At 62.2% G+C, this 56,884-nt stretch carries 56 protein-coding genes (2 of these 56 only partly in view); 35 read left to right on the top strand and 21 right to left on the bottom strand.

From position 1 onward, the window contains the following. The 14 genes from CRO06_RS10800 to lipA form a co-directional block, all read left to right on the top strand. Positions 1-216, top strand: partial view of a class I SAM-dependent methyltransferase gene (locus CRO06_RS10800; RefSeq protein ID WP_097058418.1) — the 3' end only. It extends 642 nt beyond the left edge of the window; only the last 216 of its 858 coding nucleotides appear in the window; the start codon falls outside the window, past its left edge; its stop codon occupies positions 214-216. A gap of 73 nt (positions 217-289) precedes the next feature. Then, the gene (locus CRO06_RS10795) at positions 290-1,546 is read left to right on the top strand and encodes a glutamate-5-semialdehyde dehydrogenase (protein ID WP_022996038.1); all 1,257 of its coding nucleotides are present in this window, start codon (positions 290-292) and stop codon (positions 1,544-1,546) included. A gap of 89 nt (positions 1,547-1,635) precedes the next feature. Continuing rightward, positions 1,636-2,430 carry a nicotinate-nucleotide adenylyltransferase gene (gene nadD / locus CRO06_RS10790; protein ID WP_080530566.1) on the top strand — a complete coding sequence of 265 codons (795 nt, stop codon included), beginning with the start codon at positions 1,636-1,638 and terminating at the stop codon, positions 2,428-2,430. Next, entirely contained in the window at positions 2,420-2,794 is a 375-nt protein-coding gene (rsfS, locus tag CRO06_RS10785) for a ribosome silencing factor (protein WP_022996036.1), read from the top strand. Before nadD ends, rsfS begins: the two co-directional genes overlap by 11 nt. An 81-nt stretch (positions 2,795-2,875) precedes the next feature. Continuing rightward, positions 2,876-3,346, top strand: coding sequence for a 23S rRNA (pseudouridine(1915)-N(3))-methyltransferase RlmH (rlmH, locus tag CRO06_RS10780; protein WP_026949566.1), 471 nt, complete (start codon positions 2,876-2,878; stop codon positions 3,344-3,346). Positions 3,347-3,450: 104 nt separating this feature from the next. Then, the gene (gene mrdA / locus CRO06_RS10775; protein WP_055098753.1) at positions 3,451-5,382 is read left to right on the top strand and encodes a penicillin-binding protein 2; all 1,932 of its coding nucleotides are present in this window, start codon (positions 3,451-3,453) and stop codon (positions 5,380-5,382) included. Then, entirely contained in the window at positions 5,379-6,524 is a 1,146-nt protein-coding gene (rodA, locus tag CRO06_RS10770) for a rod shape-determining protein RodA (protein ID WP_022996033.1), read from the top strand. Before mrdA ends, rodA begins: the two co-directional genes overlap by 4 nt. A gap of 127 nt (positions 6,525-6,651) precedes the next feature. Then, positions 6,652-7,698, top strand: a complete 1,047-nt coding sequence (gene mltB / locus CRO06_RS10765; RefSeq protein WP_022996032.1) for a lytic murein transglycosylase B — start codon at positions 6,652-6,654, stop codon at positions 7,696-7,698. Next, complete coding sequence (locus tag CRO06_RS10760) at positions 7,698-8,648, top strand: septal ring lytic transglycosylase RlpA family protein (RefSeq protein WP_022996031.1); 951 nt, start codon at positions 7,698-7,700, stop codon at positions 8,646-8,648. The genes mltB and CRO06_RS10760 overlap by 1 nt, the downstream gene beginning before the upstream one ends. Positions 8,649-8,779: 131 nt before the next feature. Then, positions 8,780-9,946, top strand: a complete 1,167-nt coding sequence (locus CRO06_RS10755) for a D-alanyl-D-alanine carboxypeptidase family protein (RefSeq protein ID WP_022996030.1) — start codon at positions 8,780-8,782, stop codon at positions 9,944-9,946. Beyond that, positions 9,946-10,809 carry a D-amino acid aminotransferase gene (locus CRO06_RS10750; RefSeq protein WP_097058417.1) on the top strand — a complete coding sequence of 288 codons (864 nt, stop codon included), beginning with the start codon at positions 9,946-9,948 and terminating at the stop codon, positions 10,807-10,809. Before CRO06_RS10755 ends, CRO06_RS10750 begins: the two co-directional genes overlap by 1 nt. 27 nt (positions 10,810-10,836) lie before the next feature. Next, positions 10,837-11,109, top strand: a complete 273-nt coding sequence (locus tag CRO06_RS10745) for a DUF493 domain-containing protein (protein ID WP_014993439.1) — start codon at positions 10,837-10,839, stop codon at positions 11,107-11,109. Between the two features lie 19 nt (positions 11,110-11,128). Beyond that, positions 11,129-11,797 carry a lipoyl(octanoyl) transferase LipB gene (gene lipB / locus CRO06_RS10740; protein WP_026949560.1) on the top strand — a complete coding sequence of 223 codons (669 nt, stop codon included), beginning with the start codon at positions 11,129-11,131 and terminating at the stop codon, positions 11,795-11,797. Positions 11,798-11,885: 88 nt separating this feature from the next. Next, positions 11,886-12,890 carry a lipoyl synthase gene (gene lipA, locus CRO06_RS10735; protein ID WP_022996027.1) on the top strand — a complete coding sequence of 335 codons (1,005 nt, stop codon included), beginning with the start codon at positions 11,886-11,888 and terminating at the stop codon, positions 12,888-12,890. A 6-nt stretch (positions 12,891-12,896) separates the two neighbouring features. On the opposite strand, the gene CRO06_RS10730 is transcribed toward lipA, so the two are convergent. Then, a complete protein-coding gene (locus CRO06_RS10730; protein ID WP_097058416.1) occupies positions 12,897-13,397 on the bottom strand; it encodes a MarR family winged helix-turn-helix transcriptional regulator in 501 nt (166 codons plus the stop codon). Positions 13,398-13,496: 99 nt separating this feature from the next. Between CRO06_RS10730 and CRO06_RS10725 the strand changes: the two genes are divergently transcribed. Continuing rightward, a complete protein-coding gene (locus CRO06_RS10725) occupies positions 13,497-14,675 on the top strand; it encodes an MFS transporter (RefSeq protein ID WP_097058415.1) in 1,179 nt (392 codons plus the stop codon). 2 nt (positions 14,676-14,677) lie between these two features. Here CRO06_RS10725 and CRO06_RS10720 read toward each other — a convergent pair whose 3' ends face one another. Beyond that, the gene (locus CRO06_RS10720) at positions 14,678-15,037 is read right to left on the bottom strand and encodes a DUF6164 family protein (RefSeq protein ID WP_097058414.1); all 360 of its coding nucleotides are present in this window, start codon (positions 15,035-15,037) and stop codon (positions 14,678-14,680) included. Between the two features lie 412 nt (positions 15,038-15,449). Between CRO06_RS10720 and dacB the strand changes: the two genes are divergently transcribed. From dacB to CRO06_RS10685, 7 genes are all read left to right on the top strand, one after another. After that, on the top strand, positions 15,450-16,937 hold the full coding sequence (gene dacB / locus CRO06_RS10715; protein WP_080530559.1) for a D-alanyl-D-alanine carboxypeptidase/D-alanyl-D-alanine endopeptidase: 1,488 nt from the start codon (positions 15,450-15,452) through the stop codon (positions 16,935-16,937). Positions 16,938-17,005: 68 nt separating this feature from the next. Continuing rightward, on the top strand, positions 17,006-17,671 hold the full coding sequence (locus tag CRO06_RS10710) for a glutathione S-transferase (RefSeq protein WP_022996022.1): 666 nt from the start codon (positions 17,006-17,008) through the stop codon (positions 17,669-17,671). Positions 17,672-18,055: 384 nt separating this feature from the next. Then, on the top strand, positions 18,056-18,487 hold the full coding sequence (locus tag CRO06_RS10705) for a copper resistance protein NlpE (RefSeq protein ID WP_022996020.1): 432 nt from the start codon (positions 18,056-18,058) through the stop codon (positions 18,485-18,487). A 238-nt stretch (positions 18,488-18,725) separates the two neighbouring features. After that, on the top strand, positions 18,726-19,415 hold the full coding sequence (locus CRO06_RS10700) for a MotA/TolQ/ExbB proton channel family protein (protein ID WP_022996019.1): 690 nt from the start codon (positions 18,726-18,728) through the stop codon (positions 19,413-19,415). Continuing rightward, positions 19,405-19,788, top strand: coding sequence for an ExbD/TolR family protein (locus CRO06_RS10695; RefSeq protein WP_022996018.1), 384 nt, complete (start codon positions 19,405-19,407; stop codon positions 19,786-19,788). Before CRO06_RS10700 ends, CRO06_RS10695 begins: the two co-directional genes overlap by 11 nt. Further along, positions 19,785-20,282 carry an ExbD/TolR family protein gene (locus CRO06_RS10690; RefSeq protein WP_055098755.1) on the top strand — a complete coding sequence of 166 codons (498 nt, stop codon included), beginning with the start codon at positions 19,785-19,787 and terminating at the stop codon, positions 20,280-20,282. The genes CRO06_RS10695 and CRO06_RS10690 overlap by 4 nt, the downstream gene beginning before the upstream one ends. Next, on the top strand, positions 20,279-21,091 hold the full coding sequence (locus CRO06_RS10685) for an energy transducer TonB (protein ID WP_022996016.1): 813 nt from the start codon (positions 20,279-20,281) through the stop codon (positions 21,089-21,091). Before CRO06_RS10690 ends, CRO06_RS10685 begins: the two co-directional genes overlap by 4 nt. A gap of 202 nt (positions 21,092-21,293) precedes the next feature. Here CRO06_RS10685 and CRO06_RS10680 read toward each other — a convergent pair whose 3' ends face one another. From CRO06_RS10680 to CRO06_RS10670, 3 genes are all read right to left on the bottom strand, one after another. Then, complete coding sequence (locus CRO06_RS10680) at positions 21,294-21,905, bottom strand: flavin prenyltransferase UbiX (protein ID WP_022997503.1); 612 nt, start codon at positions 21,903-21,905, stop codon at positions 21,294-21,296. Positions 21,906-21,920: 15 nt separating this feature from the next. Further along, positions 21,921-23,282 (bottom strand): UDP-N-acetylmuramate:L-alanyl-gamma-D-glutamyl-meso-diaminopimelate ligase, encoded by a 1,362-nt coding sequence (mpl, locus tag CRO06_RS10675; RefSeq protein ID WP_022997504.1) that lies wholly within the window; start codon positions 23,280-23,282, stop codon positions 21,921-21,923. A gap of 145 nt (positions 23,283-23,427) precedes the next feature. Further along, positions 23,428-25,674: a TonB-dependent siderophore receptor gene (locus tag CRO06_RS10670; RefSeq protein WP_097058413.1), complete on the bottom strand. Its 2,247-nt coding sequence runs from the start codon at positions 25,672-25,674 to the stop codon at positions 23,428-23,430. A gap of 224 nt (positions 25,675-25,898) precedes the next feature. Between CRO06_RS10670 and CRO06_RS10665 the strand changes: the two genes are divergently transcribed. Next, a complete protein-coding gene (locus CRO06_RS10665) occupies positions 25,899-26,357 on the top strand; it encodes a MaoC family dehydratase (RefSeq protein ID WP_022997506.1) in 459 nt (152 codons plus the stop codon). A gap of 167 nt (positions 26,358-26,524) precedes the next feature. Here the strand turns inward: CRO06_RS10665 and CRO06_RS10660 are convergent, their stop codons facing one another. The 9 genes from CRO06_RS10660 to urtA all read right to left on the bottom strand — a co-directional run bounded on the left by CRO06_RS10660 (position 26,525) and on the right by urtA (position 35,213). Next, positions 26,525-26,857, bottom strand: a complete 333-nt coding sequence (locus tag CRO06_RS10660) for an FmdB family zinc ribbon protein (protein ID WP_022997507.1) — start codon at positions 26,855-26,857, stop codon at positions 26,525-26,527. A 23-nt stretch (positions 26,858-26,880) separates the two neighbouring features. Then, positions 26,881-28,110 carry a formamidase gene (gene fmdA, locus CRO06_RS10655; protein WP_026949840.1) on the bottom strand — a complete coding sequence of 410 codons (1,230 nt, stop codon included), beginning with the start codon at positions 28,108-28,110 and terminating at the stop codon, positions 26,881-26,883. Between the two features lie 131 nt (positions 28,111-28,241). Further along, positions 28,242-29,312 carry an AAA family ATPase gene (locus tag CRO06_RS10650; RefSeq protein WP_026949841.1) on the bottom strand — a complete coding sequence of 357 codons (1,071 nt, stop codon included), beginning with the start codon at positions 29,310-29,312 and terminating at the stop codon, positions 28,242-28,244. 6 nt (positions 29,313-29,318) lie between these two features. After that, positions 29,319-30,365, bottom strand: a complete 1,047-nt coding sequence (locus CRO06_RS10645) for an aliphatic amidase (RefSeq protein WP_097058412.1) — start codon at positions 30,363-30,365, stop codon at positions 29,319-29,321. Positions 30,366-30,382: 17 nt separating this feature from the next. Next, on the bottom strand, positions 30,383-31,072 hold the full coding sequence (gene urtE, locus CRO06_RS10640) for an urea ABC transporter ATP-binding subunit UrtE (protein ID WP_014993417.1): 690 nt from the start codon (positions 31,070-31,072) through the stop codon (positions 30,383-30,385). Positions 31,073-31,074: 2 nt separating this feature from the next. Next, a complete protein-coding gene (gene urtD / locus CRO06_RS10635; protein ID WP_022997512.1) occupies positions 31,075-31,821 on the bottom strand; it encodes an urea ABC transporter ATP-binding protein UrtD in 747 nt (248 codons plus the stop codon). Continuing rightward, entirely contained in the window at positions 31,818-32,969 is a 1,152-nt protein-coding gene (gene urtC, locus CRO06_RS10630; protein WP_097058411.1) for an urea ABC transporter permease subunit UrtC, read from the bottom strand. The genes urtD and urtC overlap by 4 nt, the downstream gene beginning before the upstream one ends. 9 nt (positions 32,970-32,978) lie before the next feature. Further along, positions 32,979-33,905, bottom strand: a complete 927-nt coding sequence (gene urtB, locus CRO06_RS10625) for an urea ABC transporter permease subunit UrtB (protein ID WP_097058410.1) — start codon at positions 33,903-33,905, stop codon at positions 32,979-32,981. A gap of 66 nt (positions 33,906-33,971) precedes the next feature. Next, positions 33,972-35,213 (bottom strand): urea ABC transporter substrate-binding protein, encoded by a 1,242-nt coding sequence (gene urtA, locus CRO06_RS10620; protein WP_026949844.1) that lies wholly within the window; start codon positions 35,211-35,213, stop codon positions 33,972-33,974. A gap of 311 nt (positions 35,214-35,524) precedes the next feature. Here urtA and CRO06_RS10615 point away from each other — a divergent pair, with 311 nt between their 5' ends. Continuing rightward, entirely contained in the window at positions 35,525-38,866 is a 3,342-nt protein-coding gene (locus tag CRO06_RS10615; RefSeq protein ID WP_097058409.1) for a hybrid sensor histidine kinase/response regulator, read from the top strand. Beyond that, a complete protein-coding gene (locus CRO06_RS10610) occupies positions 38,863-39,768 on the top strand; it encodes a response regulator transcription factor (protein ID WP_097058408.1) in 906 nt (301 codons plus the stop codon). The genes CRO06_RS10615 and CRO06_RS10610 overlap by 4 nt, the downstream gene beginning before the upstream one ends. 71 nt (positions 39,769-39,839) lie before the next feature. Here CRO06_RS10610 and CRO06_RS10605 read toward each other — a convergent pair whose 3' ends face one another. After that, complete coding sequence (locus tag CRO06_RS10605; RefSeq protein ID WP_055098764.1) at positions 39,840-40,358, bottom strand: hypothetical protein; 519 nt, start codon at positions 40,356-40,358, stop codon at positions 39,840-39,842. Positions 40,359-40,498: 140 nt separating this feature from the next. Between CRO06_RS10605 and CRO06_RS10600 the strand changes: the two genes are divergently transcribed. From CRO06_RS10600 to CRO06_RS10585, 4 genes are all read left to right on the top strand, one after another. Beyond that, on the top strand, positions 40,499-41,761 hold the full coding sequence (locus tag CRO06_RS10600) for a 6-phosphofructokinase (RefSeq protein WP_022997519.1): 1,263 nt from the start codon (positions 40,499-40,501) through the stop codon (positions 41,759-41,761). A gap of 432 nt (positions 41,762-42,193) precedes the next feature. Continuing rightward, positions 42,194-44,380, top strand: a complete 2,187-nt coding sequence (locus CRO06_RS10595) for a TonB-dependent receptor (protein ID WP_097058407.1) — start codon at positions 42,194-42,196, stop codon at positions 44,378-44,380. A gap of 49 nt (positions 44,381-44,429) precedes the next feature. Continuing rightward, the gene (locus tag CRO06_RS10590) at positions 44,430-45,572 is read left to right on the top strand and encodes a PepSY-associated TM helix domain-containing protein (RefSeq protein WP_097058406.1); all 1,143 of its coding nucleotides are present in this window, start codon (positions 44,430-44,432) and stop codon (positions 45,570-45,572) included. Further along, positions 45,569-45,763 (top strand): hypothetical protein, encoded by a 195-nt coding sequence (locus CRO06_RS10585; protein ID WP_022994082.1) that lies wholly within the window; start codon positions 45,569-45,571, stop codon positions 45,761-45,763. Before CRO06_RS10590 ends, CRO06_RS10585 begins: the two co-directional genes overlap by 4 nt. 196 nt (positions 45,764-45,959) lie before the next feature. Here CRO06_RS10585 and nhaD read toward each other — a convergent pair whose 3' ends face one another. Then, on the bottom strand, positions 45,960-47,441 hold the full coding sequence (gene nhaD / locus CRO06_RS10580) for a sodium:proton antiporter NhaD (protein WP_022994083.1): 1,482 nt from the start codon (positions 47,439-47,441) through the stop codon (positions 45,960-45,962). A gap of 144 nt (positions 47,442-47,585) precedes the next feature. Between nhaD and CRO06_RS10575 the strand changes: the two genes are divergently transcribed. The 3 genes from CRO06_RS10575 to CRO06_RS10565 are packed head-to-tail and all read left to right on the top strand — an operon-like array spanning position 47,586 to position 49,160. Then, positions 47,586-48,221 carry a DUF2459 domain-containing protein gene (locus tag CRO06_RS10575; RefSeq protein ID WP_179746568.1) on the top strand — a complete coding sequence of 212 codons (636 nt, stop codon included), beginning with the start codon at positions 47,586-47,588 and terminating at the stop codon, positions 48,219-48,221. 44 nt (positions 48,222-48,265) lie between these two features. After that, positions 48,266-48,595, top strand: coding sequence for an ArsR/SmtB family transcription factor (locus tag CRO06_RS10570; protein WP_022994085.1), 330 nt, complete (start codon positions 48,266-48,268; stop codon positions 48,593-48,595). A 40-nt stretch (positions 48,596-48,635) separates the two neighbouring features. Next, the gene (locus CRO06_RS10565; protein ID WP_097058404.1) at positions 48,636-49,160 is read left to right on the top strand and encodes an SRPBCC family protein; all 525 of its coding nucleotides are present in this window, start codon (positions 48,636-48,638) and stop codon (positions 49,158-49,160) included. 50 nt (positions 49,161-49,210) lie between these two features. Here CRO06_RS10565 and CRO06_RS10560 read toward each other — a convergent pair whose 3' ends face one another. Genes CRO06_RS10560 through upp form a run of 3 tightly spaced genes read right to left on the bottom strand, consistent with a single transcriptional unit; the run spans position 49,211 to position 51,864 of the window. Next, complete coding sequence (locus tag CRO06_RS10560) at positions 49,211-49,909, bottom strand: helix-turn-helix transcriptional regulator (protein ID WP_097058403.1); 699 nt, start codon at positions 49,907-49,909, stop codon at positions 49,211-49,213. Positions 49,910-49,913: 4 nt separating this feature from the next. Then, the gene (locus CRO06_RS10555) at positions 49,914-51,215 is read right to left on the bottom strand and encodes a uracil-xanthine permease family protein (protein ID WP_097058402.1); all 1,302 of its coding nucleotides are present in this window, start codon (positions 51,213-51,215) and stop codon (positions 49,914-49,916) included. Positions 51,216-51,237: 22 nt separating this feature from the next. After that, on the bottom strand, positions 51,238-51,864 hold the full coding sequence (gene upp, locus CRO06_RS10550; RefSeq protein WP_055098768.1) for a uracil phosphoribosyltransferase: 627 nt from the start codon (positions 51,862-51,864) through the stop codon (positions 51,238-51,240). A gap of 236 nt (positions 51,865-52,100) precedes the next feature. On the opposite strand from upp, the gene ppa reads away from it, so the two are divergent. Further along, positions 52,101-52,631 (top strand): inorganic diphosphatase, encoded by a 531-nt coding sequence (gene ppa, locus CRO06_RS10545; RefSeq protein ID WP_022994090.1) that lies wholly within the window; start codon positions 52,101-52,103, stop codon positions 52,629-52,631. 86 nt (positions 52,632-52,717) lie between these two features. Here the strand turns inward: ppa and CRO06_RS10540 are convergent, their stop codons facing one another. Next, entirely contained in the window at positions 52,718-53,749 is a 1,032-nt protein-coding gene (locus tag CRO06_RS10540) for an AraC family transcriptional regulator (RefSeq protein WP_097058401.1), read from the bottom strand. Positions 53,750-53,836: 87 nt separating this feature from the next. On the opposite strand from CRO06_RS10540, the gene CRO06_RS10535 reads away from it, so the two are divergent. Then, complete coding sequence (locus tag CRO06_RS10535) at positions 53,837-54,697, top strand: metal-dependent hydrolase (RefSeq protein ID WP_063140389.1); 861 nt, start codon at positions 53,837-53,839, stop codon at positions 54,695-54,697. A gap of 114 nt (positions 54,698-54,811) precedes the next feature. On the opposite strand, the gene CRO06_RS10530 is transcribed toward CRO06_RS10535, so the two are convergent. After that, positions 54,812-55,960, bottom strand: a complete 1,149-nt coding sequence (locus tag CRO06_RS10530) for a methyltransferase family protein (RefSeq protein WP_097058400.1) — start codon at positions 55,958-55,960, stop codon at positions 54,812-54,814. Positions 55,961-56,165: 205 nt separating this feature from the next. Between CRO06_RS10530 and cmoA the strand changes: the two genes are divergently transcribed. Beyond that, positions 56,166-56,884, top strand: the 5' portion of a protein-coding gene (cmoA, locus tag CRO06_RS10525) for a carboxy-S-adenosyl-L-methionine synthase CmoA (protein ID WP_022994101.1). Its footprint extends 31 nt past the window's final position; only the first 719 of its 750 coding nucleotides appear in the window; the start codon lies at positions 56,166-56,168; its stop codon lies off the right edge, out of view.

Raw genomic sequence — 56,884 nt, 5'->3', positions numbered from 1 at the left:
CTGAAAACCCTGGGGGGTCTGCTCGGTGTCCTGTCCCGCAGTCAGGTCAGCTTCCATTTCGATTCCGAAGAGGAAAGCCGGGCCCATTTTCGCGCCCTCGGCTTCCAGGATCTCGATATTCACGACCCGGCGGATTACTACCAGCGGCTGCCCATTCCGCGCACCCGTCGCGCCCCGATGGTACGGGTCCTGGAAGCCCGTACCGGGCCGGCGTGACGGCGCCGGTTTCGCCGCTGTCGTCCTGCACCTATACTATGGGGCTTCCGATCGACACGGCATGACAGAACACATGGATATCCAGCAGTACATGGCCAACGTGGGCGAGCACGCCCGCGACGCCGCCCGGGCCATGGCCCGGGCCAGCGCCGGTGACAAGAACAACGCCCTGATGGCCATCGCCGGAGCGTTGCGCGAGCACCGTGACACCATTCTCGCCGCCAACCAGGGCGACCTGGCACGGGGCCGCGACAATGGCCTGGACGCGGCCTTGCTGGATCGCCTGGAACTGACCCCGGCGCGCTTCGAGGGCATGGTGGAAGGGCTCGAGCAGGTCATCGCGCTGGCCGATCCGGTGGGGGAAATCACCGATCTGAACTATCGCCCCTCCGGCATCCAGGTGGGCCGCATGCGCGTGCCCCTGGGCGTGATCGGCATCATTTATGAATCCCGTCCCAACGTCACTATCGACGCGGCGGCGCTGTGTCTGAAATCCGGCAACGCGGCGATTCTGCGTGGCGGCTCCGAAGCCATTGATTCCAATCAGGCCATCGCCGCCTGCCTGCGCCAGGGTCTGGCCGCCGCCGGCCTGCCGGAAACCGCGGTACAGGTGCTGGAAACCACCGACCGCGCCGCGGTGGGCGAGTTGATCACCCATCCCGAGTATGTGGACGTGATCGTCCCCCGTGGCGGCAAGGGCCTGATCGAGCGCATCAGCCGGGAAGCCCGGGTGCCGGTGATCAAGCATCTGGACGGCAACTGCCACACCTACATCGATGTGGACGCCGATGCCGACAAGGCGATCAAGGTCGCCTACAACGCCAAGACCCAGCGCTATGGCACCTGCAACACCATGGAAACGCTGCTGGTGCATCGGGATATCGCCGCCACCGTGCTGCCGGAGCTGGCCCGGATGTACCGGGAAGAGGGTGTGGAGTTGCGTGGCTGCGAACGCACCCGGGCGCTGCTGAAGGACATCAACGCCGCCACTGAAAGTGACTGGGAAGAAGAGTATCTGGCACCGATTCTGGCCATTCGCATCGTCGATGATCTGGATCAGGCCATGGATCATATCCATCGCTACAGTTCCCAACACAGCGAGGCGATCATCACCGAGAACTACACCCGGGCACGGCGCTTTCTCGCCGAAGTGGATTCCAGCTCGGTGATGGTCAACGCTTCCACCCGCTTCGCCGACGGCTTCGAATACGGTCTTGGCGCGGAGATCGGCATTTCCACCGATAAGCTCCATGCCCGGGGCCCGGTGGGTCTGGAAGGGCTGACCAGTCAAAAATGGGTGGTGCTGGGCGACGGGCATGTGCGTCAGTAAGGTCGCCTTCGCGATGCCGGGTTTGCCGCCAAAAATGAATCGAATTTCCGCCAACGGACATTCGCTTCCCCCGCTTGCCGGAAGACTTCATGTTTAAAACGTCCGACGTGCGACGTCCGACATCCGAAATCAGCGGCGTAAAGCCGCTGATTCTTTTCGGTGGCACCTTCGATCCGGTTCACGGCGCTCATGTGCGCGCCGCCCTGGCCGTGTCCCAGGTGCTCGGTAACGCGCCGGTGCGCTTGCTCCCCAATGCAGTGCCTCCACACCGGCCCCAGCCCCTGGCGGACGCCAGCGAGCGCCTGGCCATGGTGCGCCTGGCCTGTGCCGGACATCCGGCCCTGCAGGCGGATGATTGGGAGTTACGCCAGGCCGGCCCGTCCTATACTCATCTGACGTTGCAACACTTTCGCCGTCTTATTGGCCGGCGGCGGCCATTGGTGTTCATGATCGGCGCCGACAGCTTCGCCAGCCTGCATCAATGGCATGGCTGGCGCCGCTTCGCCGCCCTGTGCCATTTGGCGGTGGTGCCCCGCCCCGGCGCGCCGGCACCACTGCCGTCGGTGGAAAAGGCCTTTCCGCGCGGCCGGCCACGCCTGCTGCAGGCCCTTCCGGCCGGGCGCCGGCTGATGCTGACGCATCCGCATATGGACATTTCCGCCACCGCCATCCGCGAGGCGCTGGAGCACCGGGGGCAATGCCGTGCCCTGACCCCGGTGGTGGAAGCGCATATCCGCCGCCATGGTTTGTATAATGTGCGGACATCGGCTGCCCCGGCGGCGCCCGGAACCATAGAACCCGACACCGACGTCACTGCCAACATCGACGCCAATACCTATACCGACGCCAATACAATGGAAACAACGAGGCCCCATGAGTTCTGACACCTCTCTGCTGGATCTGGTACTCGACGCTCTCGAAGAGCTGAAAGCACGGAACGTCACTCACCTGGATGTTCGCGAGCTCACCAGTGTGGCGGACGACATGGTCATCGCCAGCGGCACCTCCAACCGTCACGTCAAAGCACTGGCGGACAACGTGGTGGAACGGGCCAAACAGGCCGGTTATCGCCCGCTGGGCACCGAAGGCGAAAAAGGCGCCGAGTGGATCCTGGTGGATCTCGGTGACGTCATTGTCCACCTGATGTTGCCCGCCACTCGCGAGTTCTATGACCTGGAACGTCTGTGGCGCAATCCGGATCATCATCCCGAGCGGACCGGCACGCCGGCCAACAAGGATCCGGGCTGAACCCTCGAGCCGTTTCGCAGTCCCATTTGCCTGAGCCGGCATCATTCAGGGCAGGGTCAGGGGGGCGCCGCAGGAGAGTCTATGCGCATCCATCTGTTTGCCGTCGGCACTCGCATGCCGGCCTGGGTCGAGCAGGGCTTCCAGGAGTACCAGAAGCGGCTGCCCCCGGACATGCGCCTGCTGCTGGAGGAAATCCCGCTGCCCAAACGGGCCAAGGGCGACGTCGCCGCTCTGGTGCGAGCCGAGGGTGAGGCCATCCGCAAGCGGCTGGAGAAACTGCCCGGCGCCCGCGTGGTGGCCCTGGAGGTCACCGGCAAAGCGGTGGACACGCCGATGCTGTCACAACGTCTCGGCGAATTGCGGGATCTGGGGCAGGATCTGGCGCTGCTGGTGGGAGGTCCGGATGGCTTGTGTGCCAGGTTGTCCGCCGACGCCGACGAGCGCTGGTCGCTGTCGGCGTTGACGCTGCCGCACCCGCTGGTACGGGTATTGCTCGCCGAACAGCTGTATCGCGGCTGGACGCTGCTTGCCGGCCACCCCTATCATCGCTGAGCAAAACCACCCGATAATCTGGCAGCCATGCGCGATCCACACTCACATTTCGTTCCGATCCCCGTGCCACGGCGACCGGGCGCGGAGCCGGTCACAGGATCCACATGCGCCAACCGCTGACCCTCAAGGACCACCATCACGAGCACCGTCTGTTCAGCCTGCGTCTGCTGGTGGCGGTAGCGCTGGTTCTGGTGTTGTCGCTGGTACTGGTCGGGCGCATGGCCTGGCTGCAGATCGCCCAGCACAGCCGGTTCACCACCCTTAGTGACAACAACCGGGTGCTGACCCAGGCGATGTCGCCTCCGCGCGGCCTGATCACCGACCGCAACGGCGAAATCCTGGCGGTGAACCGGCCGGACTTCACCCTGGAACTGGCGGTGGAACAAAGCGCGGACCTGAACGACACCCTGAACCGCATTCGTCAGTTGATCCCGTTGACCGACGATGACCTGGAGCGGTTCGAGCGGCGCCGCACCAGCGCCCGCCGCCCGTGGGAACCGATCCCGCTGCGCGGCCGGCTCACCGAGGAGGAAATCGCCCGCATCGCGGTGCATCAACACGAGCTGCCCGGCGCCCGGGTCACCGCGTCACCGGTGCGCTACTACCCTCACAGCCACCTGTTTTCCCATGTGCTCGGGTACGTCAACCGCCTCAGTGCCGAGGATCTGGACAACATGACCCTGGCCGAGCAGCGTAACTACAGCGGCACTCATTATTACGGCCGCACCGGTGTGGAACGCTATTACGAGCATCGGCTGCACGGCCAGGTCGGCTATCGTCAGGTGGAAACCAATGCCCGCGGCCGGATCCTGCGCGTTCTGGAGGAACAACCGCCGGTACCCGGTGACGATCTGCGTCTGTCCCTGGATCTGAAAGTACAACAGGCCGCCTACGACGCCCTCGGCGAGCGGCGCGGCGCGGTGGTCGCCATCGATCCCCGGGATGGCAGCGTGCTCGCCTTTGTCAGCCGCCCCGGTTTCGACCCCAATCTGTTCGTCACCGGCATTTCCCACAAGGACTACGCCCGTTATCAGCAGGATCACGATCACCCGCTGTTCAACCGTGCCCTGCAGGGCCGTTATCCACCGGGCTCCACGGTGAAACCCATGCTCGGTCTGGCGGGCCTGGATGCCGGTGTCACCAGTTGGGAGAGGACCATCCACGATCCCGGCTATTTCAGCCTCGAGGGCAACCCCCACCGTTACCGGGACTGGAAGCGCTGGGGGCATGGCCAGGTGGATATGGAAAAAGCGGTGGTGCAATCCTGCGACACTTACTTCTACGATATGGGGTTCCGGCTCGGTATCGACCGCATGCATGATTTCATGGTCGGCTTCTCCATCGGCGAGGCCACCGGCATCGACCTGCTCAACGAATCCGAAGGGAATATGCCTTCGCGGGAATGGAAAAGGGCCGCCCGTAACGCACCCTGGTTCCACGGCGACACCATCAACACCAGTATCGGTCAGGGGTTCATGCTCACCACCCCGCTGCAACTGGCGGTGGCCACGGCGATCCTGGCCAACGATGGCCACCAGGTGGTACCCACCCTGGCCGCCGATGAAACCCATCCGCCGCTGCGCCCGGATATCACGCTCAAGGATCCCCGGGACTGGGAGCGCATGAAGCACGCCATGGAAGCGGTGGTCCACAGCAACCGTGGCACCGGCCGTGTCATGGCCAAGGACGCCCGCTATCATATGGGCGCCAAAAGCGGCACCGCTCAGGTGTTTTCGGTTGGCCAGGAAGAAACCTATAACGAGGAAGAATTGGCGGAACGCATGCTCGACCATGCTCTGATCGTATCCTTCGCACCGGTGGAGAACCCGGCCATCGCCGTGGCGGTGATGGTGGAAAACGGCCGCCACGGCGGCTCCGTGGCCGGCCCGGTGGCCCGTCAGGTGATGGACGCCTGGCTGCTGGACGAGGACGGTAACCTGAATATTCCGGAACCGCTGGCGCGGCCCCCCATACAGAATGCGTTGCCGACACAGGCCAGTACCACCGCCCAAGCGACCAGGACGGCCGCCCCATGAGCCAAGTCGATCCTGTCAGAACCACCGACAACGGTGGCCATGCCATCTTCCGCACCCCGGTGGCCACGCGCCTGCATCTGGACCCGCCGCTGCTGGCGGCCCTTCTGTTGACCATGCTGGGCGGCCTGGCGGTCCTCTACAGCGCCAGCGGCGGCAGCATGGACACGGTGATCCGCCAGGCCATCCGCTTCGGAGGCGGTTTGCTGGTGATGCTGGTGCTGGCGCAACTGCCGCCGAGGACGTTCCGTTTCTGGGCTCCCCTGGTGTACGGCGTCGGCCTGGTCCTGCTGGCACTGGTGATTCTGGTAGGCACCGAGGCCAAGGGCGCCCAGCGCTGGCTGAGCCTGCCCGGCATCGGCCGTTTCCAGCCCGCGGAGCTGATGAAACTGGCGGTGCCGGCCATGGTCGCCTGGTTCTTCAGCGACCGCACTCTGCCACCGTCAAAACGCAATGTGCTCGGATCACTGGTGCTCATCTTTCTGCCGACGGTACTGATCGCCATGCAGCCGGATCTGGGCACCGCCCTTCTTATTGCCGCCGCCGGCCTGGTGGTTCTGTTCATGGCGGGGCTGTCCTGGCGGCTGATCGGGCTGGCGGTGCTGGTGCTGGTGGTGGCCGCGCCGCTGATGTATTTCTTCGTTCTGCACGATTACCAGCGCACCCGGGTGGATACCTTTCTGAACCCGGAAGCGGACCCGCGCGGGGCCGGCTGGAACATCATCCAGTCGAAGACCGCCATCGGCTCCGGCGGCATCGGCGGCAAGGGCTGGCAGGACGGGACCCAATCGCGGCTGGATTTCCTGCCGGAGTCCCACACCGATTTCATTCTCGCCGTGCTTGGTGAAGAGTTCGGGCTGATCGGGTTCCTGCTATTACTGGCGGTCTATTTGGTGATCATCGGGCGAGGCTTTTTTATCAGCTGGCAAGCCCAGGAGACTTTCAGCCGATTGTTGGCGGCGGCGCTGACCATGACTTTCTTCATCTACGTGTTTGTCAACGTGGGCATGGTGTCCGGCCTGCTGCCGGTGGTGGGGGTACCGCTGCCGCTGGTCAGTTATGGCGGTACCTCGATCGTCACCCTGCTGGCCAGTTTCGGCATGCTGATGTCGATCCATACCCATCGACGCTTCATCAACTTCTGAACCGGTGACGGATTCCATGGTCTGCACTTATCAGTCGCCGATGCGGCGCGCCGCGATCATGGTTTAACCTCGCCGACCTCGATATTATGGCCCCAGCCCCGTCCCCCCTGTTTTTATGGAGAAACTCATGGGTGTAAGACTGTCCGCCCTGCTCCCCCCCTTTGCTTTCCTCGCCGCCGTTTTCCCCGCGGCCACGGCCTTCGCCGAAGAGCAAGGGTATGCCGATCACCCCCAGGCGGAAGCCCTGATCCAGGAAGTGGTGAAAAAAGGCGTGGACGAAAAACGGGCCCGGGAGCTGCTGTCCCAGGCCCGGCGGCAGGACAAGATTCTCGAATCCATCGCGCGCCCGGCGGAACACACCATGACCTGGGCCCGTTATCAGAAAATCTTTTTACAGCAGGAACGGGTTGACGCCGGTGTCGCCTTCGCCAGAGAAAACCGGGAAGAACTGGCCCGGGCCGAGGCCGAGTATGGCGTACCCCGTGAGATCATCCTTGCCATCATCGGCGTGGAGACCTATTACGGCCGTCATAAAGGCACCTACCGGGTGCTGGACGCCCTGACCACCCTGGGCTTCGATTACCCGCCGCGGGCGTCCTTTTTCCGCGGCCAGTTGGTGGCCCTGATGGAGATGGAAAACCAGGCCCATATCGACGCCAGCGAGATCACCGGTTCCTATGCCGGCGCCATGGGACTGGCGCAGTTCATTCCCACCAGTTACCAGGCCTACGCGGTGGACTATGACCAGGATGGCGTGACCGATCTGGTCAACAGCCCCGCCGACGCCATCGGCAGTGTTGCAAATTATTTCCATCGCCACCACTGGCAGCCCGGCTTGCCGGTGGCCGCCCGCGCCAGAATCGAAGGTCAGGGCTATCAGGCGTTGGCGAAGAAAGGCTACAAGCCTTCCTTCAGTCTCGCCACGGCCCGGAAAAACGGCGTAGTGGCAGTGAGCTGCCAGGATGATACCCTCGGCAGCGAATACTGTTTTGATCTGGCGGATGACACCCAGGTGGCACTGCTGGACCTGACCGGTGAAAAAGGACACGAATTCTGGATGGTGACGCGCAACTTTTACGTGATCACTCGATACAACCACAGCGAACTTTACGCCATGGCGGTGCTGCAACTGTCCCGGCAGCTGGCCCATGCGCTGGAAGAGGACCGGTCTTGATGCGTGCCCTTCTGATCAGTGCGTTGGCCCTGGCTCTGGGGGCCTGTAGCCTGACCCCTCCGGCGACCACACAGGACGCGCCAACCGGTCTCCCCAAAAAGAGCACCGGTGATGCCTCACCGACCCAGCCCCCTGCCCGCGACCCCGCCGGCGCGCCGGGCTCGGACCGTTATGCCCATAGCACCGACAGTCCGCCGCCCGCCGAGGATCGCAGCAGTATCGAGCGGATACCGGAGCCGGTTCCCAAATCCGAGCCGCCGAGCCGATACGGCAATCCGGCCACCTACTCCGTGTGGGGACAAACCTATCATGTGCTGCCCTCCTCCGAGGGCTATGAGGAGGAAGGGCTGGCGTCCTGGTATGGCCGCAAGTTCCATGGCTATCGGACCTCCAGCGGCGAACCCTATGACATGTACCGGTTCACCGCCGCCCACCGCACCCTGCCGCTGCCCACTTATGTGCGCGTCACCAATCTGGACAACAACAAGCAGCTGGTGGTGCGGGTCAACGACCGTGGTCCCTTCCATTCCGACCGCATCATCGATCTGTCCTGGGCCGCCGCGGTTCGTCTCGGCATCGAGCAGAACGGCACCGGCCATGTAAGGGTGGAAGCGCTGACACCGGAGGAGCGCCCCGGCGGCCGCCGTCAGGGCACCGTGCCCACCGCGGTACGGGCGGCACTGGACAGCCCGCCACCGGAGGCCGGTAAGAACCAGGCCAGATCCGGGGATCTCTATCTCCAGGCCGGTGCCTTCCGTGCTCTGGACGGCGCCCGTGATCTGGAACGCCAGTTGCGCAACCGGCTGAAGTTGCCGGTAACCGTGCGCAAATTGGAGGACAGCGCCTACTACAAGGTGTGGCTGGGCCCCTTCGCCAGTCTGGACGACCAGGAACAGGCCCGTCAGGCATGCCAGCAGGCCGGCTTCGGCAACCCGATGCCGGTTCGCTAAGGCCCTATATTTCAGGCCCTGTGATTTTTTCCAAGGTCCGTGCCTCACGGCTGCGTTGACGTTGGAGACAGGCCATCACGGTATCCGGACCCGAGCCGGATTCGACAAGAAGTACTAACAGGCAGGAAACCATGACCCAGAGAATTGCCCTTCGCGATATCTTTTTTTTGTTCGCCGCCGCCTGTCTGGCGCTGCTGCCGCTGACCGGGCAGGCCCAGAGCACCGTGCCACGCGCGCCCTCGGTGGAAGCCCGCAGCTATATTTTGATGGACGCCCGCAGCGGCCACATTATCGTCCAGCACAACGCCGACCAGACCATGCCCCCGGCCAGCCTGACCAAGATGATGACCGCCTATATCGCCGAGCGGGAGATTCAATCCGGTAATATTTCGCTTCAGGACCAGGCGCCAGTCAGCGTCAAGGCTTGGCGCATGGGGGGGTCACGCACCTTTCTCAAGGAAGGTACCCAGGTCTCCATCGACGACCTGCTGCGCGGCATCATCATCCAGTCCGGGAACGACGCCAGTGTCGCCATGGCCGAGTATATCGCCGGCTCCGAGGACGCCTTCGCCGACCTGATGAACCAACAGGCGCGGGCCCTGAACATGAACGATACCCACTTCATGAACGCCACCGGCTGGCCGGCGGAGAATCACCACAGTACCGCCCACGACATGGCACGGCTGGCCCGGGCCATTATTAACGACTATCCGGAACACTACGATATCTACGCCGAGAAGGAATTCACCTACAACGGCATCACCCAGACCAACCGCAATCTGCTGTTGTGGCGGGATTCCACCGTCGACGGCCTGAAAACCGGCCACACCGACGAAGCCGGTTATTGTCTGGTGGCCTCCGCCAAGCGCGACGAGATGCGCCTGATCAGCGTGGTCATGGGCACCGCCTCCGAACAGGCCCGCGCTCAGGAAACGCAAAAGCTGCTGACTTACGGGTTCCGTTTCTTCGAATCCTACAAGGCCTACAGCGCCAACGACGTGCTGGCCAATCCGGATGTCTGGCTGGGCGCCGCCGACACCGTGCGTCTGGGTCCGGAAAAAGACGTGCAACTGACCGTGCCGCGGGATAGCGCCGACCGTTTGCAGGCGGAGATGACGATCAACCCGCAACTGCGCGCTCCGATCGAGAAAGGCCAGCAATACGGCACGGTCACCATCCGTCTGGACGACGAAGTGATCAGCGAAACGCCGCTGGTGGCGCTGGAAAGCGTGGAAGAAGGCGGCTTTTTCTCCCGCCTTTGGGACCACATCATGCTGTTCTTCAAGGGCCTGTTCTGATGAGCACGGTCTACCTCAACGGCGCCTTCATGGCCATGGAGCAGGCCCGCATCTCGCCAATGGATCGCGGTTTCCTGTTCGCCGACGGGGTATACGAGGTGATCCCCGCCTTCAATGGGGTGCTGTTCCGCTTCGAGGAACACCTGCGCCGGCTGGAACGCTCCCTGTCGGCGCTGTACCTGATCAACCCGCACGACCGCACCGGTTGGCGCCGCCGCTGCGAGGAACTGATTCAGCGCAATGGCGGCGGCAATCTGTCACTGTATCTGCAAATCACCCGCGGTGCCGCCGACAAGCGTGATCACGCCTTTCCCGATCCGCCGGTGCCACCCACGGTGTTCATGAGCACCGCGCCGCTGACGGTGCCGACGGAGGACAGCCCGGACCGGATCACCGGCGCCGCGGCCATCACTCTGGACGATATCCGCTGGGCCCGTTGCGATATCAAGTCCATATCATTGCTGCCCAATATTTTGCTGCGGCAGCAGGCGATCGCTTCCGGTGCCCGCGAGGCGATACTGATCCACGACGGCTTCGTCACCGAAGGCGCCGCCAGCAACGTCTTTATCGTCAAGGACGGCGAAATCGCCACCCCTCCGGCCAGCCATGCCATTCTCGGCGGCATCACTCGCGATCTGGTCATCGAGCTGTGCCGGGCGCAGGACCTGCCGCTGCGCGAACGGGAAATCAGCGAGGCCGAACTGGGCGATGCCGACGAAGTGTGGATCTCCAGTTCCACCCGAGACGTGGTGCCGGTGGTCTCCCTGGACGGCCGCCCGGTGGGCTCTGGCCGCCCCGGCGAGACTTGGAAAATCCTCGCCCGCCACTATATAGCGTTCAAGCGCCGCCTTTGCGGCGTGTAAGTATCCGCCACCGCAGCGAGAATCGACATGGCCATCCGTGAAGAGCTTTGGGAATTTCCCCACACCATGCATTTGAAAGTCATGGGCGCCGTGGACGCGCCGCTGGAAGATGCCGTGGTGGACATCATCGAGCGTGTGCTGGAGCAGGAATTCGACCGTCCGCGCAACCTCAGCGCCCGCCCCAGCAGCCGTGGCAATTTCATTGCCCTCACCGCCCGCATCACGGTTCAGGACAAAGGACAGGTGGAAGCCCTGTATCGGGAACTGAACGCCTGCCCCCATGTGAAAATCACCCTGTAACACGAACCGGAGCGTGCCGATGAACCTGCTCGTCCGCTATCTGCCACAGGCGGATTACGATACCTGCTGGCGGGCCATGCGGGATTTCACCGAGCAACGGGATGACAGCACGCCGGATGAACTGTGGGTGCTGGAACACCCCCCGGTGTACACCCTGGGCCAGGCCGGCAAGCCTGAACACGTGCTCAACCCCGGTGATATCCCGGTGGTGCGCAGTGATCGCGGCGGCCAGGTCACCTACCACGGTCCCGGCCAGACCGTGGTCTATCTGATGCTCGATGTGCGGCGTCTGGGACTGGGCAGCCGTGGGCTGGTCAACGCCATCGAACAAGCGGTGGTGGACTATCTGGCGGCGCAGGGCATCAAGGCCGTCAATCGCACGGACGCCCCTGGCGTTTACGTGAACGGCGCCAAGATCGCCTCACTGGGCCTGCGCATTCGCCGCAAGGGCAGCTATCATGGCCTGGCGCTGAATCGGGACGCGGACGCCACGCCCTGGCAGCGCATCAACCCATGCGGCTACGCCGGCCAGCCCATGACCAGCCTGGCCGCCGAAGGCCTGACACTGACCCGGCAGCAGGTGGAAGAGGATCTGGTTACGATTCTCGCCCACCGCCTGGGGCTTGAGCCCCGGACAGCACCGCCACCGGACTGGTACACTTTACCCCAGCGGAAACCCGAGGCCTGACGGCTTCAGCGGTAACGGAGGCCTACCCGGCCCTGATGACATTGAGCAAGCGCCCAAAAGGCGCCTACACGCCAACGCGAGAGAACAGATGAGCGAAGCACAGGCGAAACGTCCGGCAAAACAGAAAGTCCGTATCGGCGACAAGCTGCGTGGCGCCGACAAGGTCCGCACCATTCCCATGGTTAACGAGGAAGCGCCGGTACGCGAGCGCAAGCCGGACTGGATCCGGGTGCGAGTGCCCGCCAACGGCGAGATCCAGCGTATCAAGAGCATGCTGCGCCGGCAGAAACTGCACACCGTGTGTGAAGAGGCGTCCTGCCCCAACCTGCCGGAATGTTTCGGCGGCGGCACCGCCACCTTCATGATCATGGGCGATATCTGCACCCGCCGCTGTTCGTTCTGTGACGTGGGCTTCGGCCGTCCCAACGCGCTGGACCCGGAAGAGCCCCGTCACCTGGCCGAGTCAGTGGCCGATCTGGCCCTGAAATACGTGGTCATCACCTCGGTGGACCGGGATGATCTGGCCGACGGCGGCGCCGGCCACTTCGCCGACTGTATCCGCGAGATCCGCGCCACCAGCCCGGACACCAAGATCGAGATCCTGACGCCGGACTTCCGCCCGTGCCTGGAGGATGCGCTCGATATCCTTGATGCGACGCCACCGGATGTGTTCAACCACAACATCGAAACCGTGCCGCACCTGTACAAGAAAGCCCGGCCGGGGGCCCGTTACGAGCATTCCCTGAAGCTGCTGCGGCAGTTCGGCGCCCGCCGCCCGGATGTGCCCACCAAATCCGGCATCATGGTCGGCCTGGGCGAAACCAACGATCAGGTACTGGAAACCCTGCGGGATCTGCGCGACCACGATGTGGACATGATCACCATCGGCCAGTACCTGCAGCCGAGTCGCTTCCATGCTCCGGTGGAGCGCTACGTGCACCCGGACGATTTCAAGATGTTCGCCGAGGAAGGCCGCAAGATGGGCTTCACCTCCATCGCTTCCGGCCCGATGGTGCGCAGTTCCTACCACGCCGATCTGCAGCACAAAGGCGTCAATGTCGGCGACCCCGACGATCTGGCCCACCCGGCCTGAGGCGCATCAACCGCCTTCTTTTTCCAGGCCTTCCAGCAGCCCTCCCAGCAGCGCATACAGGCGCTGCTGGTCGTCCGGTCCCAGCCCACTGAGAACACGCCGCTCATTGTCCACGTGCAACGGCATCAACCGGTCGATCAGGGATAACCCTTCCCCGGTCAGGGTCACCAAGACCCCGCGCCGATCCGAAGGGTGCTTGCGGCGCTCCACCAATCCGGCTTTCTGCAACCGGTCCACCCGGTTGGTCATGCCACCGGAGGTGATCATCAGGGCTTCGTACAGGGCCGTCGGCGTCAATGCATAGGGTGTCCCGGAACGGCGCAGCGTGGCGAGCACATCGAACTCCCCGGGCCGCAATCCGTGGTCGGCGAACAAGGGATTCAAGTGATCCCGCTCGATACGCTGGGCCAACTCCGCGAAGCGCCCCAATATCTGCATCGGGAACGGGTCCACATCCGGCCGCTCCCGCCGCCACTGTTCCCCCGCCCATTCCGCTCGATCTTTCATAGTGGCTCTCTGGTCCTGGTGATTCTTCAATCTTGATGGTTCTTCAAATAAGTATCTTTATGTTAAGATACTTATCCCGAAGACAAAATTGCAACGATCATGCCTTCCGCTATTCCCGCACGTCCCGCCAGCACCCTGATACTGCTGTTGGCCATCGTCCTAACCGGCCTCAATCTGCGGCCGATTCTCGCCGCCGTGGGCCCGGTGCTGGACGATATCCAGGCCGCCACCAGCCTTGGGGACAGCGGCGCCGGCCTGCTTACCACTCTGCCGGTCCTGGCGATGGGCGTCTGCGCCCTGCTGGCCGGTGCCCTGCAACGGCAACTGGGGGAATTCAGGGGGGTCACCCTCGGCATTATAATCATCGCCCTGGCCTGCGGGTCGCGCCTGATCCGGCACGATGGCGGCAGCCTGATTCTTGGTGCCGCCCTGGGCGGCCTGGGCATCGCTCTGATCCAGGCCCTGCTTCCCGCTTTCATCAAGCGCGTTTTCCCCACCCGTATCGGCATGGTCATGGGATTGTACAGCTGCGGCATCATGGGCGGCGCGGCCTTCGCCGCCGCCAGCACCTCTCCCCTCAGCGGCAGCCTCGGCTGGCCCGGCGCCCTGGCCATCTGGGCCCTGCCGGCCTTCCTGGCCGCCGTGCTGTGGTGGCTTGCCGCTTCCGCCCACGCGGCGCCAGTGGATGCCACCAGAGTATCCTTGCCGATCCATTCCCCCCGCGCCTGGCTACTAATGACGTTCTTCGGCATTGGCACCGGCGCCTATACCCTGGTACTGGCCTGGCTGCCGCCTTATTACGTGGAACTGGGCCTGAGCGCCAATCAGGGTGGCCTGCTGCTGGGGCTGCTGACCCTGGCGGAAGTTGCCGCCGGACTGGCTGTCTCCGCCTGGATCGGCCGCTTCCCGGACCGGCGCGGTCCGCTGCTGGTGGTGCTGTCGCTTGTTCTCGCCGGCCTGGCCGGCCTGATACTGGCGCCGATACCGTTGGCACTGCCGGTGGTCATCGTGCTCGGCCTGGGCATCGGCGCCCTGTTCCCGTCATCGCTGATCGTGACCATGGACCATGCCGCCAATCCCGCCGAGGCCGGCACCCTGATGGGCTTCGTGCAAGGTGGCGGCTACATCATTGCCAGCACCATGCCACTGGTCGCCGGAATACTGCGCGAACAGCTAAGCGCTCTCTCCTATGCCTGGGCGGTCATGGCCGTGGGCGTGCTGATCCTGATGGTCATGGCCTCCCGGCTTACACCGAGACCGGTGCCCGCCACCACCTGAAATCAAAGGGTCAAAAACGGCAGCAGCGTGATCAGCAATAGCGCGATCACCGCCAGCAACATGGCCAGCGCCTGTACCGGCTGTTCCCGCAATCGGCGCCACAGGGTCGGTGCGGTCCCCAGACGGCGGGCCTCCTCATAGGCGGCCCGTTGCCGCTGGCCCCGCTCTTGCTGGTACTCCGCCATCAGTGCCCGTGCCCGCTGCCGATCCTCCGGACGGGTCAGCCAGATCCCACCGGCGGAGACGCCCCAAAGGCTGGGGGTGGTTTCATAGAAAGGAATGTCATGCCGCTCCAGCAACGCGCGGACTTCGTCCGCCTCGTCGTCCGGTACCCGGCGCAGATTCAACAGCAAGGTGGTCATAAGGTCATCAGGTCGTGATTCCGGTTGCGCAGTGTAGTCATTCTACATGAACACGCGTAATCACGGTTTGGCGGGAATGAGTCTCTCCATCGGGGCACGGGTCTGTACGGAGGTCTTCCGGGATCCCGTTTATCGCTGGCACGGAAGGGGCTACGAAGCCGCTGTGGACCGAAAGAAAGCGAGGCCCGGCCCTTTGGGTCGCACAGTGACGTGAAGGTCCCAAACAGGCTCTAAGGTTTTACAAAGTGCGGCCCGGCTTGCCACTGACCGTGACCGGCAATTCGTATAGTTTATACCAATCCGTATTAACGTGGCCGCACGGGTCCCCAGCCGTCGCCGCGCCAAGGAAGCCCCGATCCGCTGCCCATGACAGAGGATCCGTATGCAGTATTCAAGGGAGCCCGCATTGACCATGACTTGCCGTCCGTTCTGGTTGTCACTGTTTCTGATGTTTGTCGCCATATCCCCGGCCGGCGCCGAATCCTGGGCCGACAGCATCTATGAAAGCCTGCAGGAACGGAAATTGCCGGAAGAATCCCTGTCACTGGCGGCGATTCCCCTGGACGGTCCCGGCGAGCCCCGCTTCGTCAATGCCGATGAGCAAATGAATCCGGGTTCCACCATGAAGCTGGTCACCACTTACGCCGCTCTGGAACTGCTTGGCCCCAACTTCCAGTGGCACACCCGGCTGTACACCGACGGCGAGCAGAAGGGCGACACGCTCAAAGGTAACCTTTACTACGTCGGTGTCGGCGATCCCAAGCTGACCCTGGAACGTATGTGGCTGCTGCTGCGCGACCTGCGCGCCATGGGCATCAAGCATATTCGCGGTGATCTGGTGCTCGACGGCAGCTACTTCCATCTGCCCAACGGCATCCCCCATTTCAATGACGATGGCGACAATCCCTACGCGCCCTATCTGGTGGAGCCCAGTGCCCTGCTCACCAATCTGAATGTGTTCCGCATTCGCATGATGAGCCGGGATGGCAAAGTGCATGTCAGCACCGAGCCGCCGGTCAGCAAGATCGTTATCGACAATCAAGTCACCGCACCCGAGCGGGGTCGTTGTCCGGTGCACAATTCCAAGGCGCTACAGTATGAGCCGGACTTTTCCGACCGCCGCAAGATCACAGTTACCATCACCGGCGCCTTGCCGGAGAACTGCCGCGCCGACCGCTACCTGTCGCTGATGTCCCAGGAAGACTACACCGCCAATCTGATCCGCGGCCTGTGGCGGGAAATGGGCGGTACCCTGTCCGGCCGCGACCGCACCGGCCGGCTGGCACGGGGCGCCAAGCTGCTGGTGACCACCTCCTCGCCGGATCTGGTCACCATGGTGCGCGACATCAATAAATGGAGCAGTAACATCATGGCCCGCCAGTTGTTCCTGACCATCGGCGCCGAGAACCGGCTGGCCGGGGACAAGGACGACCTGGCGGCGGCCGACCGGGCCATCCTAGAATGGATGCGGCTGAAGGGTATCGACATCAGTCAAGTGGTGTTGGAAAACGGCTCGGGATTGTCCCGTGTGGAGCGTATCACCGCTCACCAACAGGCCCTGATGCTGCAACAGGCCTGGCGCAGCCCGTTCGCCGCCGAGTTGATCGCCTCGCTGCCGCTGGTGGCCATGGATGGCACCATGCGTAACCGGCTGCGCAATACCGCTCTGGTGGGCGAGGGCCATATCAAGACCGGCACGCTGAGGAATGTGCGGTCCATCGCCGGCTTTACCCGCGACCAGAACAATACCACCTGGGCGGTGGCGGCCATGATCAACGATCGCAGCGCCTGGAAGTCCCGAGCGGTACTGGATGAGGTGCTGAAAGCCGTGCACACCCTGGTGGAACCAGGCACCGACGCCAGCCGGGTCACCGCGGCTTCCGCCGGCGGCGGCCGATAACCCCGTTCACCCCGTCTCTGCTATGCTCCGGGCTTTGACATTGTCACGCCACGGTCCGGAGCATCCCAATGATCACTGTTCACCACCTGGAAAACTCCCGCTCCCTGCGGGTTCTCTGGCTTCTGGAAGAACTCGGCCTCCCCTACGAAATCATCCATTACAAGCGCGACCCCGTCACCATGCTGGCACCGGAAAGCCTGCGCGAAATTCATCCCCTGGGTAAAGCGCCGATACTGCAGGACGATGACCGGGTGGTGGCCGAGTCCGGCGCCATTCTTGAATACCTGCTGGACCATTACGGCCAGGGCCGCTTCCGCCCGGAACCGGGCGCTCCCGGCCGCGAAGCCTACCAATACTGGCTGCACTACGCCGAGGGGTCATTGATGCCGCTGCTGGTGATGAAGCTGGTGTTCTCCCGGGTGCCACAATCACCGATGCCGTTCTTTATCCGCCCGGTGGCCAGGAAAATCAGCCAGGGACTGAATCAGGGCTTCCTGGACCCTCGCCTCAGCGATCATCTGGGCTTCGTCGAGCGCCATCTTGGCGAACATGTCTGGTTCGCCGGCGACGAGTTCAGCGCCGCCGATATCCAGATGAGCTTCCCGCTGCAGGCGGCGCTGGCCCGCGCGCCCGGGAACATGCCCAACATCCGGGCATTCATTGAACGGCTGGAAAACCGCCCCGCCTACCGCAAGGCGGAGGAACGTGGCGGGTCTCTGAAACCGCTCGGTTGATCGTCCCTGGGGGAATGTGCTCCAGTGCCCATTCCCCGCACTTTGCTATGGCCATCCATACATAAGACGTTATGCTTAGTTTTGGTCACACCCTAACATCCTATTCAGGTCAGTTCCTGACCAGGGGGTGTATTCCGGCCATAGCCATGAAGTGGGGATCCATGATTCTGCTGTATTTTTTCATCGCCCTGGCGGTGGCCATCGCGGTCATCGAAGTGGCCCAGAGAATCCATGCCCGCCGCCGCGATTAGCCGGCGCGACCCGCTGTCCTTTCCCTCCCGGCCCCGCGCTGGTTAAAGACTGTTAAAAGCGTGAACGTGTTCACACCGGCAGCTTCTAATCGACTAGGATCACATAACGCTTGATCTATATGGAGATAGAAGCATGAAAAAGATTTTGCTTACTCTTGGTCTGGCCTCCGGTCTGGTACTGGCGGGCTGTTCTTCCACTCCCTCCAACCCTCAGGCGGACAAAGCCCTGTACAGCGGCATGCTGCCCTGCGCGGACTGCTCCGGGATCCGTACCTCCCTGACCCTGTACAGCGACGAGAAAGACCGTCCGACCCAATACGAGTTGCGTGAAGAGTACATGGACAGTTCCCGCGTGGGTCATACCGAAGTTGAGCGCGGCCAGTGGACTTATGGCAATAAGGAAATGGACGGTACCGCTTATCGCACCGTGGTGCTGAATCCGGAGTCCGAGGATGTCGAAAGCCAGCTGCGCTACCTGGAAACCGCGCTGAATGCGCTGGAAATGCTGGATATCAACGGCGATCGCATCGAGTCCGAACTCAACTACACCCTGATCAAGCAATAACCTCATGGGGAGGCGCCCACCGGGCGCCTCCCCCTCTCCCTCATCTTCCGCACTTATTGAAACAGCCTATCCATCGTCACATTCCTGTAAATAGGAATGACTTGCATTCACTGTGCGAAGTGCTAGACTCGCCCGCACACTGAGATATCGTCCCGTTACGGCGCCCCTGGTGCCGTTATCCGCTTTAGTACGCCCCGGTCGACGACGATATCCGCCTTTTCCACGATGGAGTTCGGCGATGACCTCTTCTCTGCAGTTTCACCTTCCCGAGTGGTTCGTTTCCGGTGGTATCACCATGTGGGTGCTTGGCCTGATGTCCGTGATCGGCCTGGCCACCCTGATTTCCAAGATACTGCAGTTCGCCCGTGTGCGCCCCAAGGCAAGCCGCCAGGCGGATGCCCTGCTGGCGAGCCTGGAGCGTGGTGAAATTCCGGCCCAACAAAAGCCGGGCCGCACGCCCATCGACCAGGTGGTGCTGACCTCCTGGAACCAGCGCGATATGGACGAGCAAAGCTGGGAAGAAGACTGTCTGCGCCGCGCCCGCGAATCCCTGGATGAGTTGCGTGGCGGGCTGCGGATTCTCGAGGTGATCAGCGCGCTGGCGCCGCTGTTGGGGCTGCTCGGTACCGTATTCGGCATGATCGGCGCTTTCCAGGCTCTGGAACAGGCCGGCTCCCAGGTGGATCCGGCGATTCTCTCCGGCGGTATCTGGGAAGCACTGCTGACCACCGCCGCGGGTTTGACCGTGGCGATTCCGGCCCTGGCCGCCTTCCACTGGGCGGACCGCACCATTGAGGTGTGCCGGGAAAAACTGCAGGACCGCCTGTCCCAGCTGAAAGTACAACGCCGCCGCCTCGACCAGGACAGCAGCGCTCCGACCCGGGACAGTGTTCCCAGCAGCGAGGCCCGTATCGCCCATGTATCTTGAGCCCGAACGTCACCGTTCGCCGGCTATCAGTCTCACACCACTGATCGATGTGGTTTTTATTTTGCTGGTGTTCTTCATGCTGGCCACCCGCTTCGGGGCCTGGAAGGACCTGCCGGTGAGTGTGGTACCCAGCGAAGCCGTGGAACGGCAGGACGACAAAACCTGGCTGGAGTTGCACGTCAACGCGGAAGGCAAGGTGGACTGGAACGGCGAAGCATTGTCCCTTGAACAACTGGGTGAAAGGCTGGCCGGCCACGACGAAGCCGTGCTGATCACCGGCGACCCGGACGCGCCTTTGCAGGCCGCCCTTGCCGCCGTTGACGTGGCCCGGGCCGCCGGCCTCAAGGAAGTGCAGCTGGAGCTGCTGCCATGAATCTGGAAGACAACAGCCCTCGCCGGCCACCGCTGGAGCCGGTGCTGCCGCTGATCAATGTGGTCTTTCTTCTGTTGATTTTCTTCATGGTGGCCGGCCAGCTGGCGCCACGCCCCACCGTGGATGTGACCGCGCCAAACAGCGCCGAGGCCGCCACCGAGGAAGACCCCAGCCAGTTGATGTTGATTCTGGATAAGCAAGGCGTGCTGTTCCATGACGGCGAGCCGGTGGCCGAGGCCAGCCTCGCCACGTTGATCGCCAAGCATCAGGCGGAGCGGGAAAAGGAGGCGGCTGACAAAGCGGCCGCAAACGGCGCCGCGGAAATCCCGGCGGCACCCGCCGCCGAGGGCGGGCAAGAAACGACATTACCGCTGGTACGTCTGCTGGCCGATGCCGGCGTGCCACTCAGCGTATTGCGCGAAAACCTGGGCAAACTGCGGGACCTGGGTGTGGAAGAAGTTCGTTTGGTAACCCAGAGCGAGAACACTCCGTGAGGCGAAGTATACGACTGATCATTAGTTGGGCCCTCGCGATCCTGGTTCACGGCAGCCTGCTGGTGACGGTGAATTCGCTCACCCTGGCCGGCGGTCGCGTGGGCATTCAGGGTGGTCAGCAGGCCATGACGTTGTCGCTGGCGCCCAATCCGGCACCGCCGGCACCAGCGCCTCAAGTGGCTCAGGCGGAACCCAAACCGCAACCGAAGCCCGAGCCCAAGCCCAAGCCGGAACCCAAACCCGAGCCCAAACCGAAGCCGAAACCAAAGCCCAAACCCAAGCCGGAGCCCAAACCCGAACCGAAACCGGAACCCAGGCCCGAGCCGAAGCCGGCCCCCAAACCGGAGCCGAAGCCCGCGCCGGAACCCGCCCCTGAACCACGGGCCGAACCCGCCGGTTCTCCCGAAGCGGAACCGGACGCGGAGCCAACCGAACAGGTGGCGGGCGGAGCGCCTCAACCCAAGGGCCAGAAAGGCATCGCCGGGGAAATCGGCAAGGGCGTTCATCGCAGCGGTGACAACGACAACGCTCTGAACCGCTATCTCGGCAAGGTGCGGGATACCATCGAGTACAACAAGGTCTACCCGGCCCGGGCACGCATGCGCCGGCAACAGGGTGAAGTGGAAGTCAGTTTCCGGGTCAACGCCCAGGGCCGCGCGGAAAATGTGGAACTGGTGGGCAGCTCCAACAGCCGCATTCTCGATCAGCAATCCCTGGAACTGGTACGCCGGCTGCGCTTCCCGCCCCCCCCGGCCCAGTTGGGAAGCGATCCGGTGGCGGTGCGGATTCCGATCAATTACACGCTGTAAGGACCACCACGTTAGCGCCATTCGCCAGCAGGCTGGCTCCCACGGATCACACTACGAAGCCGCTGTGGGAGCTTGCCCGCAAGCGAAGGGGGCTTGCCAGGCGTTTGCAATATTCGCTTGCGGGCAAGCTCCCACAGCGGCTTCGTGGCACCCTATTTGCCGAACAGAAACCGACGAACACGTTGCGTGCCAGCGAACTATCCTATTCCCCTTTCTCTCCCCAGCGCGCCACCAGCGTCTGCGGCACGCCCAGGTGATCCAGCAGACGCGCCACCACGAAGTCCACCAGATCCTCCACTCGCCGCGGGCGATGGTAGAAGCCCGGCGCCGCCGGCAGGATGGTGACGCCCAGCCGCGCCAGCTTCAGCATATTTTCCAAGTGTAAAGCGGATAACGGCGCTTCCCGGGGCACCAGGATCAGGTGGCGGCGTTCCTTGATGGCCACATCCGCGGCCCGTTCAATCAGATTATCGCTGGCGCCATTGGCAATGGCGGACAGCGTGCCGGTGGAACAGGGACACACCACCATGGCCGCCGGCGCGCCGCTGCCGGACGCCACCGGCGCGGTCCACTGCTCCAGGCCACAGACCACCAGACGGCCCTTATCGGTACCGCTCCAGTCCCGCAATGCGGTCTCCGCGGCACCGGTGCCGGCGGGCAGCTTGAGATCGGTCTCGGTACCGATCACCACCCGCGCCGCCTTCGACAGCAAGACGTAGACCTCGCAGTCCGCTTCCAGCAGACATTGCAGCAAGCGCAACCCGTAAGGGGCGCCGGAAGCGCCGGTGAACGCCAGGGTGATCCGTTGTCGCATCGCGCTCTCTCCCCTTCAGGACCGTGCCGCATCCAGCGCGTCCAGCAGCTTGCCGTGGATGCCACCAAAGCCGCCGTTGCTCATTACCACCAGATGGCAGGGGCCGCGCTCACTGGCGGCCACCGCCGCCACCAGCGCATCGAGATCCTGCTCCACCCGTGCCGGTACCGGTGACTGCGCCACCACCTCATCCAGAGACCAGTCCAGACCCGGCGGCTGGTACCAGATCACCTGGTCGGCGGCGCTGGTGCTTTGTGCCAGCGTATCGCGATGACGGCCCAGGCGCATGGTATTGGAGCGCGGTTCGATGATCGCCACGATGCGCTGCTCACCGACCTTGCGCCGCAGCCCGTCGAGCGTCGTGGCGATGGCGGTGGGATGATGGGCGAAATCGTCGTAAACGTGCACGCCCGCTATCTCGCCACGCAGCTCCATGCGGCGCTTCACGCCCTGGAACTCACTCAACGCCTCCGCCCCCTGGGCCAGCGTCACGCCCACATGCCGCGCCGCCAACAACGCCGCCATGCCGTTGTTGACACTATGGCGGCCAGTTTGCGACCAGTTCACCCGGCCCACCACCCGGCCGTTTTCCAGCACCTCGAAGGCGGAGCCGTCCTCCGCCAGCAGACGGTAACCGGGATCGGCGTCTTCGCCGAAACGTTCCAGCTCACTCCAGCACCCTTTTTCCAGGGTCTCCTCCAGAGCCGGTTCTCCTTGCGGCAGAATGATCCTGCCCTGGGCGGGAATGGTGCGGATCAGATGGTGGAACTGGGTCTGGATCGCGGCCAGATCAGCGAAGATATCGGCGTGGTCGAACTCCAGATTATTGAGAATGGCGGTGCGCGGACGGTAGTGAACGAACTTGCTGCGCTTGTCGAAAAACGCGGTGTCATACTCGTCCGCCTCGACCACGAAGAACGGACTCTCGCCCAGACGGGCGGAAACACCGAAGTTGGCCGGCACGCCACCGATCAGGTAACCGGGATTCAATCCCGCGTGTTCCAGAATCCAGGCCAGCATGCTGCTGGTGGTGGTCTTGCCATGGGTACCGGCCACCGCCAACACCCAGCGTCCGGGCAACACCACTTCCGCCAGCATCTGTGCCCCGGAGGTGTACGGCAAACCACGATCCAGCACCGCTTCCACCGCCGGATTGCCACGGCTCAGGGCATTGCCGATCACCACCAGATCCGGCGCCGGCTCCAGTTGCGACGGGTCATAGCCCGCGGTGATGTCGATACCGGCGGCGGCCAGTTGATCGCTCATCGGCGGATAGACGTTCTGATCGGCACCGGTGACCCGGTGCCCTTGGGCCCGGGCCAGCTGCGCCAGCGATCCCATGAAGGTACCGCAAATACCCAGAATATGAATGTGCATCGAGTTCCTCTCGCCGGTGCCCCGGTGATCCCGGGCGAAACCTCCGCACCATAGCGATAACCGGCGGTCAGGTGAAGAGCCGGCGCCCCGTTCAACTGGTGAAATCAGCGCACTAGCAGACACCCAGCCGGATCAATGTACCGTGCTACCAGGCATAGCTCACGCTGCCGATAACGTTACGGCGATCCCCGTACCAGCAATAATAGGCGCCGGAACAAGTGGCAACATACTCCTTATCGGCCAGATTCTTGGCCGCCACCTGGAATTTCCAGTCCCGCCACTGATAGCTCACCGTGGCGTCCCAAAGCGTGAACGACGGCACGCGATGCTCGCGGGTATTGTCGTTATCGCCATAGGTGTCACCGACATAACGCACCCCGGTACCCACGGAAACCCCTTTCATCGGCCCTTCAAGGAAGCTGTATTTGGCCCAGGCGGAAGCGAGGGTCTTCGCCACCTGCTCCGGACGGTTGCCTTCCTGGGCCGCGTTACCGTTCTCCTTGATTTCCGGGTCCATGAAGGTGGCGTTGGCGATCACGCTGAAACTGGGCGTAATGTTGGCCACGGCCTCCAGTTCCACCCCTTTGTTCTCGACCTCGCCGATCTGCTGCAAGGTAAGCGCGGCCCCCGTGGCCATGTTTTCCTTGGTAGCCTGGAACAGCGCCATATTGAAGTAGCCGTCGAAACCATGCGGCTGATACTTGAGGCCCAGTTCGACATTATCGCCAGATTCCGGTTTGGCCTCGTTAGTACCCTCCCTGGCGATTTCGATTCGTACCGGCAGGAAATACTGGGAGTAGTTGGCGTAAGCCGTTACTCCATTATCAAACAGGTACGCCAGACCGGTGCTGGTGGTCCACTCCTCGTTTCGCGTCTTCTGCCGCGTGGTAAGCGTCTTGTTTTTGTATTCCTGTGTGGCGTGATCGAAACGAACACCGAACAGGAAGATAAAACGGTCGTTGAACTTCATTTGGTCCTGCAGGTAGGCACCAGCCTGATAGAAATCGATTTCCCTGTCTTGCCGGTCAGCTTCGAGCTGACAAGCACCGGTGGAAAAATCGCACCGCAACGGTACCAACGAGTGCGCATCCCGATAGCGGGGATCGTAAGGGTTGAGCATTGCTGGCGTATAAAAGCCAGGCGCCGCTTCGTAGCCCATGACCGGGTTGCCATAGCTTTTGCCGTCAATGGACAGACTCTGATAATCCAGCCCCAACAACAGGGTATGATCGATACCGTTGAAACTCCACTTATGGATCAGCCGGTTATCCACGTTGATCCCATCGGCGTCGCCTTCCTCATCGGACAGCCCACGCAGTAGCTGGGAGTCGCCGGAATTGGGCATATAACCCAGGGAGTACATCTGCCGCAGATCCATCTTCATGTGCTGATAGCGGGTGTACTGCTGGAACCTGGTGTTGTCGCTGAAACGGTGCTCGAATTCGTATCCAAGCGTGGCTTGCTCACGCTCGAATTTTTCATAGTCCGGATTACCAACGGCCACGTCATCATCAATCTCGCCATTCGGGTTCGGCGTGATCACCCCGCTGGTGGGCAGGAACTGCAGATAGGGGTCGGAATCGTCTTTTTGATAGGAAGCCAGCAGGGTCAGATCGGTATTCTCTCCCAACGCGGCTTTGAAAGATGGCGCGATCAAGGTGCGTTCGGCATCCACATCGTCCACCCGGGTTTCATTCTCACGTCTTAACGCCACCAGGCGGTAGGCATGGCCATCCCCCACCGGCCCGGTAACGTCCACGGACAACTGTTTACGGTCGTAGCTGCCATACTCCAACCCCACATAGCCGCTGGAATAAGAGCGCGGGCGCTTGCTGACGGTGTTGATGGCACCGCCTGGAGGGTTCTGTCCGTACAAGGCGGACGGCGCGCCACGCAGAATCTCCACCCGCTCCAGACCAAAGGGATCGATCTGCCAGCTATAGAAGCCGTACGAATAGACCCGGGTACCATCGCGATACAAGCCGTTATTGGCCTGATCAAAACCACGGATGACAAACCAGTCCTGTTTGTTGTCCTCGCCGAAATAGTTCGCCTGGATGCTGGGTGTGTATTGCAGGGCATCGGCGATACTGATCGAGGCACGGTCTTCCATTTGTTCACGGGTGACAATGGAGATGGCCCTCGGGGTCTCGCTCACCGGGGTATCAATCTTGGTAGCCGTGAGGCTGCGTTGTCCCACGTAACCAAAGTCCCCTTCCCCCAAGGCGCTACCGCTCTCGGCGCCCACCTCCACGGTGTCCAGTTGCTGCGTCCCGGAGCTGTCCTGAGCCCAGGCCGGGCCGCTGATCATGGCGGCGGTCACCGCCCAAACCAGAGGATGACGCGGGCCCCATCCCCGCCGTTGTTGTGTGTTACCGGATCGGCTAGCCATAAAGTCTCCTGAATGATAACAGGCAATAAACAGGAATGATTTGCATCCGCATTATACAAAGATTACACACTCCCGCCAGATCACATTCAGGCTCTGGCGCCAAAGGTTCCCGTCACCGCGGTTACCCGAGCCAGTTAATGGATTACCATGGAGCGTGGCCGCCCCTCTCTTCCTCACGGAAGCGGTGGCCCGTTTTTCTTATCGTTACTGTCTTGGGAGAAACCATGCTGACAATTAAAAGTCCCGAAGAACTGCAAAGCTGGGAAGGTAAGGAGCTCGGCGTTTCCGAATGGGAGACCATCAGCCAGGAGCGCATCAACCAGTTCGCCGAAGCCACCGGCGACCACCAGTGGATCCACGTGGACGTGGAACGGGCCAACAAGGAGTCCCCCATGGGCGGCCCCATCGCCCACGGTTACCTGACCCTTTCCCTGATCCCCATGTTCAAGGATCAGATCTACGCCATCGAAGGCGTCAAAGCCGGCATCAACTACGGCCTCAACGGCTGCCGCTTCCTCGCCCCCGTCCCCGCCGGTGCCCGCGTCCGCGCCCGCTTCGTGATGAAATCCGTCACCCAGAAAGGCGAAGGCCGCTACCTGCTCTGCAACGAAGTCACCATCGAGCTGGAAGGCAGCGACAAACCCGCCTGCGTGGCGGAAAGCCTGGGGATGGTGCTTTTTTAGTTAACAAGTAATAGTGAACAGTTAACAGTTTCGCGAAGAATAACCTCGCCATCTTGAAACGTCAGAGGCCGCGCCCAACGCTGGTACGCGGCCTCTCTGTTTTCAGTTCCCGCGAACTCGGTCCGCGTAACTATTAACTATTCACTGTTCACTCTTAACTGCCTCTCCTAGTGGCTAATCATCCAAGGCCGCGCCGAGGGGAACATTTTCTTGCCGTCGGCGGTGTAGAACACTTTTGGCGAGGGCTTGGCGTGGTGGCAGCAGCCTTGTTCCTTTTCACTGTGGTCATTGCCTCGCCGGGGTTCATGGGCGGCGCGTTCATTGCGTTCCATGGCCTGACGGCGGGCCGGGGCCATATCGAGCACCTCCGGCGGCACCATGATCACCCGCGGCGCCAGTTCACCGCATTGTGGGCAGGCGTGGGCGATACCGGATTCGGCCACCGCCACCAGCGCATGGAACAGCCCATGGTTCGCGCATTTATAGTCGTACAACGGCATCGCCGTTCTCCTTTATCCGGGCGTTACTTGTCTTTCGCCAGTGGCACATCCATGGATCCGGCCACGCTGTGCTGAGGGCCATCCACGCCAGGTTTGAGGTCAAACTCGAAAATGTCGGTGGGCAACCACAAAGTGGCACAGGCGTTCGGTACGTCCACCACACCGCTGATATGGCCCTGCACCGGCGCGCATCCCAGTAGCGAATAGGCCTGGGCACCGGAATAGCCGAATTTCTTCAGGTACTCGATGGCGTTGAGGCAAGCCTGACGATACGCAATATGCACGTCCAGGTAGTGCTGCTTGCCTTCCTCATCCACGGAAATACCCTCGAAGATCAGATAGTCATCATACTTCGGCGCCATCGGGCTGGGTTTGAAGATCGGGTTCTTGATCGCGTATTTTTCCATGCCACCTTTGATCAGATTCACCCTCATGTGAATCCAGCCGGCCATTTCAATGGCGCCGCAGAAGGTGATCTCGCCATCCCCCTGGCTGAAGTGCAGATCGCCCACGGAAAGCCCCGCGTCCTTCACATACACCGGGAAGTAGATTTGCGAGCCCCGGGAAAGGTCCTTGATGTCGCAGTTACCGCCATGCTCTCTCGGAGGCACCGTACGCGCGCCTTCCGCCGCCGCGGCATTACGGGCATCACCGTTCAGCTTGCCCATGTGAGCGGTATCGGCGAACGGCAGATTGACCAGGCCGGGCACCCGGTCCGGGTCGGTATCATAAAGTTCTTTTTCCCGCTTGTTCCATTCGTCCAGCATGCTCTTGGACGGCAGGCAGCCAATCAATCCCGGGTGAATCAGACCGGCGAATTCCACGCCGGGAATGTGGCGGGATTTGGTGAACATGCCATTGAAGTCCCAGATGGTTTTCTGCGCTTCCGGAAAGTGCTCGGTCAGAAAGCCGCCACCATTCTGTTTGGAAAAGAAGCCGTTGAAACCCCACTGGCTTTCCTCGAAGGTGCCGATATCGAGAATATCCACCACCAGAAGATCTCCGGGCTCGGCGCCTTCCACACCCACCGGACCGGACAGGAAGTGCACCTGAGTCAGGTCCACGTCGCGAACGTCCTCGGCGTTGTCGTCGTTGTTGATTTGCCCGCCAGTCCAGTCGTGGCATTCCACGATGAAGTCATCACCGGGTTTCACCATGGCGGCCATGGGAATATCCGGATGCCACCGGTTATGTACTTTCTCGTTCTCGTATGGGGACTTGTTCAGATCAATTTTAATGATGGTCTCAGCCATGGTGTGCTTCCCTCCGCTCAATGTCGTCATCCCATGCCCAGGCAGGGATCATGAATCAGAGCCTGCCGGGCAGGCTCTGACACTATCGCGCCGGCCACCGGCCGGCGCCATTGGTGAAAACACCCCGGCGCCTACGTTGTATGACGTAGTGCGTCGTGGGGTTCGGTATCCATCACCGGCACGACCTCCAAGGTACCACCGGAGGCCCGCACCAGAAACTGACGAGTGCCGGGATGGCTGAACATGGCCGCGGCCACTTTGGGTTCCAGTTCGTTGCGCAGCCGCCGCCGCAGATCACGGGCTCCGTAGCGGATATCCTGCCTGGCGCATAACCAGGCCCGCGCCGCCGGTTGCCAGGACAGATGGACTTCCCGTCTTCGCAGGCGGTCCGCCAGGCGATCCAATTCGATATCCAGCAGCGCCTCGGCCCTTTGTGGCGCCAACGGCTGAAAGTAATGAATGCGGTCGATACGATTAATGAACTCCGGATCAAAGTGCTCGAGCACCGCTTGTTCCGGAATACGCTCCACTTCTCCCGGACGCATTCCCAGCCAGCGGCGCCAGCCGCCGCGATAGAGGGACAATCTGGCCTGAGCTTCACGGGCGCCGAGGTTACTGGTCATGAAGATCAGACTGTTGCGGAAATCCAGCTCCCGGGTGCCTGCGGACAATGGCAAACGGCCGTGATCCAGCACGTTCATCAAGGCCCTTATGACCCGGGCGTCGGCCTTCTCAATTTCGTCGAACAGCACCACTGCTGGCTTGCGCAAGGTGCCACGCAGCCGGTCCTCATCCAGCAGGGTATGGCCTTCCTTACTGCCCACATATCCAGGTGGCGCGCCGGTCAAGGCGGCGGCGTAATGCTCCTGGGCCAGAGTGTTCATATCGACCCGGCACAGCGCGTCGGCGCGACCGTGCAGCGCCTCGGCCAGCAGGCGCGCGGTTTCGGTCTTGCCAACACCGGTGGGACCGACAAACAGGTGCACCGCCAACGGCCGTTCGGTATCGGAAATATCCGCTTTGATCCGCGTCAGCATGGCCTCCAGGTCCGCCAGCACCGGATCCTGGCCGACGATGCGGGCGCTCAGCCGTGCCATCACCTGTTCCGGCTCGAACTGGAAGCGGGAAACGCGGCCCCCCGGCGTCAACGGCGGTGGCCGGGACTCCGCCTGTTCCATCAGGCGATCGTTGATGAAGGGCACCGGCGTCTACTCCCCCGCCACCCTTTCCTTGTCCGGTACCGGCAAGTCTCCCACCGGACAGTCCGCCACACCAACCGTATCGCGGGTCATGGCCTCCACTTGTTGCTGGGCTTTCCGCGCATCCAGCACCCAGGTTCGATAAAAATCGAACGGACAATCGGCCACGCCCTTGTCACCGTCACCGGAGTTGTACACACCGGTGTAACCGCGATGCAGCAACTTGAACAAATGGTTCTGGGACTGATCGTTGGCGCGGGCATCACGGATCTGGCTGACCGAGAGCTGGGCGTATTGCACGCCCATCTCCTCTTCGCCGCATTCCCCCAGGGTGCGGCCATCGAAGCCGACCAGAGCGGAGTGTCCGAAGTAGGAATAGACACCGTCGAAACCGGTGGCGTTGGCCACCGCCACGTAGCAGTTGTTGGCCCAGGCCATGGTCTTGGCCATCATGATCTGTTGTTCCTTGGCCGGATACATGTAGCCCTGACAACGCACGATCAACTCCGCGCCCTTCATGGCACAATCCCGCCAGATCTCCGGATAGTTACCGTCGTCACAGATAATCAGGCTGATCTTCAGCCCTTTCGGCCCTTCGGTAACGTAGGTGCTGTCACCGGGATACCAGCCCTCGATCGGGCACCAGGGAATGCACTTACGGTATTTCTGCACGATACGGCCCTGATTATCGATCAGCACCAGGGTGTTGTACGGCGCCTTGTCGGGATGTTCTTCATGGCGCTCGCCGGTAAGCGAGAACACCCCCCAGGTGTTCGCCTCACGACAGGCGGCGGCGAAAATATCGGTTTCATCGCCGGGCACGGTGGCGGCGGTGGCCATCATTTCATCGGGGTCGTACATGATCCCCATGGTGCTGTATTCGGGGAAGACCACCAGGTCCATGCCCGGCAATCCGAGCTTCATCCCCTTGATCATTTCGGCGATGTGGCGCGCGTTATCCAGCACCTCCTCACGGGTGTGCAGACGCGGCATTTTATAGTTCACCACCGCCACGCCGACGGTATCGGCGCTGCTGGAAATATCACCATGACGCATTGCTTGTCTCCTCGAATTCAGACCGCCAGATAGGCGGCGATTTTTTCCTGGTTCGCGCCTTCGCGCTCTTCCTGATGCACGAAGCGCCCTTTCTCGATCACCAGAATCCGGTCCGCCACGTTCATGACGAAACTCAGTACCTGCTCGGAAACCAGAATGGAGAGTCCCCGCGTGTCACGGATTTTGCGCAGCGTTCGCGCCAGCTCCTGGATGATGGAAGGCTGGATCCCCTCGGTGGGTTCATCGAGAATCAGCACTTTGGGATCAGTGGCCAGGGCACGGGCGATAGCCAGTTGTTGTTGCTGCCCACCAGACAGATTGCCGCCCTTGCGCGACGCCATATCCTTGAGCACCGGGAACAACTCGTAGAGATCGGCGGGGATACCCTTGCGCCCGGACGCGGCCAGGCCGGTCTCGATATTTTCCTTCACCGTCAAAGTGGGAAAGATCATCCTGCCCTGCGGTACGAAGCCGAGCCCGGCCTTGACCCTTTGATGGCTTTTCAGCGGCATCAGATCGACGCCCTGCATGGACAACACGCCTTCCCTGGCCGGCACCATGCCCACCATGGATTTCATTAACGTGGTCTTGCCCATGCCGTTGCGGCCAACCACGGCGACAATCTCGTTCTCGCCCACGTCCAGTTGCAAGTCATGGATCACCTTGCTCTGCCCATAGGCCACGGAGTAGTTCTGCAGTTTCAGCATAATCAGTGCCCCAGATAGACCTCGACCACTTTCGGGTCGGCTTTGACGTGGGCCAGGGAGCCTTCGGACAACACCTGGCCCTGATGCATCACGGTGACACGATCGGCGATATCGCCAACGAACTGCATGTCGTGCTCGATCACCAGCACCGTGTGATTGCGGGTTATCACTTTGAGCAGCTCGGCGGTTTTCTTGCGCTCCGCCACCGACATGCCCGCCACCGGTTCGTCCAGCATCAGCAGATCCGGCTTCTGGATCAGCAGCATGCCGATCTCCAGCCACTGCTTTTGCCCATGACTGAGCAGATCGGCACGGCAGTCGAGCTGATCCGCCAGAAAGATGGTCTCCGCCACCTCGTGTACCGCATCGAGGACCTGCTGATCGCGGCGAAACGCCAGCGCGCCCATCACCGACCGCCCGCGCGGATAGGACACCTCCAGGTTCTCGAACACGGTGAGGTCGTCATATATGGACGGGTTCTGGAACTTTCGGCCCACTCCGGAGCGAACGATCTGGTGCTCCTTCATGCGCGTCAGTTCCTGGCCCTTGAAACGGATGGCGCCGTCGGTGGCACGGGTCTTGCCGCAAATCAGGTCCAGCACGGTGGTCTTACCGGCGCCGTTAGGGCCAATAATGACGCGGATTTCGTTGTGCTCCAGGTACAGGGACAGATCATTGACCGCCTTGAAGCCATCAAAGGATACGGTCAGGCCTTCCACGCTGAGAATAAAATCCCGGGACGTGCTCATGGGGTCTCCTCCATCCGGCGGGCCGCGGCCGTGGGCGGCGTGTTGGCGGCTTTACCCAGACCACCCAGTATTTTTTTCTCCAACGGCATCAGATAGCGCTGATACAGTCCGGCGATGCCGTTGGGGAATGCCAACACCACGGCAATGAACAGCGCGCCCATGGCGTACAGCCAGAGTTCCGGAAAGGATTCGGAGAATCCGGTTTTCGCCGCGTTCACCAACAACGCGCCATACACCGCGCCGAGCAATGAATGTCGTCCGCCCACGGCGCAGAAGATCACCATTTCAATGGACGGCACGATGCCGACAAAGGACGGCGACATGAAGCCCACCTGCAAGGTGAACAGGGCACCGCCGATACCGGACAGCGCCGCCGCCAGGCAGAACACGAACACCTTGAACGAGGCCACGTCGTAACCGGAAAAACGAACCCGGTCTTCCTGGTCCCGCATCGCCACCAGAATGCGGCCGAGTTTGCTGCCCAGTACATGGCGGGCCAGCAACACGCAGGCCAACAGCAAACCGGAGGTAACAAAGTACAGCACTGTCTTGGCTTCATTGCCGCGGATGTCCCAGCCCATCAGCGTGCGCAGGTCGGTGATGCCATTGGCGCCGCCGGTAAAGCCCTGCTGCCCGATGATCAGGATGGTGAGAATGGCGGCGATCGCCTGGGTAATGATGGCGAAGTAGACGCCGCCGACACGCCGTTTGAACATGGCCACGCCGATGATGAAGGCGAGGATCACCGGCACCATCACCACCGCGATCAGAGTGAAGGAGAAACTGTGGAACGGCTGCCAGAACCAGGGCAGTTCGGTGACCTGATTCCAGTCCATGAAGTCGGGAATGCCCGGCGTGGACTGACTGGCGGTGGCCTCGGGGCTGGACGCTTCCAGTTTCAGGAACATGGCCATGCAATAGCCGCCAAGTCCGAAAAAGACGCCCTGCCCGAGACTGAGAATGCCCCCCTTGCCCCAGCACAGCACCAGCCCCACGGCGACGAAGGCGTAGGTCAGGTACTTGCCCACCAGATTGAGACGGAAGGCATCCAGCAGTACCGGAAACACCAGCAATAGCAGTGCCGCCAGCACCAGGAAATAGAGGTTCTCCCGGGACATCAATGACGATGCGGATGGAGTTGTTTTCATCACGGCCTCCTAACGGCGAACCTTGAGGGCGAACAAACCCTGAGGACGCAACATGAGAATGCCCACCACCACCAGCAGCGTCAGCACCTTGGCCATGGAGCCGCTGAGGAAGAATTCCATGGTCGACTGGGCCTGGGAAATGGTGAACGCGGATGCAATGGTGCCGAGCAGGCTTTGAGCGCCGCCGAACACCACCACCAGGAAGGTGTCGACGATGTAAAGCTGTCCGGAAGTGGGGCCGGTGGATCCGATCATGGTAAAGGCCGCGCCGGCGACGCCGGCGATACCGCAACCCAGGGCAAAGGTGATCCGGTCCACTTTGCCGGTATCGATCCCCACCGCTTCCGCCATGGGCCGGTTCTGCACCACCGCGCGCACCTGCCTCCCCCAGCCGGAACGGAACATCAACAGATAAACCAGAGTGGCGATGACCAGCGTCAGCATCATCACGATCAATCCGTTGATGGGAATTTCCACCAGGTCGGTGACGGCGATGGAGCCCATCATCCAGTCCGGCAGACTGACGCCCACTTCCCGGGCACCGAAGATCGATCGGTAGGCCTGCTGCAGAATCAGGCTCAGCCCCCAGGTGGCCAACAGCGTATCCAACGGCCGGTGGTACAGATGACGTATCATCAACCATTCCACCAGCATGCCGAGCAAAGCGCTGGCAATGAACGCGAGGAACATGGCGACAAAGAAATAAATGCCGTACAGGCCGGGCATCACAGTTTCAAACAGGCCGGCGGTCAGGTAGGTGGTATAGGCCCCCAGAATCATGAACTCACCGTGGGCCATGTTGATGACGCCCATCTGGCCGAAAATAATCGCCAGCCCCAGGGCCATCAGCACGAAAATGGAAAACAACGACAAGCCGGCAAAGCCTTGCATGGCGAAAATCGACATCAGCTCCGGCATGGAATAATCAGCGAACATGGCGTTCTCCCGGGCAACCTTTCGCGTCGAATCGGGCCGGCACCCTCACGGGTGCCGGCGGTCTGCTTACTTGTAGCCTTCGGGGAACGGATCCGGCTCCATCAGATCCTCGGTCTCGTACACCACTTTGTATTGGCCGTCTTTTTGCGCCTGGCCGATGCGTGCCTTGGACCACAGGTGATGATTCTCGTGGATGCGGACATAACCTTCCGGCGCGGTCTTCAGTTCGATGCCCGGGAATACCTCTCGGATCTTGTCGACGTCGAAGGAACCAGCCTTCTCCACCGCCGCTTTCCACAGCCAGGGGCCGAGATAAGCCGCCTGAGTCACGTCGCCGATCACGATGTCATCGCCCCAGCGTTCCTTGAACGCCTTGACGAAGGCTTCGTTGTTCGGGTTGTCCAGACTCTGGAAGTACTTCATGGAGGCATAGGCGCCCTCCACGTTCTCACCGCCGATGCCCAGAATTTCATCCTCGGTGACGGAGATGGTCAGCAGCAGCGGCTTCTCCTTGGTCAGATCAATGCCGGCGGCTTTGAGCTGCTTGTAAAAGGCCACGTTGGAACCGCCCACCACGGAAGCAAAGATGACGTCCGGCTTACGCAGCTTGATCTTGTTGATCACCGAGTTGAACTGAGTGTGACCCAGCGGGTAGTACTCCTCCCCCACCACTTTCAGACCTTTCTTCTCGATATGCTTGCGGGCGATCTTGTTGGAGGTGCGCGGCCAGATGTAGTCGGAGCCGAGCAGATAGAACGTCTTGGCGCCCTTCTCCTTCACCACCCAATCGATGCTGGCGAGGATCTGTTGCGTCGCTTCCTGGCCGGTGTAGATCACATTGGGCGATTGCTCCAGCCCTTCATAGAAGGTCGGGTAATAGAGCATGCCGTTGTATTGCTCGAACACCGGCAGCACCGCCTTGCGGGAGGCGGAAGTCCAGCACCCGAACACCGTCGCCACTTTGTCGTTGACCAGCAACTTGCGCGCTTTCTCGGCGAAAGTGGGCCAGTCGCTGGCACCATCTTCCTGGATATACTCGATTTTGCGTCCCAGCACGCCGCCCTGGGCGTTGATCTGCTCGATGGCGAGTTTTTCCGCCTGCACCGAACCGGTTTCACTGATCGCCATGGTGCCGGTGATGGAATGCAGGATCCCCACTTTGACGGTGTCCTCGGTCACCGCCAGGCCGGTGCTGTTGACGTCATCGGCCACACTTATCCCGGGCAGCCCCAAGGCGGCCCAGGCCAGCAGACCGGCCCACCCCAATCGCCGTTTCAAACCCGGCGCCGTTACCTTTGCTCTCGTCATGGTCTTCCCCTCGTCAGCGGTTCGGACCGACCGGCCCCAGGACCGGCGGTCATTGGCAACGAGTATGGGAAGGGGCCAGCGGGCGGCCCATTCGGTGATTGGGTCAGGTCCCTACGTCATTCTCCCCATAGGCGGCCCGCTATTCCGAGGGTACCGTCGGGCCCGGGGAATAAAGACAGCCCATGATCAAAGGTTGGGCACGAATCCTGCTTCCTTGATTTGCAGAACGTTGATTCAAAGAGGCTTTGACGCTGTGCACGGTGTTTCCAGACCGTGCACCACTTCCATTCGGGTGGGTGAACGACGCTGACATGCAGCAACGAATCTTTCCGGTGCGGCGCAATTACAACCAATGGGTCGCCAACCAGACTCTGGAAGACTACGCCCTGAGGTTCACCGCCAAGTCCGCCCGGCGCTGGTCACCGGGCCGGGTGGCGCTGACGGCTCTGGGCGCGATCTCGTTTCTTGCCCTGGAAGCGATCGGCGCCGCCATCACCCTGAACCATGGTTTCACCAACGCCGCCTGGGCCATCGCCGTATTCAGCGTCACCATCTTCCTGCTCGGCATCCCGGTCAGCTACTACGCCGCCCGAGACGGCGTCGACATTGATCTGCTCACCCGCGGCGCCGGCTTCGGCTACCTGGGCTCGACCATCGCCTCGCTGATCTACGCGTCCTTCACTTTCATCTTCTTCGCCCTGGAATCGGCCATCATGGCGATGGCCCTGGAAGTCCTGTTCGGTCTGCCGCTGACGTTGGGCTATGTGGCCAGTTCCATCGTGGTGATTCCACTGGTCACCCACGGTATCACCCAGCTGACCCGGTTCCAGGCCTGGACCCAGCCATTCTGGGTGATCCTGCAGTTGCTGCCATTCGTGTTCATTCTCTGGCAGGACCCGCAATCCCTGGACCGCTGGTTCCAGTTCCCCGGTGGCGACACCCGCCATGGCGGTTTTGACCTGTTGCTGTTCGGCGCCGCCTCCACGGTGTTGTTCTCGCTTGTGGCGCAGATCGGTGAGCAAGTGGATTTTCTGCGTTTCCTGCCGGAGAAGACCCCCGCCACCCGGGTTCGCTGGTGGGCGGCCATGCTCGCCGGCGGCCCCGGCTGGATCGTGGTCGGCGCCCTCAAGGCACTGGCCGGCTCCTTTCTGGTGGTATTGGCGCTTCATCACGGTCTGCCGCAAGGCCAGGCCCAGGAACCGATGCACATGTACCTGATGGCGTTTGCCCACGTCACCAGCCATCCGGCCGCCCTGCTGGCGCTGGCCGGCATTTTCGTGGTGCTGTCACAGTTGAAGATCAACGTCACCAACGCCTATGCCGGCTCCATCGCCTGGTCCAATTTTTTCTCGCGGCTGACCCACAGCCACCCCGGCCGGGTGGTCTGGCTGGTGTTCAACGTGATGATCGCCTTGCTGCTGATGGAGATCGGTATTTACCGGGCGTTCGAGTCGATTCTGAGCAGCTACGCCATGGTGGCGGTGGCCTGGATCGGCGCCCTGGTGGCGGATCTGGTGATCAACAAGCCGCTCGGTCTGAGCCCCAGGCACATCGAGTTCAAACGCGCCTATCTGTATGACCTCAACCCGGTGGGCTGCGGCGCCATGCTGCTGGCCACCCTGGTGGGCCTGGCCTGCAAGGCCGGCGTGCTGGGCGCCGCCAGCGAGGCGCTGGCCTCGTTCATCACCTTGTTCGCCGCCTTCGTTTTCGCGCCGCTGATCGCCGTGGCCACTGGAGGGCGCTACTACATCGCCCGGCCGCCATCACGGCCGGAGTCGGTGGAGGGCAAACCCTGTTGCATCTGCGAACACGCCTTCGACCAGGAAGACATGGCGTTCTGCCCCGCCTACAACGGACCGATCTGTTCGCTATGCTGTTCCCTGGACGCCCGCTGCCACGACAGCTGCAAGCAGGATGCCCGCTTCCAGCAGCAACTGATGGGCTGGCTCGCGGGCATCCTGCCGGATCGCGCCCTCAACCACCTGCGCACCCGCATCGGGCATTTTCTAGGCCTGTTGCTGGTGGTGACGTTGCTGCTGGCCGCCTTTCTGACACTGGTCTACTACCAGGCCGCCGCCGGCGAACCGCCGGCACGGGCGGTGCTGGCCGCCACCCTGGCCAAGCTGTTCGTGATTCTGGTGATCATGAGCGGTGTGGTGGCGTGGCTGTTCGTGCTCGCCCACGAAAGCCGCCGGGTGGCGGAAGAAGAAACCCAGAAGCAGACCCGCGCCCTGATGGCGGAGATCAAGGCCCACGAAAAGACCGACCGTGAACTGCAAAAGGCCAAGGAACTGGCGGAAGCCGCCAATCAGGCCAAGAGCCGCTATCTCACTGGCCTCAGCCACGAGCTGCGCTCGCCCTTGAACGCCGCCTATGGCTACGCCCAGCTGCTGGAGCACGACCCGGCCATCCCGGACAGCCGTCGCGAAGCCATCGCCGCCATCCGCCGCAGCACCGGCCACCTCTCCGATCTGATCGAAGGGCTGCTGGAAATCTCCAAGATCGAGGCCGGCAGACTGGAGCTATACCGCAACCGGGTGCGGGTACCGGCGTTGATCGACGAACTGGTGACCATGTTCCGGCTGCAGGCGGAGGACAAGGGCATCGGCTTCGAGTTCATGCCGCAAGGGCGCATTCCGGAGTGGGTAGCCACCGATGAGAAGCGACTGCGCCAGATTCTGATCAATCTGTTATCCAACGCCATCAAATTCACCGACCAGGGCCGGGTCACGCTGCACTTCCGCTATCGCTCGCAGGTGGCGGAGTTCACCGTGCGCGACACCGGTGTCGGCATCGCCGAGGAGGATCAGGCGCGCATCTTCCGACCGTTCGAACGGGTGCGCAAGCCGGGCATGCCGGTGGTTCACGGCACCGGTCTGGGCCTGACCATCACCAAGCTGCTTGCCGATATCATGGGCGGAGACATCCAGGTCAGCAGCATCCCGGGACAAGGCAGCGAATTCCGGCTCTCGGTCATGCTCTCCAGCCTGGAACACGGCAACGGCCAGGACCGCGAACCAACCCGCCCGGTGCACGGTTACCGGGGCCCGCGCCGCACCCTGCTGGTGGTGGACGACGATCCCTCCCACCGTGGCTTGATCAGCGATCTGCTGACCCCGTTGGGCTTTCAGGTTCTGGAAGCGCCGGACGGCCGCACCGCCCTGGCGATGCAGGCCCAGAGCACACCGGATCTGATCCTGATGGACGTGGCCATGCCCGGGCTGAACGGCTGGCAAACCACCCAGGGCCTGCGCCAGGCCGGCTGCCAGGCGCCGATCGTGATGCTGTCGGCCAACGCCCGCGAAGCCGCCCGCGCCAACGCTTTCAATGACGGTCCCCACGACGACTATCTGGTGAAACCGTTCAAACTGAGCACGCTATTGGAAACCCTGGCACGCCACCTCCGCCTGGACTGGGAACACCGCCCGCCGGCGGCCCCCGCCGGGGATACCCCCATCCCGCCGTTGGACAAGACACTGCGTGACGAGTTGGTGGCGCTGGCGGAAATCGGTCACTTGCGGGGCTTGCAGGAACGTCTGGAACGCGCCCTCCGGGACCAGCATCTGCCGGCGCCCCTGGCCGAGACCCTGGCCGCCTCCCTGCGCCGCTTCGACTTCCATCAGGTGATACAAGTGCTGGAGCGCGCGCCATGAGCCAACCCGATCGCAAGGACCTGGTTCTGGTGGTGGACGATTCCCCGGACTCCCTGGGCATGATCCACCAGGCCCTGGAACAGGCGGACCTGACCGCCCTGCTCGCGCTGGACGGCCAGCAGGCGCTCAATATCGCCGAAAAGATGGTGCCGGATCTGATCCTTCTGGACGCGATGATGCCGCAGATGGATGGCTTCGAGACCTGCCGGCAACTGAAAAACCGGTCGCCGCTGGCGCCCATTCCGGTGATTTTCATGACCGGGCTCAGCGATGCCGAGGACGTGGTGCGCGGGCTCGAGGCCGGCGGCGTGGACTATGTCACCAAACCGGTGCGCCCCTCGGAGTTGATCGCCCGCATTCGCGTGCATTTGACCAATGCCCGTCAGACCCAGAGCGCCCGCAGCGCCCTGGACCGCTTCGCCCAGGCCGCCTTCTCCACCGGCCGCGACGGCCGCTGGCAATGGGCCACACCGCAAGCGGAGCAGTTGCTCAATGACGATGCCGGCAATCGCGACAAACGGCTGGCGCTGCTCGCCCGGCACATCGAGGACTGGCTGGCCCGGGCGCCGCAACCGTCGGATCTGCATACCGTCAGTGATGGCGATACCGCCTTTCGCCTGCGCTTTTTGGGCGAGGTCACCCCCGGCGAGTTCCTGTTCCGTATCCACCAGCACGACGAGGAAGAGGGCGCGGAACGCCTGCGCGCCCAATTGCGGCTGACGCCCCGGGAAGCCCAGGTGCTGCTGTGGATCGCCCAGGGCAAGACCAACCGGGAAATCGGCCAGATTCTGACCCTGAGCCCGCGTACCGTGAACAAGCACCTGGAGCAGGTGTTCCGCAAACTGGGGGTGGAAAACCGCACCTCGGCGGCGGCCATGGCGCTGGGGTGCCTGGGGGTGTAGGTGCCTCTTGCAGACCTGGACACAGAGATGTCTACAAGCTCCCACAGCGGCTTCGTAGTCCAGGCGGCGCGTTAGCGGTTCAGCACCTCCGGCATGAACGCCGCCAGTGTCATGTAGGTGAGAATCAGCAGGGAGAACGCCAGCGCCAACCCCAGCAGCGGGCTGACATCCAGGGAACGGTGATAGATAAAACTCTGCACCGCCAGTTGCCAGCTCACCAGCATGAAGTAGAGGCCGTCGATGATCGGGATCGGCTGCGCCGCGGCCATGTTGACGATCAGCAGCGGCAGCGCCACCAGGGACAGCAACAGGTCCAGCCCCAGCAGCGCCATCATGGTCTGCACCCAACGTGTCAGCAAACCCTTGAAGGCCAGCGCGGCGGTGGTGACGGCGGTGACCAGCAACAGCGAAATCCACTGCACGGCGATCAACTGGCCGGCGGGCAGGCTGGTCTGCAGATTGGCGCTGAGCCCTTGCATGATCAGCCAGGCCACCAGCAGGATCACCAGCAACGGCGGCGCATAGGGCATATCCTCCGGCCCCTTGCGAAACAGACTCAGGCGCCAGAACAGGCGAATCAAAGCGTTCATATCTCCTCCCGGAGCGCTATTGTTCCAGAGCCGGCAGCCGGACACCATCCCGGGGGACAGGCCGGTGTCTTTTCCGCTAGAATGCGCGCGATTTCAACGGTAGGCCGCCGCGCCGGCGCGGCCAGCTCAGGGAGTTTGCAATGGGGTCCAGAAACGCCTTTTACGCACAGTCCGGCGGGGTTACCGCCGTGATCAACGCCTCCGCGGCGGGAGTGATCGAAACCGCCCGCGCCCACAAGGGCGTGATCGGCAAGGTCTATGCCGGTCGTAACGGCATCATCGGTGCCCTCACCGAGGATCTGATCGACACCAGCAAGGAAAGCAAAAGCGCCATCGCCGCGCTCAAGCACACCCCCGGCGGCGCCTTCGGTTCCTGCCGCTACAAGCTGAAGGATCTGAAAACCTCCCAGCGCGAATACGAGCGTCTGATCGAGGTGTTCAAGGCCCACGACATCGGCTACTTCTTCTATAACGGCGGTGGTGATTCCGCCGATACCTGCCTGAAGATTTCGCAGCTGTCCAAGACCATGGGATATCCGATCCAGGCGATTCACGTACCGAAAACCGTGGATAACGACCTGCCGATCACCGATGTCTGCCCGGGCTTCGGCTCCGTCGCCAAATACACCGCGGTGAGCTGCCGCGAGGCGGCCCTGGACGTGGCCAGCATGTGCGCCACCTCCACCAAGGTATTCGTGATGGAAGTGATGGGCCGCCACGCCGGCTGGATCGCCGCCGCCGCCGGTCTCGCCAAGGAACAGAACGAGGACGCCCCGCATCTGATCCTGTTCCCGGAAATCGCCTTCGATCAGCAGGCGTTCCTGAAGAAAGTGGACGAGACGGTGAAGAAGGTGGGCTACTGCGTGATCGTCGTCTCGGAAGGGGCCCGCACCGCCGACGGCACCTTCCTGGCGGACGCCGGCACCACCGATGCCTTCGGCCACAAACAACTGGGAGGCGTGGCGCCGGTACTGGCGCAGATGGTGAAGAACGAGCTGGGCTACAAATACCACTGGGCGGTCAGTGATTATCTGCAGCGGGCGGCGCGCCATATCGCCTCCGCCACCGATGTGGAGCAGGCCTACGCGGTGGGCCGCGCGGCGGTGGAGTTCGCCGTGGCCGGTAAGAACGCCGTGATGCCCACCATCGAGCGCAAGAAAACCAAGAAGTACGGCTGGACCATCGGTGAAGCGCCGCTGAAGAAGGTGGCCAACGTGGAAAAGAAAATGCCGCGTAAGTTCATCACCAAGGATGGTTTCGGCATCACCCCGTCCGCCCGCGAGTACCTGGCGCCGCTGATCGAGGGCGAGTCCTACCCGCCTTACAAGAACGGCCTGCCGCAATTCGCCAAGCTGAAGCTGGCCGCGGTGCCGAAAAAGCTGAACGATAAGTTCGAGGTATAAGACCCTGGAACCCAGCAGCGGTCGCGGTCCGGCCCTTTCCAGCATGAAGAGGACCGCGATCCGCCGCCGCCCCCTCACAATCAGACTCCGGGGACCACTACTGTCCCACAGTTTCGGGACGCGCCTGCACGCTGATGTCTCCCCCACCGAGACGTAGCCGCTGTAGGAGCTTGCCTGCAAGCGAATTTTTTGAAGCGCGACGTAATTCGCTTGCAGGCAAGCTCCTACAGCGGCCTTGTGGCACCCTCTCAGTTTATGCCCCCAAGACCTGTTAATACGGCGAGGCAGGCAGGATCTCCCGAAACTGCGGGGCAACAGTGCCCCAGGGGCGGCGATATCATTGATGACCGGCTCGCCACCAAAGCAAACCATTCTCATTATTGCCACAATTCCCCCTGCCCACCTGGGTAACCAACCATAACGGGGATCACCATGCGACCAATCACCTTGCGGCTTTCCTCTCTCTCATTGTCCCTGCTTGCCATCGGCGCCTTCCCCACCGCGCAGGCGCAAACCTCCGGGGAAGAAGATGGCGCCGAGCCGTATCAGCTGGCGCCGGTGGAGGTGCAATCCAGCGCGGACGCCTCCGCCGAAGGCCTGAGCAAGGCTTACGCCGGCGGCCAGGTGGCGGAAGGTGGCTCCGTCGGCATTCTCGGCAACCAGTCGGTTATGGAGACCCCGTACAGCTTCACCAGCTACACTGAGCAATTGATCGAGGACCAGCAGGCCGCCAGTGTCGGCGAGATCCTGCTCAACGATCCGGCGGTGCGGGTGGCCCGGGGCTTCGGCAATTACCAGCAGGTGTATCTGGTGCGCGGCCTGCCGGTGTATTCCGATGACATGACCTACAACGGCCTGTACGGTCTGCTGCCGCGCCAGTACCTGGCGTCGGAATTCGTCGAGCGGGTGCAGGTGTTCCGTGGCGCCAATACCTTCCTAAAAGGCGCCGCTCCCGGTGGCAGTGGCCTTGGCGGCGGCGTCAACGTGCTGCCCAAGCGCGCCCCCAACGAGCCGATCAATCAGATCACACTGGGGGCGCGGAGCGGCGGTCAGGGCATGGTTGCCGCCGATGTGGCCAACCGCTCCGACGACGGCCGCTTCGGTATCCGCGTGAACGCCGCCCGTCGTGACGGTGACACCGCCGTGGACGGCGAGGAGTCGGAACTGTCCATGGCCCATATCGGCCTGGATTACCGCGGTGATGCCCTGCGCGTCTCCGCCGACCTGGGTTTCCAGAAGCATCGTATCGACGGCGGGCAACCCAGCATTACTTTCGCCTCCGGAGTTCCGATCCTGGACGCTCCGGATGCGGACGAGTCCATCGGCCAGTCCTGGACCTATTCGGATTCCAACGATCTGTTCGGCACTCTGCGCGCCGAGTACGACTTTACCGACAACATCACTGCCTGGGCGGCCTTTGGGGCCCGGGAAGGCGAAGAAGATTCGATTTTCGCCAATCCCACGGTTGATAATGCCATGGGCCATTACACCGCTTACCGGTTTGATACCGCCCGTGAAGATTCGGTGCGAACCGGTGAAACCGGCGTGCGGTTCACATTCCAGACCGGGGCCGTGGGTCACAGCGTCACCGTCAGTGGCGCCAGCTACCAGTTGAAGTCCAATAACGCCTTTGCTTACTCCGATATCGGTGGCCTGAGCGGCAACATCTACAACCCTACCCCTCTCGCCCGTCCGTCCCTCAACGATGTTGGTGGAGGCGACCTTGATGATCCGGGCCGTACCATCAGGACACGTTTCCGGAGTGTCGCGGTGGCCGACCAGCTGTCGATGCTGGGAGATCGGTTGCTGGTGACCCTCGGTGCGCGCTACCAGGCGCTCAAGGATTACGCCTATGACTATGAGTCCGGCGACCGGCTGGCCTCCAGCTATGACAAAGAAGCCGTTACTCCCACCGTCGGCGTGCTTTATAAGATCGCGCCTAGCGTTTCCGTCTACGCCAGCTATATCGAGGGGTTGCAGAAAGGCGAGCGGGTTGGCGGTGATTTTAAATCGGCGGGGGCCGACAACATCGGCGAAGTACTGGACCCGTATAGAACCGAGCAGGCCGAAGTCGGCGTGAAATACGATGGCGGAAGTCTCGGCGGCAGCTTGTCCGTGTATCGCAGCCGCAAGCCGGTAGCCGGTCTCAATGACGCCAACATTTACGAAGAGCTCTATGATCAGGAAAACACTGGCGTGGAGTTGATGGCCTACGGCAACCTTACCCGTGACCTCACCGTGCTCGGTGGCGTCAGCTTCCTGGACGCGGATGTGGACGGCAACGACGCCATCGGCTCACCGGAAACCCAGGCCAACCTGAATCTGGAATACCGGGTGCCGCAATTACCGGATCTGGCGCTGGATGGCCGGGTGATCCACACTAGCTCCCAATACGCGGATGAAGCCAACACCCAGAAAGTGGATTCCTGGACCCGGCTGGATCTGGGCGCCCGCTATCTGATCGCGCTGAATGATTCCATGTTCCTGACCCTGCGCGGGCGGGTGGAGAACGTCACCGGCGAGGATTATTGGGCCTCGGCCGGCGGTTATCCGGGCGCCGGTTACCTGACCGTCGGCGCCCCCCGCACGGTCCTGCTGTCGGCGACCCTCGACTACTAACCCGACAACCCAGGCGCCCCGCCCCGGGGCGCCTAGGCAGTTCTCCTCTATGAAACAGAAAACCCTGACGTTCTGGTCCGCCATCCACAAATGGACCAGTCTGATCTGCACCGCCTTCATGCTGATGCTGTGCCTCACCGGCCTGCCGTTGATTTTTCATGACGAGATCGACGCGCTGACGGACAGCGGCGATTGGCAGCCCGCCAATCCGGACGGTCCCCTACTGTCTCTGGATCAGTTACTCGACGCCGCCCTCGCCCATCGCCCTGGCGAGGTGCCTCTGTTCATGAGCTTCGATACCGACCGGCCGGTGGTCAACGTCACTACCGGCCCCACCCCGGACGCCGCCGCCAGCGACATGCACTTCGCTTCCTTCGATCGCACCAGCGGCGAGCTGGTGCCCGGGCACGAAGGCGGTATCATGGATTTCGTTCTGCAGCTGCACACCGATTTGTTCCTGGGCCTGCCCGGCATGTTATTCCTGGGCGCCATGGGGGTACTGCTGGTGCTCGCCATCGTTTCCGGCGTGGTGCTCTACGCCCCGTTCATGCGCAAACTGGACTTCGGCACGCTGCGATACAACCGCTCAAAGCGGCTTAAATGGCTGGACTATCACAACCTGCTCGGCATCGTTACCGTGGCCTGGCTCACCGTGGTGGGCCTCACTGGCGTGGTCAACACCCTTGCCACCCCGATTCTGGAAACCTGGCAAAACCGGTCATTGGCCGATCTCACCGCCGGCTATCAGGGCGCCACCGTGCCCACTCCGCGGGAGATGGCTTCCCTGGACGACGCCGTGGCCCAGGCTCGCGAGGCCGCCGAGGACATGACTTTGCAGTTCGTGGCTTTTCCCGGCGGCGATTGGTCCACGGACTATCACTACGCGGTGTTTCTGCACGGCAACACACCGCTGACCTCTCACATCGTCACGCCAGCGCTGGTGGACGCCCGCACCGGAGCGTTCGCGGCCATGCGTGAAATGCCCTGGTATAACAAGACCCTGGCGCTGTCCGGACCGCTGCATTTCGGTGACTATGGCGGTTTGCCGCTGAAAATCCTCTGGGCGCTGCTCGACGTGATCACCATCGTGGTGCTGATTAGTGGCCTTTACTTATGGCTCGCCCGCCGCTCCCCCGTCGCGGGCGCGGCACACCGCCAGACACAAGCGTCCCCCACGGGAGGCGCCTCATGAGCCGGCTGTCACCCAACCGGCGCCACAATACGCCGGCGCGCATTTTCGCGGTGCCTGTACTGATCGCCCTCACCAGTCTGATCGGCCTGATCGCGGCATTGCTGGGAGATGGCGTCCTGGATGTGGTGTCGTGGGTGGGGTTGGCGGTGCCCTTGGTAATCATCGGATGGGCGATGAAAAGACGGCGCTGATCGTGCCAGGCAGCCACTGTGGGAGCTCGTCCGGGGGGCGGGCCGCTGCAAGCGAATAGCCTCATACCAAAGCTGATTGATTCGCCAGCAGGCTGGCTCCCACTGAGGACAGAACGGCGCGGCCGCCGTGGAAACTTGCCGAAGAGCGGCTCTTTGCGTGGAACAAGAGCCGCGATTCCGGCGAGAAGGACTTCGACTAGTTGAAAACGGTGAAGCTTTCCGCGTTCAACCACAGGTGAGCGAGCACACTGGCGGCGTAGCCCAGCGCAATCACCGGGCTCCATTTCAGGTGGCCCATGAACGTATAAAGGCCTCGTGCCTGCCCCATCAGCGCCACCCCGGCGGCGGAGCCAATGGACAGCAGGCTGCCGCCGACGCCGGCGGTGAGGGTGATCAGCAACCAGTGGCCGTGGGACATTTCCGGCTCCATGGTCAGCACCGCGAACATCACCGGAATATTGTCCACCACCGCGGAAATGATACCCAGGGCGATATTGGCCCAGGTCGCGTTCCAGCCGGTATAGAGAGCCTCGGACAGCATGCCCAGATATCCCATGAAGCCCAGGCCGCCCACGCACATCACCACGCCGTAGAAGAACAGCAAGGTGTCCCACTCGGCCCGCGCCACACGGTTGAACACATCGAAAGGCACGATGCTGCCCAGTTGAGACAGGCGTTTATCATCACCACGGCGCAGGTAATGGCGGCGCTTCTTCTCCAAGGAACGCGGCAGGGTCCGGCGCAGGAAATAGCCGAAGAACTGCAGATAACCCAAACCCGTCATCATCCCCAACACCGGCGGCAGATGCAGCACGGAGTGGCAAGCCACCGCGGTGGCCACGGTGAGCAGGAACAAGGCGATAATACGGCGGGCACCGCGCTTGAGCTCAACCTCTTCCTTCACGCCGCTGGGCTTACGGCTCTTGATGAACAGGCTCATTACCACCGCCGGGATCAGATAGTTGATCAGCGACGGGATCAGCAGATCGAAGAATTCAGTGAAATGAATCAGGCCCGCCTGCCACACCATCAGAGTGGTGATATCGCCGAACGGACTGAAGGCGCCACCGGCGTTGGCGGCCACCACGATATTGATACAGGCCACGTTGATGAAGGGTTTGTCCCCTTCCGCCACCTTCGTCACCACGGCGCACATCAACAGCGCGGTGGTCAGGTTATCGGCGACCGGCGAGATCAGAAAGGCCAGGATACCGGTGATCCAGAACAGCTGCCGGTAGCTGAACCCCTTGCGCACCATCCAGGCACGCAGGGCATCAAATACCCGGCGCTCGTCCATGGCGTTGATGTAGGTCATCGCCACCAGCAGGAACAGCATCAGTTCGGTGAATTCGAGCAGGGTGTGGCGGAACGCGTGCTCGGCCTCATCAGGCATGCCGGACTGGACGTAAACCCAGCCGATCAACGCCCAGATAATACCGGCGGCCACCAGTACCGGCTTGGACTTGCGCATGTGCAGCTTTTCCTCGGCCATCACCAGGGCATAGGCGAGGACGAAGATAGCGAGGGCAATGAACCCGGCCACCGAGCCGGTCAGATCAAGGCCACCGGTGGCGGCCAGGGCACCGGGAGCAAACAGCAGAGCCAGGATGGCGAACAGAATCCGGCCTGCTCCGCCGGGAAGGAATCGATATTGGGAGATGTCCAGAGGTCTCAACATGACAAGCCTTTCTGAATCAAAGATACGCGCACGGAAACAAAGCGGGGCGATGCTACCATGGATTGGTGTCTTCCAGTATTGATATGGGACCGTTCCGTAACGGAACCTGACACCACCTCCACGGCCCCGAACGGGGATGAGCTGATGAAATTTCTGTTGGCGATTGCAGTGTTGATCCTCGCCGTACCGGCCCACGCCGACCCTGGAGAATCCTTGCTGGTGGTACGGCACCGCTGGCATACCGGTCTGGTGATACCCGCCGGCAAGCTCGACCCTCACCTGCGGTTTCTGCGCGATCATCTGCCGGATACCGGCTATTACGAGTTCGGTTGGGGCGACGCCGACTTCTACCAACACAACAACAGCATCCCGCGTCTGCTCAAAGCACTGTTCTGGCCCACCGACAGCGTGCTGCACGTGGTGGCTCTGGAACGGCATCCGGCGCAACTGCCGCACAAGGATCTGGCCGCGCTGTGTCCGGAACCGGATCACTGGCACCGCCTGACCCGGGCACTGGCGGCGGACTTTCAACGGAACGCGGACGGAACAGTGCGGACGGTGGGCCCCGGTTTGTATGGCGCCAGCCTGTTCTTCCAGGCCGAGGGCACCTTCTGGCTCGGCCGCACCTGCAATCGCTGGAGCTCGGAGCGGCTACGGCAAGCCGGAGCACCAATACGCGGGGTCCTCACCGCTGGCGGCCTGATGCGTCAGCTCAAAGCACTGCCGGCGACCTGTAATGCGGGCCACTTAAACGGCCGCCGCCTTCCTGAAAATAATTAACCTTTTGGTTGACAATTAAAACACCCACCCCCATATTCAACCACATGGTTAACAATAATCCCGACACACTCGATGCCGTTTTCCAGGCCCTGGCCGACCCCACCCGCCGCGCCATGCTGGCATTGCTCGCTGATGGTGAGCGCAAGGTGGGAGAGCTGGCGGCGCCTTTCTCCATGAGCCTGGCCGGTGCCTCAAAGCACATCAAAGCGCTGGAACAGGCGGGACTACTGACCCGGGAAAAGCAAGGGCGCGTCCACGTCTGCCGGCTGAATGCCGCTCCCATGGCCGGGGCCATGGACTGGCTACGCCATTATCAGGCGTTCTGGAACGAACGGCTGGACGCTCTGGAACAGGCCCTGCGCCAGGGCGACTGACCTTCACCCCGACCCGGGCCCCACTCTTAAGGAGAACACCATGGATGATTACGCCAAGCTGACCAAACCCGACACTCTGACACTGGAGCGGCTGCTGCCGGGCCCGGTGGAACGGATCTGGGCCTTTCTGACCGAGTCCGAAAAACGCGCCCGCTGGCTGGCCGCCGGCCCCATGGGACTGTTCGCCGGCGGCGCGGTCACCCTGGAATTTCATCATAATGAACTGTCGGAACCCGGCGATACCGCCCCCGAATACCATGCCGACGCCGAGGGCGCGGTGCTGAAAGGCACGGTTACCCGCTGTGAGGCCCCGCATCTTCTGGCATTCACCTGGGGAGAAGGCGGTTCGGAAGTGACCTTCGAGTTGATCCCCGAGGACGACCGGGTGCGTTTGCGGATTACCCATCGGCGCTTGGGCGACACCGAAAAAACCAGCGTGGCATCCGGCTGGCATACTCATCTGGCGATCCTGATGGCGACGCTCAACGAAACCATGCCACCGTCATTCTGGGCGTTGCACAGCGAACTGGAAGCCCACTACCAGGAGCATTTGTCGAGGAATTGATTCCGGCGCGAACACCGTATTCGCTGGCAAGCCAGCTTCCCACAGCGGGACTACGACTCTTTCCCGGACCGCCGCTGGCGCTCCGCCTGCAACCAACGCTGCGCCAATAACCGGCGGGATCCCGGATAGCTTTCTTCCATGACCTGCAAATCGGCGATGCGATCCGTGCGAAAATGGCGGAAATCCTCGCGTAGTTCGCACCAGGCCGCCAGGATCCGGGCGCCTTCGAAAAACGCCAAAGTCAAAGGCCAGACGGTACGCTCGGTTTCCCGGCCCTCCACATCCCGGTAGACGATTCGCAGCTTCAGTTCCTCACGCAGAGCGCGGCGCAATACGAACAGCGGCTCGCCACGTCGGGGGGCGCTGGAGGGGCCCGCCCACAGGCCCGTGTCCTCCAGCACTTCGCGCAACGCCGGCGGCACCGCCGTGGCGATCTTGTCCAGAGCGCTATTGGCGGCATCGGCCAGTTCCTTGTCGCCCTGCTGCCCGACCCAGCGGGCACCAAGCAACAGCGCCTCCAGCTCCACCGGACTGAACATCAACGGCGGCATGAAAAACCCTTTGCGCAGCAGATAACCGACTCCGGCCTCACCATCGATCGGCGCGCCCAGACCAATCAGACTCTGGATATCGCGATAGATGGTGCGGGTGGACACTCCGAGCTGCTCGCCGAGAGCGCTGGCGGTTACCGGCCAGCGATGCCGGCGCAAAGTGTCGACCAATACGATCAGCCGCTCGGCTCTTTGCATGGTCTCAATCCTTTGAGCGGGTATGCTCGATGAGATCATCCACCACCGCTTGCTCCTGGCGCAGATCGGTAACCACGGGATCACGGCCGGGCAGCAGCAGGTTCAGCACCACCGCCAGCACTCCGCACAAGCTGATCCCCTGCAAGGTGAAGCCACCACCGCTGATGACCATGCCACCAATGCCGAACACCAACGTGGTGGCGACGATCACCAAATTACGCTGGCGCGCCAGATCCACCTTCGCCTTGATCAGGGTGTTCATGCCGACACTGGCGATGGAGCCGAACATGAGGATCAGGATGCCCCCCATCACCGGCGCCGGGATACTCTGCAACAACCCGCCAAAGCGGGACAGGAAGGACAACGCAATGGCGAAAACCGCGGCCCACACCATCACCCGGGGGTCGAATACCCGGGTCAGCATGACCGCCCCGGTCACTTCCGAATAGGTGGTATTGGGTGGTCCGCCAACCATCGCCGCGCCCATGCTGGCGACGCCATCCCCGAGCAGGGTGCGATGCAAGCCGGGTTTGCGCACATAATCCCGCCCGGTGACATTGCTGATGGCGAGCACATCACCAACGTGCTCAATAGCCGGCGCCAATGCCACCGGCACCATGAACACGATCGCTTGCCATTCGAACGTCGGCAGCACGAACTCCGGCGGCGCCAGCCAGGCGCGCTCGGTGACCACGGCGAAGTCCACCATGCCCAGCATCAGGGCGGAAAGGTAACCGCACAGCACCCCCACCATGATCGGTAACAGCCGGAAAAACCCCTTTGCCAGGGTGGCCACCAGCAAGGTGGTGACCAGCGACACCATCGACACCGTCAGTGCCTGCCCGTACGGAAACAAGGTCTTCTGGCCGCTGCCGTCCATGCCCATGGCCATGTTCACCGCGGTGGGCGCCAGACTCAGACCAATCACCATGATGATCGGCCCGGTCACCACCGGTGGCATCAACACGTGCAGGAATCCCGGCCCGCGCCAGCGCACCAGTGCCGCCAGCACCACATAGACCACGGCGGTGACCATCAGCGCGCCCATGGTGGCCGGCAGGCCCCAGGCCTGCACGCCGTGGGATATGGGCGCGATGAAGACAAAGGAGGACGCCAGGAACACCGGGATCGAGAAGCCGGTGATGCATTGGAACAACAAGGTGCCGACCCCGGCGGTGAACAGCGCCACGCTCGGGTCCAGTCCGGTGAGCAATGGCATCAATACCAGAGCACCGAAGGCAACGAACAACATTTGCGCCCCCACCAGAACGGTGCGTGGCGCGAAGAAACCGGGAGTGGCGGACATGGAGGCTCCGTGACGTGATCGGTTAGCGGGTACCGAAAATGCGGTCCCCGGCATCGCCCAGGCCCGGCACGATATAGCCGTCCTGGTTCAAGCCCTCGTCCACCGAGGCGGTATAGATGTCCACGTCCGGATGGGCCTGCGCTACCTTATGGATGCCCTCCGGGGCCGCCACCAATACCAGAGCGCGGATCCGTTCACAGCCCGCCGCCTTCAGCATATCGATGGTGGCCATCAGCGAGCCGCCAGTGGCCAGCATCGGATCGATGATCAGGGCGGTGCGCTCATGAATGTCATGGGCCAGCTTCTCGAAATAGGCCACCGGCTGCAGAGTTTCCTCATTGCGATAAAGGCCCACCACGCTGACCTTGGCGCTGGGGATCAGCTCCAACACACCATCGAGCATGCCGATCCCGGCACGCAGAATCGGTACCACGGTGACCTTTTTACCCTTGATGCGCTGCACTTCCACCGGTCCGGACCAGCCTTCCACCGTGGCCGGCTCCAGCTCCATGTCGGCGGTGGCTTCGTAGGTCAGCAAGACCGCCAATTCACTGGTGATCTGGCGGAAACTGCGGGTACTCAGTTTGTGCTGCCGCAGCAGTCCCAATTTGTGTTTCACCAGCGGATGGGCAACTTCTTTCACACTCATCGAATGGAGGCTCCGTTTTCAGCGCTTCGGGTACGATCTAGTAAGAGCCGCTATTGTGTCGGGTTATCCGCCGCTGAACAAACCCGGAGGCCGGGCATGCCGGGCATTTGCGCTTTTCGGCCGGTCACTTCGACCGGGCATGAGGTCGGTACTTTTGGCTATTAGCCAGCGCCGCGTCACGGTTGCTATAATCCGCGCCCATCGTCGATTTGAACCCTCGCTGAAAGGACCGATTCATGGATTTTACCAAGGTACCCGCCGGGAAAGAGATTCCCGAAGACATCTACGTGGCGATCGAAATCCCGGCCAATGCCGATCCGATCAAGTACGAGATCGACAAGGACAGCAACGCCGTCTTCGTCGACCGCTTCATGGCCACCCCGATGTTCTACCCGGCCAACTACGGCTACATCCCCAACACCCTGTCCGAGGACGGCGATCCCCTGGACGTGCTGGTGGTGACCCCGTACCCCGTGGTACCCGGCTCCGTGATCCGCTGCCGGCCGGTGGGCATTCTCAACATGACCGACGAAGCCGGTAAGGACGCCAAGCTGGTGGCGGTACCGCACACCAAGCTGACCAAGCTGTACGACAACGTCAAGGACATCAACGACCTGCCCGAACTGCTGCTGGCCCAGATCAAGCACTTCTTCGAGAACTACAAGGATCTCGAAGCCGGCAAATGGGTGAAAGTGGACGGCTGGGACGGCGCCGAAGCCGCCAAGAAGGAAATCCTCAAGTCCGTGGAAGCCTTCAACAGCAAGTAAGTGTCCGCGGTCCGCGACCGGCCCCTCCGGTCGCGGCGCCCCTCATCATCGTCCTGCCGCTGCCCGCTTCTTCCCCTGTCCGCTTCTCAATACCCGCGTTCCCGGAATTGTTTCGGCGTTTCCCCGCTCCAGCGTTTGAACGCCCGGGAAAAGTTCGCCACATCGTTATAGCCCAAGGCATAGGCCACATCGCTGACCCGCTGATGGCGATCCTTGAGCAGCGTCCGGGCCCGTTCATAAAGCACTTCGTCCTGCACTTGCCGGTAGCTTGACCCGGCCTGTTGGAGATGCCGTTTCAGTGTCCGCGGCGATACCGCCATGCGTTCCGCCATGGCCGCCAGATCCGGTAACGGTGCCGCCGTATCACGCAGCACCGCCCTCACCCGTTCGGCCAGCGGCCCCTCCTGTTCCGCACGCCAGCGGCTGACTTCCGCCTCGCATTGTTCCCGCGCCAATGCCGCGGTCTGCGGATCCGCCAACAGCGGCGTCACCGACAGCAGTGCTTGCGGCAAAACCAGCGCGTCCTCATCCTGGTTGAAGCAAACCGGCACCGGCACTTCCCCTCTCAGCGCCATGGCATGGGCCGGTGGCGGTTGCCGGAAGTGCAGCTCCGCCCCTTCCGGTACCGCTTCCAGCAGCTGTTCCAACATATGGATGAACCCCACCAGCATGGCCTCCACCACGAAGGCATGGATCCGTCCAGGGTCGGCCGTGGCCACCAGCGGGAAAATCACCCGGCCCGCCTCCTCACGCCGGTCCATGTGCCAGAACGGCGCCCGCAGCCCCAGGTAGCGCCGGGCGGCATCGAGACCATCCCCGAGAGTGGCGCTGGACAGCGCCAGCAGCCCCACCGGACCATGCAGAGTAATGCGCATGGCCCGGGCATAACGGAACCCCAGCCCGGCGGTGCCGGCCATGTCCAGGGCCTGCTCGGCGCATCGCTGGGCCAGCTCCAGCGGCACCCGGCTCTGCGGCGCCAGCAGCTGCTCACGGCTTTCGCCGACGCCCCCCAGCAAAGCGGCGGGGTCCTTGCCCAGCCCTTTCATCACATCACACAACAGCACCACATAGATGCCGGGGATACCGGCATCGAACCAGGCACGGCCCAAAGTCACCACAGGTTGGCCCTCCACGACAAGACCCGTCACCGCTACTGGAGCATATTGACGGACATTCAACATTGGCAGAATCGCCAGGAGAGCCCGATGCGATTGTTTTCCCGTCGACGTAGCGAATCACGCCAGCCGATCAAGGTGCGGCGCATGAACTTCGATTTCAAAGGTCTGGAGAAAGCCGGCTATTGGTATGGCGATGATCCGGTGGCCACCCATCTTCTCAACGTCCTTTCCATCACCTTTCCTGATGGCGAACGCTTTTTCGTGGACGCGGTACGCGCCTTCCGCGACCGCGTCGACGACCCGCAACGGCAGAAGGACATCTCCGGCTTCATTGGCCAGGAGGCGATGCATTCCCTGGAGCACAAGGCCTTCAACGATCTGGTGGCGGGACAGGGTTACGATGCGCTGGTCGAACGCGCCCTGAACGTCACGCAGAAGCTGCTGGCCGGCGCCCGCAAGCATTTGCCGCCAGAGCGGCAACTGGCCGCCACCGCCGGTCTGGAACACATCACCGCGATCCTCGCCGACACCATTCTTAGCCACAAGGACGTGATCGAGAGCATGGATCCTTCCGTGCGCCCCTTGTGGGTCTGGCACGCCATCGAGGAAACCGAACACAAGGCCGTGGCCTTCGATCTGTACCAGGATGTGGATGGCGGCTACTGGCAACGCCAGCGCGCTTTCCTGATCAGCACCGCCTATCTGATCACCTTCACCAGCTATTTCACCTGGCAGTTTCTGAAGCAGGACGGCGTCCACCGGCAACCGCTGACGCTGGCCAAGGGCCTGTGGCGTCTGTTCGGTTACCGGGGCGTGATCAGCTCCACCGTACCGGCCTGGTTCCGCTATCTGAGCCCGCGCTTCCATCCCTGGGACGACGACAACACCGATCTGGTGGCGAAATGGCGTGACACCCTGCCGGAGCCGGCGGTCAGTTCGGTGGCGTGAAGGCAGTTAATAGTTAACAGGGAATAGTTAACAGCGCGCGAGACAGGACAGGTTCATCCGAAAGCATGGAGGCCGCGCCCTAGCCCTGGGCGCGGCCCCGTCTTATGGAACGCCCTAGAACCAGGTGGCGGGTAGACCGATCAGTATCAGTGGCATCCACAACCCCAGTGCCGCCAACGCCGCGCCGTCGGTTTTCGTGGCCAGAAAGACATGGTCCACATCGGCCTCGGGCTGGTCCGGATCACCGTACAGAAAGGCGGCGGAGAAATAACAGGCCGGCACCAGCGCCAGCCACGGCACCGGGGTGAACAACCAGGCCACGACCAGAGCGGTGCCCTCGATCAGACGGCGAAAGCGCACGCTGTGCCAGAGCCCGCGCAGCGTCGCCACCAACAACATCGCCGCCACCAACAAAATCAGCCACTGCCCTCTGTCCAGATGCCATTCCAGAATGCGCGGTCCGGACCACAACATGTCCACCGCCAGCAGCGCCGCCACCATTATCGACACGATCACGCCCCGGGCCGGATGACGCAACGTCCACAGCGGCAAGATGGAGGCTCGCCTTTTAGTGATCTCACCCGCCGCTCGGGACAGGAAGTGGAAGAACAGAAAGCCCGTCAGAGCCCAGTAAAAAGCGGGATGCTCTTGCGCCGCAAGCAGGTCGGTGCCTTTCTGACCGATCTCCGCGGCAACAAAAAATAAATAAGGATAAGAAGCGAGCCGGAATAGCCGGGTGCAGACGCTGCCCCGGTAGATCGGCGCGTGCCTGACCGAGAAAGGTTTGTCGTACTTCTTTTCCATCGGCGGCCTGTAGGGAATCATGCGTGGAATCCGGGCGCGGTAATCCAGGTACTCGTCACCAAAAATCTCCACCAGTTGCTGATCCTCCTCCCATAACCGGTGCCGATAGGCGATGACCCAGAACGTCATCATCACCAAGCTGAACACCCCGTTATTGATGATCAGGCACAGCCCCAGGTCCATGAAAAAATTGGACAGATGAAATGGGTCGCGGACCCAACGGTAAGGACCGGACCGGGTCAGAGTGGCGTTTTTGTCCAAATGCCCTTTCGCCCAAACGTGCAGCCAGGCCGCCAGGGCCATGAACACCGCGCCCACCGAAAACGGCAACGCCGCCATGGTATTGAACCCCGCCAGGCCGAGCAGCACGCCGCCCCCCACCAGATAGCTGCGCAGTTTGGTGCGCCGGATAGGAAGGTATTTTTCCCACTTATACTTATGCATCGAGGTTTTGGACAAGAGGCCCTCCCGTTCGACTATCGCATCAATTGGGTGTGTACCGCGCGGAATACCCTCTTTCCGCGCGCGCCCTGAATTCCAGCCGTGGCCCCGAAATCAACACAACTGTCATGATCCTGCGGGATACTCCAGGGAGACGGCATGCGCCAGCGCATCAGAACCAAGGCAATGACCACCGATCCTGGTTGATTTCGGGGACAACTTTATGACATCCCAAAAAAAGGACCGTCTCTTCGCCGCCGAGGAACAGGCAATCAGCGATTTCGATTTCGGCGAGAACACCGCCGCCGTTTTCGACGACATGCTCGATCGCAGCATCCCTCAATATTGGGAGCAACAGCGGATGATCGGGGAACTGGCCCGGGAATTCGCGGTACCGGGCTCCCGCATCTACGACCTGGGTTGCTCCACCGGCATCACCTTGAAAACGCTGGATCAAACCGTGGCGCCGGGTGTGGAACTGGTGGGCTGCGATTACTCCCCGGCGATGCTCGAACGGGCCCGGCACAATCTGGCCGAGCAATGCCTGTCTGGCCGTGTGCGTCTGGAATACGCCGATCTCAATGAGGGCGTCCAGGTACAAGACGCCTCGGTGGTGGTGCTCAATCTCACCCTGCAATTCGTGCGCCCGCTCAATCGCGAGGCCCTGCTGTACTCAATCGTCTCGGGACTAAGACCCGGCGGCACCTTGATTCTGGTGGAAAAAGTGCTGGGCAACGACGCCTTCCTCAACCGTCTGTGGATCAAGCTCTATTACGACATGAAGAAGCGCAACGGCTATTCGGAAACCGAAATCGCGCAAAAACGCGAGGCCCTGGAAAACGTCCTGATCCCCTACCGCCTGGATGAGAACCTCAAGCTCCTCTCCCGCGCCGGCCTGGACAACGTGGACGTGTTTTTCAAGTGGTATAACTTCGCCGGTTT

The organism is Alloalcanivorax xenomutans (assembly GCF_900217905.1).
GTDB classification, from domain to species: Bacteria; Pseudomonadota; Gammaproteobacteria; order Pseudomonadales; family Alcanivoracaceae; genus Alloalcanivorax; species Alloalcanivorax xenomutans.
This window is presented reverse-complemented; position numbering and strand designations above follow the sequence as displayed.

Coding starts and splice junctions, on each gene's coding strand:
- CRO06_RS10730 (WP_097058416.1), bottom strand. CDS start 13,397: ATGAAAGATCGAGCGGAATGGGCGGGGGAACAGTGGCGGCGGGAGCGG.
- CRO06_RS10605 (WP_055098764.1), bottom strand. CDS start 40,358: ATGAACGCTTTGATTCGCCTGTTCTGGCGCCTGAGTCTGTTTCGCAAG.
- nhaD (WP_022994083.1), bottom strand. CDS start 47,441: ATGTTGAGACCTCTGGACATCTCCCAATATCGATTCCTTCCCGGCGGA.
- CRO06_RS10760 (WP_022996031.1), top strand. CDS start 7,698: ATGCGTGCCCTTCTGATCAGTGCGTTGGCCCTGGCTCTGGGGGCCTGT.
- CRO06_RS10615 (WP_097058409.1), top strand. CDS start 35,525: ATGCAGCAACGAATCTTTCCGGTGCGGCGCAATTACAACCAATGGGTC.
- CRO06_RS10535 (WP_063140389.1), top strand. CDS start 53,837: ATGCGATTGTTTTCCCGTCGACGTAGCGAATCACGCCAGCCGATCAAG.
- CRO06_RS10705 (WP_022996020.1), top strand. CDS start 18,056: ATGAAAAAGATTTTGCTTACTCTTGGTCTGGCCTCCGGTCTGGTACTG.
- CRO06_RS10560 (WP_097058403.1), bottom strand. CDS start 49,909: ATGCAAAGAGCCGAGCGGCTGATCGTATTGGTCGACACTTTGCGCCGG.
- CRO06_RS10600 (WP_022997519.1), top strand. CDS start 40,499: ATGGGGTCCAGAAACGCCTTTTACGCACAGTCCGGCGGGGTTACCGCC.
- ppa (WP_022994090.1), top strand. CDS start 52,101: ATGGATTTTACCAAGGTACCCGCCGGGAAAGAGATTCCCGAAGACATC.
- CRO06_RS10690 (WP_055098755.1), top strand. CDS start 19,785: ATGAATCTGGAAGACAACAGCCCTCGCCGGCCACCGCTGGAGCCGGTG.
- upp (WP_055098768.1), bottom strand. CDS start 51,864: ATGAGTGTGAAAGAAGTTGCCCATCCGCTGGTGAAACACAAATTGGGA.
- CRO06_RS10695 (WP_022996018.1), top strand. CDS start 19,405: ATGTATCTTGAGCCCGAACGTCACCGTTCGCCGGCTATCAGTCTCACA.
- CRO06_RS10645 (WP_097058412.1), bottom strand. CDS start 30,365: ATGCGTCATGGTGATATTTCCAGCAGCGCCGATACCGTCGGCGTGGCG.
- rsfS (WP_022996036.1), top strand. CDS start 2,420: ATGAGTTCTGACACCTCTCTGCTGGATCTGGTACTCGACGCTCTCGAA.
- rodA (WP_022996033.1), top strand. CDS start 5,379: ATGAGCCAAGTCGATCCTGTCAGAACCACCGACAACGGTGGCCATGCC.
- CRO06_RS10710 (WP_022996022.1), top strand. CDS start 17,006: ATGATCACTGTTCACCACCTGGAAAACTCCCGCTCCCTGCGGGTTCTC.
- CRO06_RS10660 (WP_022997507.1), bottom strand. CDS start 26,857: ATGCCGTTGTACGACTATAAATGCGCGAACCATGGGCTGTTCCATGCG.
- CRO06_RS10575 (WP_179746568.1), top strand. CDS start 47,586: ATGAAATTTCTGTTGGCGATTGCAGTGTTGATCCTCGCCGTACCGGCC.
- CRO06_RS10585 (WP_022994082.1), top strand. CDS start 45,569: ATGAGCCGGCTGTCACCCAACCGGCGCCACAATACGCCGGCGCGCATT.
- CRO06_RS10720 (WP_097058414.1), bottom strand. CDS start 15,037: ATGACCACCTTGCTGTTGAATCTGCGCCGGGTACCGGACGACGAGGCG.
- nadD (WP_080530566.1), top strand. CDS start 1,636: ATGTTTAAAACGTCCGACGTGCGACGTCCGACATCCGAAATCAGCGGC.
- mpl (WP_022997504.1), bottom strand. CDS start 23,282: ATGCACATTCATATTCTGGGTATTTGCGGTACCTTCATGGGATCGCTG.
- mrdA (WP_055098753.1), top strand. CDS start 3,451: ATGCGCCAACCGCTGACCCTCAAGGACCACCATCACGAGCACCGTCTG.
- CRO06_RS10670 (WP_097058413.1), bottom strand. CDS start 25,674: ATGGCTAGCCGATCCGGTAACACACAACAACGGCGGGGATGGGGCCCG.
- urtC (WP_097058411.1), bottom strand. CDS start 32,969: ATGAAAACAACTCCATCCGCATCGTCATTGATGTCCCGGGAGAACCTC.
- mltB (WP_022996032.1), top strand. CDS start 6,652: ATGGGTGTAAGACTGTCCGCCCTGCTCCCCCCCTTTGCTTTCCTCGCC.
- CRO06_RS10680 (WP_022997503.1), bottom strand. CDS start 21,905: ATGCGACAACGGATCACCCTGGCGTTCACCGGCGCTTCCGGCGCCCCT.
- CRO06_RS10725 (WP_097058415.1), top strand. CDS start 13,497: ATGCCTTCCGCTATTCCCGCACGTCCCGCCAGCACCCTGATACTGCTG.
- urtD (WP_022997512.1), bottom strand. CDS start 31,821: ATGAGCACGTCCCGGGATTTTATTCTCAGCGTGGAAGGCCTGACCGTA.
- CRO06_RS10700 (WP_022996019.1), top strand. CDS start 18,726: ATGACCTCTTCTCTGCAGTTTCACCTTCCCGAGTGGTTCGTTTCCGGT.
- urtA (WP_026949844.1), bottom strand. CDS start 35,213: ATGACGAGAGCAAAGGTAACGGCGCCGGGTTTGAAACGGCGATTGGGG.
- CRO06_RS10665 (WP_022997506.1), top strand. CDS start 25,899: ATGCTGACAATTAAAAGTCCCGAAGAACTGCAAAGCTGGGAAGGTAAG.
- CRO06_RS10595 (WP_097058407.1), top strand. CDS start 42,194: ATGCGACCAATCACCTTGCGGCTTTCCTCTCTCTCATTGTCCCTGCTT.
- CRO06_RS10610 (WP_097058408.1), top strand. CDS start 38,863: ATGAGCCAACCCGATCGCAAGGACCTGGTTCTGGTGGTGGACGATTCC.
- CRO06_RS10750 (WP_097058417.1), top strand. CDS start 9,946: ATGAGCACGGTCTACCTCAACGGCGCCTTCATGGCCATGGAGCAGGCC.
- lipA (WP_022996027.1), top strand. CDS start 11,886: ATGAGCGAAGCACAGGCGAAACGTCCGGCAAAACAGAAAGTCCGTATC.
- dacB (WP_080530559.1), top strand. CDS start 15,450: ATGACTTGCCGTCCGTTCTGGTTGTCACTGTTTCTGATGTTTGTCGCC.
- fmdA (WP_026949840.1), bottom strand. CDS start 28,110: ATGGCTGAGACCATCATTAAAATTGATCTGAACAAGTCCCCATACGAG.
- CRO06_RS10570 (WP_022994085.1), top strand. CDS start 48,266: ATGGTTAACAATAATCCCGACACACTCGATGCCGTTTTCCAGGCCCTG.
- lipB (WP_026949560.1), top strand. CDS start 11,129: ATGAACCTGCTCGTCCGCTATCTGCCACAGGCGGATTACGATACCTGC.
- CRO06_RS10745 (WP_014993439.1), top strand. CDS start 10,837: ATGGCCATCCGTGAAGAGCTTTGGGAATTTCCCCACACCATGCATTTG.
- CRO06_RS10565 (WP_097058404.1), top strand. CDS start 48,636: ATGGATGATTACGCCAAGCTGACCAAACCCGACACTCTGACACTGGAG.
- CRO06_RS10795 (WP_022996038.1), top strand. CDS start 290: ATGGATATCCAGCAGTACATGGCCAACGTGGGCGAGCACGCCCGCGAC.
- CRO06_RS10590 (WP_097058406.1), top strand. CDS start 44,430: ATGAAACAGAAAACCCTGACGTTCTGGTCCGCCATCCACAAATGGACC.
- urtB (WP_097058410.1), bottom strand. CDS start 33,905: ATGTTCGCTGATTATTCCATGCCGGAGCTGATGTCGATTTTCGCCATG.
- rlmH (WP_026949566.1), top strand. CDS start 2,876: ATGCGCATCCATCTGTTTGCCGTCGGCACTCGCATGCCGGCCTGGGTC.
- CRO06_RS10755 (WP_022996030.1), top strand. CDS start 8,780: ATGACCCAGAGAATTGCCCTTCGCGATATCTTTTTTTTGTTCGCCGCC.
- urtE (WP_014993417.1), bottom strand. CDS start 31,072: ATGCTGAAACTGCAGAACTACTCCGTGGCCTATGGGCAGAGCAAGGTG.
- CRO06_RS10555 (WP_097058402.1), bottom strand. CDS start 51,215: ATGTCCGCCACTCCCGGTTTCTTCGCGCCACGCACCGTTCTGGTGGGG.